Source organism: Stenotrophomonas acidaminiphila, from assembly GCA_002951995.1.
GTDB lineage: Bacteria > Pseudomonadota > Gammaproteobacteria > Xanthomonadales > Xanthomonadaceae > Stenotrophomonas > Stenotrophomonas acidaminiphila_A.
Map to the genome: position 1 here is coordinate 3,296,302 of CP019797.1, position 57,671 is coordinate 3,353,972.

Sequence of the window (57,671 nt, forward strand, 5' to 3'; positions counted from 1 at the left end):
ACGATGTCGTTGTCCTGCTCGCGCGGACGCAGGGTGATGCGCCGGACCGGCAGGCCCGCGTCGCTGGCCGCGTTCTCCACCCGTGCCAGCGGCGTACCCGCCGCGATACGCAGGCGCAGCCGGCCGCTGTGTGCGCGACGGTGCAGGTCACGCTGTTCCAGCGGCTTTAGCAATGCCAGGATCGCCCACATCAGCAGCGTCGCCATGATCGCCGCCGCGTAAAGACCGGTGCCCGCAGCCACGCCAACCGACGCCACCGCCCACAATCCAGCGACGCTGGTCAGCCCGCGGATCACCTGTTCGCGCTGCGGGAACAGGAGGGTGCCGGCACCGGGGAAACCGACGCCGCTGGCCACCTGCGCGGCGATGCGCGATGGATCGGGCGCGATGCCCGGCCGCCCCGGCACGGCGAAGAAGCCGAACGTGGACACGCTCACCGCCAGCGCCGGGCCCACGCAGACGAGCATGCGCGTGCGCAGTCCGGCGGCCCATTCCAGGCGCCCGCGGTTGATGCCGGTCACCGCGCCGGGCAGGGCCGCCAGCAGCAGCCGCAGGCCAAGTTCCCACCACTGGATCATCGCCGCCTCCCGGTTGCCCGCCGGCAGCCTGCCGACGCCGCAGTGTAGGCCGAGGCGCAGGCCGCGCGGCCACGGGTGGCGTGTGCCGCGGGCCGGCACCGCCCATCACGGCGTTACACTTCAAGGTTCCCCGCACCGGAACCTGCGATGTACGGCAATGACACCGCCCTGCTGGTGATCGACCTGCAACCCGACTTCATGCCCGGCGGCGCGCTGCCGTGCCACCAGGGCGATGCCATCGTGCCGGGTATCGCCGCGCTGCTGGCGCGGCGCCACTACGCCACCGTCGTGGCTACCCAGGACTGGCATCCGGCCGACCATGCGTCGTTCGCCAGCCAGCACGCCGGCCGCCGGCCGTTCGAGTCGATCCCGCTGCACGGCCATGCGCAGACGCTGTGGCCGGACCACTGCGTGCAGGGCACCGCAGGCGCGGCACTGCACCCGCAGGTGGACTGGAGCAGCGCCGACCTGATCCTGCGCAAGGGCAGCCATCGCCAGGTGGATTCGTACAGCGCGTTCCGCGAGAACCACGGCCCGCGCGGCGAGCGCCCGGCCACCGGCCTGGCCGGCTGGCTGCACGAGCGCGGCATCAGCGAGGTGCACGTCTGCGGGCTGGCGCGCGACTACTGCGTACTGTGGAGCGCGCAGGACGCGGCGATCAGCGGCTTCCGCGTGCGGTTCCTGTGGGAGCTGACGCGGCCGGTGTCGCCCGAGGGCGACGAAGCCACCCGCATCGCGCTGATCGAAGGCGGGATCGACATCGTGGCGTGATGCCGCCGCTCAGCGGAACACCACGGTGCGGTGGCCGTTGAGCAGGATGCGGTGCTCGACGTGGCGGCGCACGGCGCGGGCCAGCACCAGCGATTCGGTGTCGCTGCCCAGCCGCACCAGCTCGCGCGGCGTCATGGCATGGTCCACGCGGGCCACGTCCTGCTCGATGATCGGGCCTTCGTCCAGGTCGCTGGTGACGTAGTGCGCGGTGGCGCCGATGATCTTGACCCCGCGCGCGTGCGCCTGGTGGTACGGCTGGGCGCCCTTGAAGCTGGGCAGGAAGCTGTGGTGGATGTTGATCGCGCGGCCGGCCAGCGCTTGGCACAGCTGCGGCGACAGGATCTGCATGTAGCGGGCCAGCACCACCAGGTCGATGCGTTCGCGCTCGACCAGGTCGAGCAGTTGCCGTTCCTGCTGCACGCGGTTGCCCGCGTCCACCGGTAGATGGTGGAACGGCACGCCGTAGGAACCGGACAGGCTGGCGAAATCCGCGTGGTTGGAGGCCACCGCGGCGATGTCCACCCGCAGCTGGCCGCTGTGCGCGCGGAACAGCAGGTCGTTCAGGCAATGCCCCTGCCTGCTGACCAGCACCAGCAGCCGCGCGCGGCGGCGCGCGTCGTGCAGTTGCCAGTCCATGGCGTACTCCGCGCCCAGTTGTGCCAGGCGTTCGCGCAGCGCCGCCGCGTCGCCGGCCGCGGCCATGTCGAAGTGCACGCGCAGGAAGAAACGGCCGCTTTCCTCGTCGCCGAACTGCTGGGCGTCGAGGATGTTGCAGCCGGCCTCAAACAGCAGGCCGGAGACACGGTAGACGATGCCGGTACGGTCCGGGCAGGAAAGGGTAAGGATGTAATCGGGTCGCATCGACGGAGTCTAGCGAGGCACGAAGTTTTCCGGGGAAACCAACAGGGTCGCCCCGTGGCTGCGGGGCTTGCCGCGCAGCGCTCCTGCCCGGCGGGCCCGGCACCTACCCGAACAGCGCGCGCAGCCCGTGCGGCTGGCAACGCAGGTACTGCGGCGCGGCGTGCACCTGCGCGCCAAGCTCGGCTGCCGCGTGCCACGGCCAGCGCGGGTCGTAGAGGATGGCGCGGGCGATGCCGATGGCGTCGGCATGGCCTTCGGCCAGGATCGCTTCGGCCTGGCGTGGCTCGGTGATCAGCCCCACCGCCATCACCGGCATGGCGACCTGCGCCTTGATCGCACTGGCCAGCGGCACCTGGTAGCCCGGCGCCACCGGAATCTGCTGGCGCGGGTCCAGGCCGCCGCTGGAGACGTGGATGAAATCGCTGCCGCGTGCTTCCAGTGCGCGGGCCACGGCGATGCTCTGCGCCAGGTCCCAGCCACCGTCCACCCAGTCGGTGGCGGAGATCCGCACGCCCACCGCGACACCCGCCGGCACTGCCGCGCGCACCGCGTCGAACACCCGCAGCAGCAGGCGCATGCGGTTGTCCAGCGAGCCGCCGTAGTCATCGTCGCGATGGTTGCTCAACGGCGACAGGAACTGGTGCAGCAGGTACCCGTGGGCGGCATGGATCTCGATCAGTTCCAGGCCCAGCCGCGCCGCGCGCCGCGCGGCCGCGGCGAAGGCCTCCACCAGCGCGTCGATGCCGGCCGCGTCCAGCGCCTGCGGCACCGGATCACCGGCGTTGAACGGCAGCGCCGACGGCGCCAGCACCTGCCAGCCATGCGCCTGGCCGGGGGCGATGGCGCCACCGCCGTCCCAGGGCCGCGCGGTGGACGCCTTGCGCCCGGCGTGCGCCAGCTGGATGCCGACGGGCATCTTCGACCAGCGCCGTACCGCGGCCAGCACCTCGCCCAGCGCCGCCTCGGTGGCATCGTCCCACAGCCCCAGGTCGGCCCAGCTGATGCGGCCGCGGGGTTCGACCGCCGTGGCCTCCAGGATCAGCAACCCGGCGCCGGACTGCGACAGCGTGCCCAGGTGCTGGGCATGCCAGCTGGTGGCACGGCCATCATCGGCCGAGTACTGGCACATCGGTGCGATGACGATGCGGTTGGACAGCGACAGGGGGCCGAGCGACAGCGGCGAGAACAGAAGGCTCACGTGGGGGTGATCCGCTTGTGGGGGGCGCCCATTGCACTCCCGCCCGGCGGGTCGATTCAACCGGCGCGGTGGATCACTGCGTCTTGGCCGCCGCCCAGCTGCCGTCGAGCAGGAACGCCAACGCCTGCGCGCATGGCTGCTCCACTTTCAGCGACAGCAGCGCGTCGGCGCGGGTCCGGCCGAGGTTGACCGCGGCCACCGGCAGCCCGGCCCGGGCCGCGGCATCGACGAAGCGGAACCCGGAATAGACCATCAGCGACGAGCCGACCACCAGCACCGCGTCGGCGCGCTGCAGGTGCGCATGCACGTCGGCCACGCGTTCGCGCGGCACGTTCTCGCCAAAGAACACCACATCCGGCTTGAGCAGGCCGCCACAGGCCAGGCAGTCCGGTACCACGAAGCCGCTGAAATCGCCCTCCAGGTCGGCGTCGCCATCAGGCGCCTGTGCTGCTTGTGCAGTCGCCCACCAGGGGTTGGCCTCGAGCAGGCGCTGCTGCAGTGCCTCGCGCGGCGAACGCGCGCCGCAGCCCATGCAGCGCACCTGATCCAGCCGCCCGTGCAGGTCGATCACGCGCCGGCTGCCGGCGCGCTGGTGCAGGCCGTCCACGTTCTGGGTCAACAGCAGTTCCACCCGGCCGGCCGCCTCCAGCGCGGCCAGCGCCTGGTGGGTGGCATTGGGCCGGGCGTAACCGAAGCGCGGCCAACCGGCCAGGCTGCGCGCCCAATAGCGCCGGCGCACGGCCGCGTCGGCCATGAACGCGCGGTAGTCCACCGGCGGCGTGCGCTTCCACTGGCCGTCGGCATCGCGGTAATCGGGAATGCCCGAATCGGTGCTGCACCCAGCGCCGGTCAGCAGCAGCAGCCGCCGGTGGCGGGCGACGAATGCCGCCAGCCGCGCATCCGCCGCGCCCGGAACGTGGATGCCGGCGTCATCCGGCCGCACCGCCATGGCCCGGCCCTCCGCTCAGGCCTGCGCCGGCAGCGGCGGCACCGAGGTCGGGCGCCCGTCGGCATCCAGCGCCACCATCACGAAGTGGCCGCGCGTGCACAGCTTGCGCTCGCCGCTGTGCAGGTCCTCGGCGATCAGCTCGACCTGCACCGTCATCGAGCTGCGCCCGACCTCGACCACCCGTCCGACGGTTTCGACCATCTCGCCGATGCGGATCGGCAGCTTGAAGTCCACCTGGTCCGAATGCGCAGTGACCACGGTGCGCCGCGAATAGCGCGCGGCGGCCAGGAAGGCCGCCTTGTCCATCCATGCCATCGCCTGGCCGCCGAACAGGGTGCCCAGGTGGTTGGTGTGGTTGGGAAAGACGATCTCCACCATGCGCACTTCGGTGGGCGGGACGATGCTGGGCGTGGCATTCATGGCGACGGTCGCGGCAGTAGGGGGCAGGAGCGGATGATACGCAGCGCCAGGCACCGGCGGCGTGACGCCTGCGCCCCGCCGCCCCACCCCGGCGCCCGGCCTCAGAAATTCATGTCGAAGGCGACTTCGCCCTGTACGCCGACCTGGTAGGCCGAGACCCGGCGCTCGAAGAAGTTGGTCAGCTCCTGCACGTCCTGCAGCTCCATGAACGGCAGCGGGTTGCGCACGTTGTACTGCTTGGCCATGCCGAGCTTGACGAAATGGTTGTCGGCGCAGTGCTGCAGGTACTGGCGCATGTCGCGGGTGGAAATACCGGCCACGCCGCCGGACAGCACGTCCTCGGCGAACTGCACCTCGCATTCGATGGCCTCGGCCAGCATCTCGTAGACCTGGCGCTCCATCGCCGCGTCGAACAGGTCCGGTTCCTCGGCGCGGATGGTGCGCACGCATTCGAAGGCGAACTCCATGTGGCAGCTTTCGTCGCGGAACACCCAGTTGGTGCCCGATGCCAGCCCCGGCAGCAGCCCGCGCGAGCGGAAGTAGTACACGTAGGCGAACGCGGCGAAGAAGAACAGACCCTCGATGCAGGCGGCGAAGCAGATCTGGTTGAGCAGGAACTGGCGCCGCTGCTCGCGGGTCTCGATGCGCTTGAGCCCCTGGATCGAGTCGATCCACTTGAAGCAGAAGTCGGCCTTCTTCTTGATCGAGGCGATGTTCTCCACCGCGGCGAAGGCCCGGAAGCGCTCTTCCGGGTCGGGCAGGTAGTTGTCCAGCAGGGTCAGGTAGAACTGCACGTGCAGCGCTTCTTCATACAGCTGGCGCGACAGGTACATGCGTGCTTCCGGCGCGTTGAGGTGCTGGTACAGGTTCAGCACCAGGTTGTTGGAAACGATGGAATCGCCGGTGGCGAAGAACGCCACCAGGCGGTGGATCAGGTGGCGGTCGGCCGCGGTCATCTTGTGGTGCAGGTCGGTGATGTCGATCTGGAAGTTGATCTCGTCGACCGTCCAGCTGTTCTTGATCGCATCGCGGTACATGTCATAGAACTGCGGGTAGCGCATCGGGCGCAGGGTCAGTTCGAAGCCCGGGTCGAGAAGAAGAGGAGTGAGTGAAGAGGAGTGAGGAGCGAGAGGGGTCACTGCAAGGGTATCGGCTGACGAGGACATACGAAAATTCCTTATTTTTTGGCTTTCCCGGGAAGGCGAAGCTGGGGCCGGATTCGCCCCCGGGAACGCATGCATTACCAACGAACTGTTCTCTGGCAGAAAGCCATGAAGCTGGCGCTTTCCGTCTACCAGCTGGTGCCCGGACTTCCGCGCGAAGAGGTTTACGGGATGCGGAGCCAGCTCACCCGTGCCGCCATTTCCATTCCTGCCAACATTGCCGAAGGCTGGACCCGCGAGAGTTCCGCAGAGAAGGCGCACTTCCTTGCGATAGCACACGGCTCACTGTCCGAAGTGGAAACACTGCTGACATTGTGCGAAGACCTGTATTGGTTTCCCCACGACCAGACAACAGGCGCGCGCAGTCTGATCGAGGAAACCAGCCGCATGCTGACCAGCATGCGGCGCAGACGAAGGAGAGAAAGATGAAATGACGGTGGCTTTTTGCCGTTGCTCCTTCTCACTCCTCACTCCTCTTCATTCACTCCTGCCTCACTGGCAGGCCTCGCAGGCTTCCGGGTTCTCCAGCGAGCAGGCGACGGCTTCGGCCGGGGTGTAGCTGCTGACCGTGGTCTTGGCGATCCGGGTGGCCGGGCGCGAGCGCAGGTAGTAGGTGGTCTTGATGCCCTTCTTCCACGCGTACATGTACATGGACGACATCGCGCCGATGTTCGGGCTCTCCATGAACAGGTTGAGCGAGGCGGACTGGTCGATGAAGGCGCCGCGGTCGGCGGCCATGTCGATCAGCGCGCGCATCGGCAGTTCCCACGCGGTGCGGTACACGCTGCGCAGCGCCTCGGGGATCTGCGGCAGGTTCTGGATCGAGCCGTCGGCCAGCTTGATCGCGTCGCGCATCTCCGGCGTCCACAGCCCCAGCTGCTTGAGCTCGCCGACCAGGTAGCGGTTGACCTGCAGGAAGTCGCCGGACAGGGTCTCGCGCTTGAACAGGTTGGATACCTGCGGCTCCACGCACTCGTAGCAGCCGGCGATCGAGGCGATGGTCGCGGTCGGGGCGATGGCGATCATCAGCGAGTTGCGCAGGCCGTGCTGGGCAATGCGCTCGCGCAGCGCGTCCCAGCGCGCGGCGTCGGCCGGCACCACGCCCCAGGCATCGAACTGCAGCTCGCCGCTGGCGGCGCGGGTGTCGTTGAACGAGGGGTGGCGGCCGCGCTCCTGCGCCAGCTCGCACGAGGTTTCCAGCGCGTGGTAGTAGATCGCCTCGGCGATCTTCGCCGACAGCGCGCGCGCGGCGTCCGAGTCGAACGGCAGGCGCTTGCGGAAAAACACGTCCTGCAGGCCCATGCAGCCCAGGCCGACCGGGCGCCAGCGCAGGTTGCCGCGGCGCGCGGTCTCGATCGGGTAGAAGTTCAGATCGATCACCCGGTCGAGCTGGCGCACGGCCAGGCGCACGGTCTCGGCGAGCTTGTCGAAATCGAAATCGCCATGCGCGTCCAGGTGGTTGCCGAGGTTGATCGAGCCCAGGTTGCACACCGCCGTCTCCTCGGCCGAGGTGACTTCCAGGATCTCGGTGCACAGGTTGGACAGGTGGATGACGTTGCCGGCGCGCAGGGTCTGGTTGCTGGCCTTGTTGCACTTGTCCTTGAAGGTCATCCAGCCGTTGCCGGTCTCGGCCAGGGTGCGCATCATCCGCGCGTACAGCTTGCGCGCCGGCACGGTCTTGACCGCCTTGCCCTGCGCCTCGGCCTGCAGGTAGGCGCGTTCGAACGCCTCGCCGTACAGGTCGGTGAATTCCGGCACCACGCGCGGATCGAACAGCGACCACGGCTGGTCGGCCTCCACCCGCTGCATGAACAGGTCCGGCACCCAGTTGGCGAGGTTGAGGTTGTGGGTGCGACGGGCATCGTCGCCGGCGTTGTCGCGCAGCTCCAGGAAATCCTCGATGTCGGCATGCCAGGTCTCCAGGTAGACACAGGCCGCGCCCTTGCGCTTGCCGCCCTGGTTGACCGCGGCGACCGAGGAGTCGAGCGTCTTCAGCCACGGCACGATGCCGTTGGAATGGCCGTTGGTGGACTTGATCAGCGAACCGCGCGAACGCACCCGGGTGTAGCTCACGCCGATGCCGCCGCTGAACTTGGACAGCTGCGCGATGTCGCCGTAGCGGGCATAGATGGACTCGAGCGAATCCTGCGGCGAATCCAGCAGGAAGCACGACGACAGCTGCTCGTGGCTGGTGCCGGCGTTGAACAGGGTCGGGCTGGACGGCAGGTAGTCCAGGTTGCCCAGCCGCTGGTACAGCGCCAGCGCCTCGGGCACGTCCTCGGACAGCGCGCTGGCGATGCGCAGGAAGAACTGCTGCGGCGTCTCGATCACCTTGCGGGTGTGCGGGTGGCGCAGCAGGTAGCGGTCGTACAGCGTGCGCAGGCCGAAGTAGTCGAAGTTGAGGTCGTAGCCCAGGTTGACCGCATCGTTGAGCTTGCGCGCGTTGACCTGCACGAAATTGAGCAGGCGCTCGTTGATCAGGCCCACCTCGTGGCCGCGGGCGACCGACTGCGAGAACGCGTGGATCTCCTGGCCGGATACTTCCTTGGCGATGAAATTGGCCAGCAGGCGCGCGGCCAGGCGGCCGTATTCGGGCTCCTCGCCGATCAGCAGCGCGGCGGTGCGGATCGACAGCTCGTCCAGTTCCTGGGTGGTGGCGCCGTTGTAGAGGCCGGAAATGGTGCGCGTGGCCACGCGCATGGGATCGACCGCATGCAGGCCGTCGCAGCAGCGCTGGATCGCGCGGACGATCTTGTTCAGGTCCACCGGCTCGGTGCCGCCATTGCGCTTGGTCACGCTCATGGCGGTGGCGGTCGGCGGGGGGTCAGCTCGAAGCCGGCCTCGGCAGGGGCAACGGCGGTATCGGTGGCGGTCACGGCAATGCGTCCTCATGGCGTGGTGCACGCGGCGCCTGCCCTCGCAGGAACCAGGGGGGCCGGTGGCGGGCGACAAGCATGGAAGGACGGCGTCGCAGCATCCGCGACGGGCACGACCCGAGGTCGCCACCGGCGCTGCCGCGTCGCCAGCCGTCTTCCCCTCGAAGACTCCGCAGCCGGCACCGCGCGCTGTGCTTCGCGCGGCTGTCGGCAGGTCTTCGGACTCATGGGCGCGGAGGCGGGGGCCTCCTCCTACTTCCGCCGCTTCCCAAGGCATCGGGCCTCAGTGCTGGGTGGCGGGTTCGTTCCCAATTACCGCTGCGGGGCAGTGCCGGACTGGCCATTGAAGGCGTCACCGGCTTCCCTTTCAATCCGGCGGGGAGCAACCCGCCAGAACCGACGGGCCACAAGATAGTGGGGGTGACCGGCCAGGTCAACGCCAAATATTGTGGATGGCCGCGCTCCCCTTGTGGCACAAGCGATCGCCTCCGGAGCAGCAGGCCGGCACGGGACCGACTGCTCATCAGGACTGCGCAGTCAACCCTTTGGAGGCCAATTGGCGGGTAGGAAAACGCCTCACGCATTCATCGTCCGATACCCCAGTTGCAGCGCCATGACTTCCGGCGGGCGCCCGGCCACGGCGCGGCCGGCGATCCTGTCGGCCCTTCGAATGGATTCCCCGCATGCGCCGCCTGCTCCTCGCCGCTGCCCTGCTCGCCCTGCCATGCCTGTCCGCGCAGGCCGGCCCGGTGAAGGCGCCGGCGCTGTCGTCCACCCAGTGCGGGGTCAGCACCGATTACGACGTGCTGGTCGACGGCGGCGGCATCTGGCTGCGGCAGCGCGACGCCAGCCCGCGCGAGATCGTGTTCCACGATGGCGAGCTGAGCATCGACGGGCGCATGCAGGTGGTCAGTGCCGCGGACGCGCAACGCCTGCGGGTACTGGAGACCGGGGTGCGTCAGTTGATGCCGGCAGTCACCGGCATCGCAAATGAATCGGTGGGCATCAGCTTCGACGTGCTGGACATGGTGTACGGCTCCATGACCGGCAACTTCGATTCGCGCAAGGTGCGCGCGCTGCGCAGGGACGCCGAGCGCTTCGTCGCCTCCACCATCGGCCGCGGGCGCTGGGAGCAGGATCTGTTCGGCGAGGGTTTCGAACAGCGCGTGCAGGCATCGGCCGAATCGCTCAAGGGCTCCCTCGCCCGCGGCCTGCTGTGGACCCTGCTCACCGGCGGCGAAGAGCGCATCGAGAAACGCACCGGCAAGATGGAAGCGGAGCTGGAGCCGAAGATCGAAGCGCGCGCCCGCGCCCTGGAGCAGCACGTGCAGTCCCTGTGTACCCAAGTCCTGGCGCTGGACCGGGTGCAGTCGGCGCTGGAGTTCCGCTACGACGGCCAGCCGCTGCGGATGATGAACGTCGGCGGCGGGGTACCGGCCACGGCGCCGATGGCGAAGGAACAGGCACCGGACAACCGCATCGAGCTGCCCTAAGCCCCTCTCCCCGCGGGAGCGGGGTCGGGGTGAGGGCGGTCAGGGCCGGTGGTTCACCGTCGTCGATGCCGCCCCCCTCATCCGCGCTTCGGACGGCTTCTGCCGCGGGGAGAGGGATCCCCCGGCCGACGACACGACGCCGGCGCTGCGCTCACCCCTGCGGCAGCTGCGCCAGTTCCTCGCGCACCAGCCGCAACACCAGCGCGTCCAGCGTATCCACCGAATAGTCGGCCACGTCATGCACGGTTTCGCGGCCCGGCCCGCTGCCCGGGTCGGACGCAACCTTGTAGGTGAGGAAGATGAAGCGCCCGCCGGTGTACTGGGCGATCTGCCGCTGCACGATCTCGCCGGTGGTGTCCTGCCCCGACGCGGCCACGCTGAACACCTTGATGCCCTTGCCCAGCGCCGCCAGCATGGTCTGGTCGTAGTGCGGCGGCGGATAGTCCATGTGCGGCGGTGCGTCGGCCAGCGACACCAGCAGCCGCGTGGTGGCCGGTCCGCGCCATGCCAGCGCCTGCACCGCATGCGCGAAGGCTTCGTTCATCGCCTCGGGCATGTCGCCGCCACCGCCGGCACGCACCCCGTCGAGCACCTGCTGGAACGCGGCGACGTTGCCGGTGAGGTCCCAGCTGCGCACGAAGTACTCGTCGCCGCGGTCGCGGTAGGTGACCAGGCCGAGGCACACGTCCGGGCGCGACGGCAGTTGCTCGATGCCGCGCACGATGTCGCGCAGCGAAGCGCGCAGCTTGTCGATCTCGTCGCCCATCGAGCCGGTGGCATCGACCATGAACACCAGGTCCAGGCGCGCGCGCGGGGTCGCCGCAGCGGTGGGCAGGCGCACTTCCAGCGCGTCCTTCTGCCCGCGCCGCAACTGCGCCCGGGCCTGCTGCCCGGCGCGGCGCACGTCGACCCGGTAGCTGGCCGAATCGCGGTCATCGAAAGCATTCAGGTGCAACCAGGCCTGGCCGCCGGCATCGGTGCGCGCCCACATGCGCGCGCCATTGGCCGCGGAGACGGCGACCTCGGCATCGGGCACCGGCCGGCCCTGCGCATCGATCACGTGCAGGCGCTGGCGCACCGACACGTCGCGCCCCAGCCGCGCCGCCTCGGGGTGGCGCTGCAGGAACTGCCGGAAGCCGCTGAAGTCGGCGTTGTCATCGACCACGCCGGCGGTCACCGGCGTGGCCGGGCGCTGCATCGCCGGTGGCGACGACGCGGCGCGCGCGTCCGCCACCTCCGATACCCTGACCGCCGCGTCGACGGCAATCATGGGGGCCGGCGGCGGAGGCGGCGGCGCCATCTCGTGCAGTTCCCTGCGATGCGGAACCTTGCCGACCAGGGTGGGGATCTCGCGCACCCGCTCCGGTGGCTGCGGATCCGGCACCTCGCGCATCCGCGGCGTGTCGCTGCACACGCTGGCCGCCGGCGCGCGGAAATCCGCGGTGGTCTGGCGCCGGCGCGTGGGCACGGGCGCCTGCAGGTCGGGCTGCACCACGGCGGGGGCGGGCGCCGGTGGCGGCCACCGCGGCTCGCCGGCGAGCGCCGGCAGCCCGGCCAGCAGCGTCAGCGCGAACGCCATCGAACGTACCGGCGGACGCCGGAAGGCCATGCTTGCGTGCTTCATCTGCGTACTCCGTTGCTTGCGGGGTGGGCCGCGGCGGCGGCAGGCGCGGAACAGAACGGATGACGGCGAACAACGGGGTTGGGGGACCACGCCCCGGGGGCAGCCCCGGCACGCGGCCACGGGTTACAGGCGGTGGGCGGTACCCAGGTACTCGGCGCTCTGCATCTCGATCAGGCGGCTGGCGGTGCGCTCGAAGGCACCGGCCAGGCGGGTGCCGGAATAGAGCAGCGGCGGCGGGTCCTGCGCGGTGCACACCAGGTTCACCTGGCGGTCGTAGAGCTCGTCGATCAGGTTGACGAAGCGCCGCGCGGCATCTTCGTTCAGGCGGTCGAAGTGCGGGATGCCGCCCAGCAGCACGGTGTTGAACTCGCGCGCGATCTCGATGTAGTCCGACGGCCCGCGCGGGCCTTCGCACAGCGCCGCGAAATCGAACCAGACGATGCTCTTGCCACGCCCGCGCACGGGGATCTTGCGCCCCTCGATCTGGATGTTGCCGGCGCGCGCGTCCTGGCCGCCGCTCAGCTCCTTCCAGCGCCGCTCCAGCCAGGCGTCGCTGTCGCCTTCCAGCGGCGCGCGGTACACCGGCGAGCGGGTCAGCGCGCGCATGCGGTAGTCCTCGGTGCCTTCGGCGTACAGCTCCACGCAGTACTTCTGCAGCAGGGCGATGGCCGGCAGGAAGCTGTCGCGCTGCAGGCCGTTGAGATACAGGTTCTCCACCGCGGTGTTGGAGGTGGTCACCAGGGTCACGCCTTCGGCGAACAGCCGTTCCAACAAGCGCGCCAGCAGCATCGCGTCGCCGATGTCGGTGACGAAGAACTCGTCCAGCACCAGCACCCGCAGCCTGCTGCGCCATTCCTGGGCGATCTTGGCCAGCGGGTCGCTCTGGCCCTGGTGTTCACGCAGGCGCTCGTGGATGCCGCGCATGAAACGGTGGAAGTGGGTGCGGTACTTCTGCTCGATCGGCAGGCCGTCGTAGAACAGGTCGACCAGGAAGGTCTTGCCGCGGCCGACGCCGCCCCAGAAATACAGGCCCTTGACCGGCCCGGGCTTCTTCCAGAAGGCCGACAGCCGGTCGAGCCAGCCGTCCTGCGCCGAATCGACGATGGCCTCGTGGATGCGGTCCAGTTCGGCCAGTGCCGGGTGCTGGGCCGGATCGTCGCGCCAGTCGCCACGGGCCACGCCGGCGGCGTAGCGCTGCGAGGGGGTCGTCGCCTCCATGCTCAGCAACTGCCGTCGGGCAGCCAGCGCCGCACTTCGTGCTGGATCGCGCCACGCAGGTCGATCAGCTTGCGATGGAAGAAATGGCTGGTGTCGGGCATGCGCACCAGCTGCGGCGGGTCGGCCAGCGTCTCCAGCCACGCATAGACCGCCTGCGCGTCGACCACCTCGTCGGCGTCGCCCTGCACCACCAGCCACTGCGCCGGCGGCTGCAGCGCGTCGAAATCCCAGGTGCGGCGGCCGACCGGCGGCGCGATCGAGATCAGCGCCTGCGGCGCCAGCGCGCCACTGGCGCGCAGCGAGACGTAGGCGCCGAAGCTGAAACCGGCCAGCCACAGCGCGCAGTCCGGGCGCTGTGCGCGCACCCAGGCCACCACCGCGCGCAGGTCGTCCTGCTCGCCTTCGCCGTTGTCGTAGCTGCCGGCCGAAGCGCCGACACTGCGGAAATTGAAGCGCACCGTGGTGATGCCCAGCTCGCGCAGCGCGCGCGCGGCCATGGTCACCACCTTGTTGTGCATGCTGCCGCCTTCGGTGGACAGCGGGTGGCAGATGACGGCGACGACCGGCCGCGCGGCGACATCGCCCTCGGGCGGATCGACCGCGACCTCGAGCGGCCCGCAGGGGCCCTCGAGCATCAGCACCGCCGGTTCGCGGGGAAAGGAAGGATTGCTCATGCCGCCATAATACCGGCCCCCTTCACCGGCTTCACCGCCATCCCCGGTAGCGACGGCAATGCCTTTCCTGATCCTGAGCGTGATCTGCAGCGTGCTGGTCTCGGTCCTGCTGAAGCTGGCGCCGCGGCGCGGCATCGACATCGCCCAGGCCGTGACCTGGAACTACCTGGCGGCCAGCGTGCTGTCGCTGCTGCTGCTCAGGCCGTCGCTGCAGTCGCTGCGCGACGGCCATGCGCCGTGGCCGGCGCTGCTCGGCCTGGCGCTGGCGCTGCCGGGCATCTTCCTGGTGCTGGCGCGCGCCGTGCGCGAAGCCGGCATCGTGCGCAGCGACGTCGCGCAGCGGCTGTCGCTGCTGCTGTCGCTGGGCGCGGCGTTCGTGCTGTTCGGCGAACACGCCAATGGCTGGAAACTGGCCGGGCTGGGGCTGGGCGTGTTGGCCATCGTCGGCGTGAGTGCGCGCAGCGGCGAGCGCGGCGCCGGCACGGCGTCGAGCTGGCGCTGGCTGCTGGCGGTATGGGCCGGCTTCGCGCTGATCGACATCCTGCTCAAGCAGGTGGCACTGGCCGGCACCCCGGCCACCGCGGCGCTGCTGGCCAGCTTCGCCATCGCCTTCGTGCTGATGCTGGGCTGGCAGCTGCTGCGCCACTACCGCGGCCGCCAGCGGCTGCAGGCGCGCAACCTTGGCTTCGGCCTGCTGCTGGGCGCGATCAACTTCGGCAACATCCTGTTCTACGTGCGCGCGCACCAGGCGTTGCCGCACAGCCCGGCCACCATCTTCGCCGGCATGAACATCGGCGTGGTGTGCCTGGGTGCGCTGGTCGGCGTACTGGCCTTCGGCGAGAAGACCAGCGCCTGGAACCGCCTGGGTCTGGGCCTGGCGGTGGTGGCGATCGCGCTGATCGCGCGCGGCGCGCAGGGCTGAGCCTGCAGAACGGCCTCCTTGTCCGGGGGATGATCCGCCTCATTATGTTACTTTGTAACAAATAGAGCCGATCCGATGAAGCATGCCGCCGCCCTGTTCGATGTCTCCGCCCTCGCCCTGTCCGGCCTGTGCCTGCTGCACTGCCTGGCGCTGCCGCTGCTGGCCGCGCTGCTGCCGCTGTTCGGCACCTGGAGCGAGGCCGAATGGGTACATGGGCTGTTCGTGCTGATCGCCGCGCCGCTGACCAGCTACGCGCTGTGGCGCGCGCATCGCCACCGCCCGCTGCCGGCCGCGCTGTGGCTGCTGGCGGGCACCGGGCTGGCACTGCTGCTGGCCGGGGCGTGCGGCGGGCTGGGCGCGCGGGCCGAAACGCCGCTTACCGTCGCCGGCAGCCTGGCACTGGCCAGCGCCCACCTGTGGAACGCGGCGCGGCGGCACGCGCACTGACGGTCACCGGCCCCAGGCGCATGGGACCGGCGCCCGCTTCGCCCGGGCTCAGGGATCGAAGCCCAGCAGCAGCGGATCGTGGTCCGAGCTGCGCCACGGGCCGGGTACGTTGCGCCCCTGGTAGCCGGCGTCGTCGGCTTCATCGGCGTTGATGTGCCATTCGGCCGCGCCCTTCAACCGCGCCGCCATGCCCGGGTTGAGCAGCGCGTGGTCCAGGCGCCCGGTCAAGCCGTTGTAGACGTAGCTGTAAGGCTGGGGCACGCCGGCCACCTTGAACGCGTCGCGCCAGCCATCGGCCTGCAGCTGGCGGATCGGTGCTTCCATCGCATAGGCGTTGAAGTCACCCAGCAACACCGCATCGGCGCTGCCACTGCCGGTCGGGTCGCGCTGCAGCCACTGGTGCAGCAGGCGCGCCGATTCCACCCGGGTAGCAGTCCAGCAGCCCTGGCCGTCGTTCTGGTCGGCGTCGGCGCCACTGGCCTCGCTGCAGCCCTTGGATTTGAAATGGTTGGCCACGACCACGAACGGCCGGCCCTTGCGGCCCATGCGGAACGCCTGCGCCAGCGGTACCCGGCTGCGCTCGCCGAACGGCTCGCGCTCCAGCACCGCCGGCTTGCCCACCGGCGCCACCCGCGCGGCGCGGTAGATGATGCCCACGCGGATCGGGTTGTCGCCCGGCCCCTTGCCGGCGTCGACGAACGCCCAGTGGCGGTCCTTGCCCTGCCCCTCGTTGAGTGCGCGCACCAGCCCGGCGATCGCCGAGTCCGGGCCGTAGCCGTCGTTCTCCAGTTCCATCAGCGCGGCCACGTCCGCGTCGAGGCCGCGGATGGTGGCGACCAGCTTGGCCTGCTGCGCCTGGAACTGCGCGAACGTCTTGGCGCCGCGCAGGGTCGGGAAGCCGCCGCCGTGGCCATCGCCGTTGAAGTAGTTCTCCAGGTTGAACGCGGCGATGCGCAGTGCGCCGGCCACCACCGGCGGCTGCGGCCGCTCGATCGCCGGCACCGGCAGCGCGGCGGTCAGCTGCAGGCGGTAGTCGCCGTCATGGCGCTGGTCGACCACGCCCTCGACGCCGCGGAACACCATGCCGGTGCGCAGCTGCGCGGCCTCGGGCAGGTAGGACACGCGGCCCGGATCGCGCTGGCTGCTGCCGTCGTCCAGGCGCAGCCGGCGGCGCGCGTTGTCGGCTACCAGCGCCGCGTTCTCCGCGGTGCCGGCGGCGGCCAACTCGGTCGGCTGCCACAGCCGCCCGTCGAAGGCCACGGCCAGCTCGCCGTGACGCGCCAGCTGGTCCTGCCCGGCCAGGGTCAGCGGTGCGGTGATGCGCACCTTCATCCCTTCCAGCGCTTCCCAGCTGGCGGGCACGGCGTCCAGCACGGTGACCGCGGGCGCGGGGCGGGCACGGGCCGCGGCCAGCGTCTCGGCCTGCAGCGCGGTCAGGGTCTGGCCGCCCTTGCCGGCCGCCAGCTCCTGCACCGTGCCGGTGACACGCAGCCACTGCCCCGCGGGCAGCGCGCGCGCCGGGTCCAGCTGCACGAACAGCGCATCGGACGTGGCCGGATCGCCATCGCCGGCATCCTGCAGGAAGACGCCGCCGAGCCCGGCGCGCAGGTCGGCGGTGACGAACCCCTCGATGGTGACCTGGCGCCCTTCCAGCGGGCTGCGCGGGCCACTGCCCTGCACCTGGCCGATGGCGGTGACCGCCGGCCCCCGGGCGAGCGCCTGCGGCGCAAGGGCCAGGGACAGCGAGAGGGCGAGCAGCGGGGGAAGATGGCGCATGGGGCGGACTCCAGAACGGCGGAAAGCAAAGCGCCGCCCGGGAGGGCGGCGCCGCGTGTCCATGATGGGCACGTTTTATTTCAGGTTTGCCAGCATCCAGTCGACGGTGGCGTGGATCTGCTCGTCGCTCAGGCCGGCGTTGCCACCCTTGGGCGGCATCACCCCGCCGTCGGGGCCGGTATAGCCCTCGATGGCGTGCTTGTAGAGCGTCTCCTTGCCTTGGGCGATGCGCTTGTCCCAGTGCGCATGGTCCAGGGTCGGCGCCATGCCCACGCCGGTCAGGTGGCACGCGGTGCACAGCTTGTCGAAGATCACCTTGCCATCGAGCGTGCCGCCGTAGGCGCCGCCCGCGGCCGCGGCCTGCGCTGCCGCGGCTTCGGCCGCCGCGGCCTGCGCCGCGGCGCCGGTGCTGCCCGCGTAGACCGCGCCGGCCGGGGCGATGCGCTGCTCGACGCGCGCGACCGCCTGCGGGGATGCTTCGGTGGGAATCGCGCGCTGCAGGAACGACGCGAAGATGATCAACCCGACCGTGACGACAGCCAAGATGGCGATCACGATGGAGAAGCGCTTCAGGAACTGCAGGTCGTAATTCCGCACGTATCAACACCCCTGGCAAGTAGTCGGTGGACCACAGCTACCGGCGGAGTATAGACCAGCGCCCCCACCCACCGGCAACGGGCACCGGTGGCCAGGGGCCGGCCGCGATCAGGTGCGCTGCGCGCCGATGCCGGCACCGGCCGCGCGCAGGCACAGGGCCCCGATCGCCTCGACCAGCGGCTCGCCACCGCGCAGTCCGTCACGGCTGGGCGCGGTCGGGCCGACCAGTGCCTCGGTGAACGCACCGACGATGCAGGCCGCGCCCACGTCCAGGTCCTGCGGCGGGAACTCACCACTGCGCACGCCGTCGCCGAGGATGCGTTTGAACACGTCGCCGAACAGGCGGCGACAGCGGATGCGCTCGGCCTCGACCTCCGGGTCCACCGGTTCGGCGATGAAGGCATAGGCCAGCGCCGGCCCGGCCAGTGCACGGCGCACGAAGGAGGCCACCGCCTGCTGCAGGCGCAGCGCGGCCGGCTGCGGCTGGTCGGCGATGGCCGAGAGGATGTCCAGCTCATGCTCGACCGCGGCGGTGAGCACTTCCACGAACAGGTCGGCCTTGGACGGGAAATGGCGATAGATCAGGCCGGTGGATACCCCGGCCTCGGCCGCCACCGCGGTGACCGGCGCATTGCGGTAGCCGCCGGCGGCGACCAGCCGGCGGGCCGCGGCCAGGATCGCCTCGCGGTTGCCGGCGAGGCGCTTTTCCATCAGTTCCGAACGTTTGTAGGCCATGGGCTGATTCTAGGTTCAATTATTGAATTTGTATTCACTTTTTCACGGAGACCGGCTAGGCTGCGCGCAAACGCCCGTGCCGACGGTCCGCCCGTCCCCCTCCCGGAGCGCCCACCCGTCCTGCCGTACCGGAGCCGCCCCCATGCACGTCCCCACCCTTTCCTTCGATCTCGGCGAAGAGATCGACATGCTGCGCGCGAGCGTGGCCCAGTTCGCCGCCGCGCACATCGCGCCGCTGGCGGCCGCTGCCGACGCCGGCAACCAGTTTCCCAATGCGCTCTGGCGCCAGCTGGGCGAGCAGGGCCTGCTCGGCATGACCGTGGAGGAAGAATACGGCGGCAGCGGCATGGGGTATCTCGCCCACGTGGTGGCGATGGAGGAAATCTCGCGCGCCTCCGGCGGCATCGGCCTGTCCTACGGCGCGCACTCCAACCTGTGCCTGAACCAGCTGCGCAAGAACGCCAGCGAGGCGCAGAAGCACAGGTACCTGCCGAAGCTGTGCAGCGGCGAGCACGTCGGCGCGCTGGCGATGAGCGAGCCGGGCGCGGGGTCGGACGTGGTGTCGATGAAACTGCGCGCCGACCTGCGCGGCGACCACTACGTGCTCAACGGCAACAAGATGTGGATCACCAACGGCCCGGATGCCGACGTGCTGGTGGTCTACGCCAAGACCGACCCGGAGGCCGGGTCGCGCGGCATCACCGCCTTCATCGTCGAGAAGGGCATGAAGGGATTCTCCACCGCGCAGAAGCTGGACAAGCTGGGCATGCGCGCGTCCAACACCTGCGAGCTGGTGTTCCAGGACTGCGAAGTGCCGGTGGAGAACGTGCTCGGCGAGGTCGGCGGTGGGGTCAAGGTGCTGATGTCCGGCCTGGACTACGAACGCGTGGTGCTGTCCGGCGGCCCGCTCGGGCTGATGGCCGCGGCGCTGGACGTGGTGCTGCCGTACGTGCACGAGCGCCGGCAGTTCGGCGAGGCGATCGGTACTTTCCAGCTGATCCAGGCCAAGCTGGCGGACATGTACGTGGGCCTCAACGCGTGCCGTGCGTACGTGTATGCGGTGGCCAGGGCCTGCGACCAGGGCCGCACCACCCGCCAGGACGCGGCCGGCGCGATCCTGTACTCGGCCGAGAAGGCCACCTGGGCCGCCGGCGAGGCGATCCAGATCCTCGGCGGCAACGGCTACATCAACGAGTACCCGGCCGGGCGCCTGTGGCGCGACGCCAAGCTGTACGAGATCGGCGCCGGCACTTCGGAAATCCGCCGCATGCTGATCGGGCGCGAGCTGTTCCAGCGCACCGCGTGATCCAGGCCCGGCGACCGCCGGACCTCTCCCCGGGGGCTGGCAGGTGAACGGCATCGACGGGGTTCGCGCATCATGATCCCGGCGCGCCCCGCACCCGCCCTTCGGACGCCCCCACCGACGGCACCCAGGCCACCGCAGGAACCACTGCCATGAGCGTACTGAAAACCCAGCTGCAGCCCGGCAGCGAGACATTCGAAGCCAACCGCGCGGCGATGCAGGCGCTGGTCGACGACCTGCGCGCCACCCTGGAACGCACCGCGCGTGGTGGCAGCGATGCGGCCCGGGCCAAGCACACCGCGCGCGGCAAGCTGCTGGTGCGCGAGCGCATCGACGCGCTGCTCGACCCCGGCAGCGCGTTCCTCGAGATCGCGCCGCTGGCCGCGCACGGCATGTACGACGACCCGGTGCCCGGCGCCGGCATGGTCGCCGGCATCGGCCGCATCGAGGGCGTGGAATGCCTGGTCGTCGCCAACGACGCCACGGTCAAGGGCGGCACCTACTACCCGGTGACGGTCAAGAAGCACCTGCGCGCACAGGAGATCGCGCAGCAGAACCACCTGCCCTGCATCTACCTGGTCGATTCCGGGGCGCGTTCCTGCCGCTGCAGGACGAGGTGTTCCCCGACCGCGACCACTTCGGCCGCATCTTCTACAACCAGGCCAACCTGTCGGCGCAGGGCATTCCGCAGATCGCCTGCGTGATGGGCAGCTGCACCGCGGGCGGCGCCTATGTGCCGGCGATGAGCGACGAGACGGTGATCGTCAAGGAACAGGGCACCATCTTCCTCGGCGGCCCGCCGCTGGTGAAGGCGGCGACCGGCGAAGTGGTCAGCGCCGAGGAACTGGGCGGGGCCGACGTGCACACGCGCATTTCCGGCGTCGCCGACCACATGGCCGACAACGACCTGCAGGCGCTGGCGCGGGTGCGCGCCATCATCGCCAGCCTCAACTGGCGCAGGCCCGAGCCGCGCGTCGCGCTGCAGCCCGCCGACGCGCCGCTGTTCGATGCGCGCGAACTGTATGGCGTGATCCCCAGCGACACCCGCAAGCCCTATGACGTGCGCGAGGTGATCATGCGCATCGTCGACGGCTCGCGCTTCGACGAGTTCAAGCCGCGCTACGGCAACACCCTGGTCACCGGCTTCGCCCACGTGCATGGGCACCCGGTCGGCGTGATCGCCAACAACGGCATCCTGTTCTCCGAATCGGCGCTCAAGGGCGCGCACTTCATCGAGCTGTGCTGCCAGCGCGGGATCCCGCTGCTGTTCCTGCAGAACATCACCGGCTTCATGGTCGGCCGCAAATACGAACACGGCGGCATCGCCAAGGACGGCGCCAAGCTGGTGATGGCGGTGGCCAATGCGCGCGTGCCCAAGTACACGGTGGTGATCGGCGGCTCGTTCGGCGCCGGCAACTACGGCATGTGCGGCCGCGCCTATTCGCCGCATTTCCTGTGGATGTGGCCGAACGCGCGCATCGGGGTGATGGGCGGCGAACAGGCCGCCAGCGTGCTGGCCACGGTCAAGCGCGACGGCATCGAGGGCAAGGGCGGGCAGTGGCCGGCCGACGAGGAGGAGGCGTTCAAGGCGCCGATCCGCGAGCAGTTCGAACGCCAGGGCCACCCGTACTACGCCAGCGCGCGGTTGTGGGACGACGGGGTGATCGACCCGGCCGACACCCGCCGCATCCTCGGCCTGGCGCTGGCCGCCAGCCTCAACGCGCCGGCGCAGGACACGCGCTTCGGCGTGTTCCGGATGTAGTTCGCATGCGCGACGTTCCTGCAGCGGAAACAAGCGCAAGGGCTTTCGCTCCCCTTCGGGGAGCGAGTTACTTCTCTTTGCTCGTGCAAAGAGAAGCTAACCAAGAGAAACACGCCCTGCCTTCGCGTCCGACGCGCATTGCGCGCCGGATTCACTGCGCCGCCGGAATTTTCCGACGAGACATCCCTGTCTCGTCGGAAAACGACGTGCATCCATGCACGCCGCCCTTCGGGTTCCTACCGTCGGCTCCGTCGCTGCGGAAGGGGACCCTGAAGATCAACCGCAACCGCCCAGGCCGAAGCAACCGCAGGAACCTGCACACGGGTGCTTTTCCCCTTCTGCCGCCACCGCGCAGCACGTCATGGAATACGCCATGTTCGACAAGATCCTGATCGCCAACCGCGGCGAAATCGCCTGCCGCGTCATCGCCACCTGCCGCCGCCTGGGCATCGCCACCGTGGCGGTGTATTCGGACGCGGACCGCGACGCGCGGCACGTCCGACTGGCGGATGAGGCCGTGCGCATCGGCCCGGCACCGGCGGCGGAAAGCTACCTGCGCGGCGACGCCATCCTCGACGCCGCGCGCCGCACCGGCGCGCAGGCGATCCATCCCGGGTACGGCTTCCTGTCCGAGAACGCCGGTTTCGCCCGCGCCTGCGCCGAGGCCGGCATCGTCTTCATCGGCCCACCGGCCAGTGCGATCGACGCGATGGGCGACAAGAGTGCGGCCAAGGCGCTGATGCAGCAGGCCGGCGTGCCTCTGACGCCCGGCTACCACGGCGACCGCCAGGAACCGGCGTTCCTGCGCGCGCAGGCCGACGCCATCGGCTACCCGGTGCTGATCAAGGCCAGCGCCGGTGGCGGCGGCAAGGGCATGCGCAAGGTCGAGGCCAGCGCGGATTTCGACGCCGCCCTGGCCAGCTGCCAGCGCGAGGCGCAGTCCGCGTTCGGCAACGCGCACGTGCTGGTGGAGAAGTACATCGAACGGCCGCGGCACATCGAGATCCAGGTGTTCGGCGACAGCCATGGCAACGTCGTACACCTGTTCGAGCGCGATTGCTCGGTGCAGCGCCGCCACCAGAAGGTGCTGGAAGAAGCCCCCGCGCCGGGCATGACGCCCGAGCGCCGCGCGGCAATGGGCAAGGCCGCCACCGATGCCGCGCGCGCGGTCGGCTACGTCGGCGCGGGCACGGTGGAGTTCATCGCCGCGCCTACCGGCGAGTTCTGGTTCATGGAAATGAACACCCGCCTGCAGGTCGAGCACCCGGTGACCGAGATGATCACCGGCAACGACCTGGTGGAGTGGCAACTGCGCGTGGCCGCCGGGCAGCCGCTGCCGAAGACCCAGGCGCAGCTGGTCATCCGTGGCCACGCCATCGAGGCGCGGCTGTACGCCGAGGATGCCGACCGTGGGTTCCTGCCCTCCACCGGCACCCTGCGCCACCTGCGCCTGCCGCCGCCCGATGCCCACGTGCGGGTGGACGCCGGGGTCGAACCGGGCGATGCCATTACCCCGTACTACGACCCGATGATCGCCAAGCTGATCGTCTGGGACGAGGACCGCGACCGTGCCCTGCTGCGCATGCGGCGCGCACTGGCGCGCTGCCAAGTGGCCGGCGTCACCACCAATGCCGCGTTCCTGCATCGGCTGGTAGCAACCGCCTCCTTCCGCCATGCCGATCTCGACACCGCGTTGATCGAGCGCGAACGCGACGCGCTGGACATCGCCCAGCACGCCGCGAGCGACGCCGACTGGGCCGTGGCCGCGGTACTCGCCAGCGGGTCAGGCGCCGCAACGCCGGCCGATGCGTCTGCCTGGTCCATCGCCGACGGCTGGCGCCTGACCGGCCCGGCCGCGCGCGCGGTCACGCTGGAATACCTGCAGCAGCAGCGCACGCTGCGGGTACGCCGCGACGCCGGCGGCTGGCAGGTCCACGGCGGCGACGGCGATCCGCTGCGGGTCGACGGCAAGGTGGACGGAGCGAGCTACGCCCTGCAGGCCGGCGGCCGCCTGTACCGCGGCGACGTCCTGCACGACGGCAATGCGCTCTACCTCTTCGGCGAAGGCGGCCAGCGCCGCTTCACCGTGCACGATCCGGTCGCCGAGGCCGACGCGGGCAGCGACCACGGTGGCAGCCTGCTGGCGCCAATGCCCGGCCGGGTCATTGCGCTGCTGGTCGAGCCGGGCAGCAGGGTCACCCGCGGCACCGCGCTGCTGGTGATGGAAGCGATGAAGATGGAACACACCCTGCAGGCGCCGGCCGACGGCGTGGTCAACGGCTACCGCGTGCGCGGCGGCGACCAGGTGGGCGACGGCGCGGTGCTGGTGGATTTCGAGGCGGGCTGATCAGCTCCAGCCCGCGCGAAACCGCTCAGGCGTCACCTGGGGCAGGCCAGACACGGGCGAGCGGATCCAGTTCGGCGACCGCTCTCGCCGCCGCGCGCCATCCCATGCCGAAGATGGCCAGCGGGCCGGCCTTCATGGGGTCGAGCGAAAGCGTCTTTTCGATGTCGACCTCATTGATCGCGGAGGTCACGAAGGCGCCCAGCCCACATTCGGTGGCGGCCATGTACAGCGCCTGCGAGGCATGGCCGGCGTCGAGCATCATCGCCCGGTAGACCTTGCGGTGGTTGCGGTACTTCCAGAGACTGCGTTCGAAGCGACAGACCAGGATGACCAGCACGGCCGCATTGTCGAACCAGTGCTGGCCCGCCAGGAACCGCCCGGCCATGCCGGGGTCGAAGCGGCCGGCATCCACCGGCGCCAGCGCATGACGCAGCGGATGATAGTGATAGAGGCCAGGGTCGAGGCCTTCCACCCGCTGTATCAGCAGGCACGCATCCAGCGGATGCAGGCCACCGGCGGAAGGCACGTTCTTCTTCAGGAACACCAGGCCAGGTGCGGGCTCGACTTGTCCATGGACGCGGAACGTCTGCTGCAGGATGGCTGAAAGCTGCTCCATGGACATGGCCCGGCCTGGATCGAAGTTGCGGCAGGTCACCCGCATTCTTCCAAGTAGCTCCAGCCCACTGGCGGGAACCTCAGGAAGATCGACCCGCCCCGCCGTCAGGGAGTGATCCGGTACCGCCGGTGGGGGCTCGCCTAGCCGGCGGTGCAGGTCTTCGGCCGTCACCAGCTGGTTCCTTTCCATGTCGGCCACGCTGTCGACGCCTTGCCAACGCGAATGGCGGTGATGGATTGCCGCCAGCGGCCACCAGTTGCCATGGTCTGGCGCGCGCCGCAGGGTGCGCCCGTCACAGGGCTCCGCAGTCGTTTCCTCTGCCATCAGCAACTGCATTTCAAGCAGCGAGAGCACCAACGACCTGGACTCGGCGTCCGCGGGTAGCGCCTGCCAGCGCTGGGCGCTGCACTGGAGCAACCACAGGGCCTGCTCAGGACTTACCAACCGGTACTCATCCAGGTGGGCCGCCCATACCCGGATCTCGACGCGGGTCCGCAACCCATCGCCTCCGGCCAGCAGATCGCCGATATCCAGCGATGAAATCTCGTTCGGCTCCAGGACCAGGGCACCGCATCGACGTACTCTCACCTTCACTCCCCGCCCGCAGGACTCGACCTGCGGGGCATTTGATCAACGGACGCCTTTCGAATGTATGCTCTGCAGCGAATCTCCCGGATCCAAACGGGAGAAACCACAGGGGACCCATGAGTACCAACCAAGGCGACAATGCCGCACATCCACCGCTCAGCCAGGAAATGGCCGCGCACCTGCTTGATCTGCTGTCGGAAGACGACGCCTTCCGCGATCTTTTCGCTCGCGATCCGGAACAGGCCCTGATCCAGGCAGGACTGTCTCCTGCGCAGGCCGCCCAGGCCCTTTGTGGCGACAGCTGCATGCGCGTCACGACGCTGGCCAGCAAGGAGGCCATCCAGGCCGCACGCGAACAGCTATTGCAGAATCTGACCTCCGAGGCTGCCCACACCATCGTTTTCTGCTTCAACGACTGAGGCAACACCGGCGATCGCGGCATCCGCCGCGATCGTCTCCGACACATTCATAACCACGAACGCCTGCGCGCCAAGCGGATCGCTGTAGGCCAAGCCCGGGTGCCCGGCGAGCCACCGCTGCTCCTGCCGGCTTCCCTCCCTGTTCCCCAACGCCTGCAGCGCGTCGCGCATCGCCACGTGCCACTGGATGAAGCCACTGCCATTAGCGGTAGCATGCAACTGCTGCACTGTTCGCATCGGGTTTCCGCGCAAGCGCCACTGATCGGCGAAAATTATCTCGAGCAACGCCTCGCTCCTCGGATGGCCTGAGCGCTCAACCAATGTGGCAAGACGACGCTCATCTTCGGTGTCCAGCGCTTGTCCCTGGAACCGCTGCTTCAAGCGGGCAGCCGCTAGCGCGATAGCGACCAAGTCGTCCATCTCACCAGCGCCTGCGGCATCAGCCGCCCGCATGGCATCGCCGAGCAACCGGGTGATTTCGGAGGGAGAGGGCGCACCTCCCGACTGATAGCGGGCCACCAGTGCGCCCAGGCGCAATGGCACGCGCAGGACATCGTTGTTGGATGCCGCCTTGGCGACGCCATCCTCCGCGACCCGCAGCGCCTTGCCGGCCTGACCTGCAGCGAGCAACACGGCCGTCCATTCCACGTGGACCAGGGCATCGGAAGGCTCGCGCTCCGCGCATGCCTCCAGCACGCGCAATGCCTCCCGCACCTTTCCTGTTGCAGCCAATGCGGACGCATGCCGCCGGTTGGGCGGCGCGCCGGAGATCTTCTCGGATTCCACGAAGCTGCGGATCGCGGCGTCGTGCTCGCCTTTGGCCAACTGGATCCGGCCCATCAGCTCTCGGGAGACATAGCGCAACGGCTCCTTCGAAGCTGCCGCGATGCCAGCCGCTGCCAGCGCTTCGTCCAGGTTCCCTTTCACGTACTCGGCCCAGGCATAGTTCTGCTGCGCGGCCGCGATATCCGGATAGACCTCAGCCAGCAACCGCCATTTGGCCGGCGCGTTACGCGACGGATGAGGCTCGAATTCCGCCTCCCACGCTTCCACGTACAACCGGTCGCGCACCGACAGGTGGTTGCGAAGCGCGGCGGCCCTACGCAGATAAGACTCCGCTTTCTCTGCTTCTCCTTGCGACATGTACGTACGCATGATGCCGACGAGCGCCAGCGCGAACTCCGGATCGATGTCCACTGCCTTCTGGAAAAGCGCGCGGGCATCTTCCATGCGGCGGCTGTTGTATGCCCTGACACCCAGTGCATACATTTTCAATGCATCGAGGCTGCCGGTGGTGACCTCGGGTAGAGGTTGCGACATCTGCCGGATCGCTTCTGACGATTCGCCCAGACGGTCGCGCACCTCCTGCGCGACGCTGTCAATCGTTGCCAGCAGCCCGTCAACCTGCCTTACATCCCGACTCAGCACATAGACGGTCGCCCGGCTCTGCGGATCGACGACCTCCACGGTCACCCTCAACCGCCCCCCGACCTCGGCCAGGGTAGGCAGCACGAGGGCACGGGCGCCATCGCGGACCGCGATCTCGCTACCAATGGTCCGGTCGATGCGCGTGCCCGTGGTCTTCCTCATCCTCGTCAGCGTGTCGCCAACGGTCATGTCGCTGAGGACATTGATGTAGCGCGACTGCTCCAGGCTGATGCGGAAGGCCTGCGCAATCGAATCATCCAGCAGGGCATTGCCGGTCAGGTTGCGCAGGTCGCCCATCACCACCCAGTCGCGCTCGGCGAAAGCGATGGCCGGCTCCGGGCGCATGAAGAACCAGGCGCCCACGCACAGCGCCGCCAGCAGCGCCGCCTCCGCCACCAGCGCCATCGGACGCCGCCAGAACGGCAGGTCGCGCCACGCCTTGGGCGTGCTGCGCGGCGTGCGCAGCGGCGCGAACCCCGGCTCGCCGACCTCGAACACTTCCTGGGTGGTCGGCACGCCCTTGAAGTGCCAGCGGCCATGCGACTTCCACAGCAGGTGCCCACTGCGCGCGCCCAGCTCGCGCGCGGAGCGGTGCGCCAGCGATTCGGCCACCGCCGAGAGCAGGATCTGCCCGGGCCGCGCCAGCGCCATCAGGCGCGCCGCCAGTGGCTTGGCCAGCCCCTCGACCTCCAGCGGCTTGGCGCCGGCCTGCACCGCCTCGACGCTGTTGTGCCAGGTCAGCACCTCGCCGACGTGCATGCCGGTGCGCGCCTGCAGGTCGATGCCGCGCAATTTGCCCAGCTGCTCCAGGCCCTGCCGGTAATCCAGGGCGAAGCCGAGGCCGTTGACCGGGCGCTCGAACAACAGCAGCAGGCCGTCGGAGCGGTCGATCATGCGCCCCTTCCACTGCTGCTGCAGGCGCAGTACCAGCCGGTCGTGCTCCTGGAACAGTTCCGCGGCCGCGGTGTCGCCGAGCCGCTCCACCAGTGCCACCGAATCGCACAGGTCGGTCAGCAGCAGCGTGTGCACGCGGGGGGCCGGCGCTTCCGCCGCGGGATCCGTGTCGGGGGTGGCGGGCGCCTGCTGCATGTCAGCCGGCTCCCAGCCAGTCCACCGGCCATTGCAGCCGGTTGCCGCCACGCCGCTTGGCCTCGTACAGGGCGCTGTCGGCATGGGCGTACCAGTCGTTCCAGTCGCGCGCCGGGTCGAGCAGGCAGGCGCCGATGCTCACCGGGCAGACGCGCGGCACCGGCTGCGAACGTTCCAGCAGGCCATGCACGGCGTGCAGGATGAAGCCGGCCACGTGCTCGAGCGCCGCGGCATCGGCCTCGTGCACCAGCAGGCAGAACTCGTCGCCGCCCAGGCGGCAGGCCAGGCCGCCGGGCTGCACCACCGAGCGCAGGATGTTGGCGACCGCCTGCAGCACGCGGTCGCCGACCAGGTGGCCGTGCTCGTCGTTGATGCACTTGAAGCGGTCGCAGTCGATCAGCAGCAGCCCCTGCGGGGGGATCCGCGACGGCTGCCGGCATTCCTGCAGGTAAAGGGTCAGCCCGCGGCGGTTGTGCAGGCCGGTCAGCTCGTCGGTCCGCACCAGTTCCTCGGTGTGGTTGAGCTGGTGCGTGGTGGTGTAGAGGTTGTCCAGCGCCGCTTCCAGGTCGTGGTTGCGGCGACGCAGCTGCCGGATCAGCATCTGTTCGTTGGAGACCACGCGCATGATCGTGCGGCGCAGGAAGAACGCGACGCGGCCGGGGTCGTGGTCCACCAGCTTCTGGAAATCGGGGTGCCCGAGTTCGAGCAGGGACAGTTCCGTCGCGGCGCGGGCATCGGCGCCGCGGCGATGGTCGCCGATCAGCAGGCCCAGCTCGCCGAAGAACTCGCCCGGGCCCAGGTACTTGACCACCAGGTCCTCGCCGAAGTTGAGGTCGACGATGCCGCTGACGATGACGAACATGGCATCACCGGAATCGCCACGGCGGAACAGCACCTCGCCGGCGGCGATCTCGCGCTGCCGGCCGAACCGCGAGAACAGCGCGAACTCGTCGGGCGACAGGACCGGATGCACGATTTCGGCCATCGCCATATGGGCGACGCCCAGCTCGCGATCATCGGCCATGATTGCAGCATTGTCGCTGGTCATTCCCTCAGCCCCACCGCCCCTCCGTCCCCAGGGGCTAGCGCGGAAGGATAGCACCGCCACCCGGCGCGGACGATGCCGGAAACCGGCATGAGCCCCATTCAGCCGGCCAAGAACAAGGGCGGCCGTCGCGGCCGCCCCAACACCATACCCCGGCTGCTGAAAACGTATCGAAAACGCCGTTCAGGCGGCCTTGCCGGCCTGGAACTGGGCCTCCTCGGTGGACCCGGTGAGCGCGGTGACGCTGGAGGCGCCGCCCTGGATCACCGTGGTCACGTCGTCGAAGTAGCCGGCGCCCACTTCCTGCTGGTGCGAGACGAAGGTGTAGCCCTGGCCGCGGGCGGCGAACTCCGGCTCCTGCACCTGCTCCACGTAGTGGCGCATGCCTTCGCCACGGGCGTAGTCGTGGGCGAACTTGAAGGTGTTGAACCAGTTGATGTGGATGCCGGCCAGGGTGATGAACTGGTACTTGTAGCCCAGTGCCGACAGTTCGTCCTGGAAGCGGGCGATGGTGCGGTCGTCCAGGTTCTTCTTCCAGTTGAACGACGGCGAGCAGTTGTAGGACAGCAGCTTGCCGGGGCTGGCCGCATGCACCGCCTGGGCGAACTCGCGGGCGAAGCCCAGGTCCGGGGTGCCGGTCTCGCACCACACCAGGTCGGCATACGGCGCGTAGGCCACGCCGCGGCTGATCGACTGCTCCAGCCCGTTGCGCACCCGGTAGAAGCCCTCGGCGGTGCGCTCGCCGGTGACGAACGGCGCGTCGTTGGGGTCGAAGTCGCTGGTCAGCAGGTTGGCGGCCTCGGCATCGGTGCGCGCCAGCACGATCGTCGGCACCCCCAGCACGTCGGCCGCCAGGCGCGCGGCGACCAGCTTCTGGATCGCCTCCTGGGTGGGCACCAGCACCTTGCCGCCCATGTGGCCGCACTTCTTCACCGCCGCCAGCTGGTCCTCGAAGTGCACGCCCGCGGCACCGGCCACGATCATGTTCTTCATCAGTTCGTAGGCGTTGAGCACGCCGCCGAAACCGGCCTCGCCGTCGGCCACGATCGGCAGGAAGAAGTCGATGGCGTCCTCGGCCTTGAGCTTGCCGTCGACGATGTTCTTCCACTGGATCTCGTCGGCGCGCTGGAAGGTGTTGTTGATGCGGCGGACCATGGTCGGCACCGAGTCGTAGGCGTACAGCGACTGGTCCGGGTACATGGTCTCGGAGGTGTTGCCGTCGGCGGCCACCTGCCAGCCGGACAGGTACACCGCTTCCAGCCCGGCCTTGGCCTGCTGCATCGCCTGGCCGGCGCTGATCGCGCCGAACGCGTTGACGTAGCCCTTCCGGGCATCGCCGTTGAGCAGTTTCCACAACCGTTCGGCGCCGCGCCGGGCCAGGGTGTGCTCGGGCTGCACGGTGCCGCGCAGGCGCACCACGTCGGCGGCGCTGTACGGGCGGCGCACGCCGGCCCAGCGCGGGTCGCTGTCCCAGTCGTGCTGCAGGGCGTCGATCTGTTGCGTGTAGGTGCTCATGGTGGAACTCCTTGGGGGCGGGCGTGCGGAAAGGGGGAATGGCAGCGGGGGGCTCAGTCGATCTGCCGGTAGGCGGGCAGGGTCAGGAACTCGGCCAGCTCGTCGGCGCGGCTGAGCGTGTCGAGCAGGTCGATGGCCTGGGCGATGCGGCCGCCGCCGGGCAGCGCGGCGGTGTCGCCCAGGCGCGCGGGCAGCGCGCGCAGGGTGGCGTCGAGCAGCGCGCCGTCGATGGCGGTGCCGTCGTCCAGGTGCTGGTTGCCGGCGTGCAGCCACTGCCAGAGCTGGCTGCGGCTGATCTCGGCGGTGGCGGCGTCCTCCATCAGGTTGTGGATCGGCACGCAGCCGTTGCCGTCCAGCCATGCGGCCATGTAGCGCACGCACACTTCCACGCTGTTCTCGAACCCGGCGCGGGTGATGGTGCCGGCGCAGGGGGCCACCAGCTCGTCGCGGGTGACGTGCACGTCGCGGCGCAGCACGTGGTGCTGGTTGGGGCCGGGCATGTGCTCGTCGAAGATCGCGCGCGCCACCGGGATCAACGCCGGGTGCGCCACCCAGGTGCCGTCGTGGCCGGCGCTGACCTCGCGCAGCTTGTCCGCGCGCACCCGCGCCATGGCCTGCTCGTTGGCGGCCGGGTCGTGGTTGATCGGGATCTGCGCGGCCATGCCGCCCATCGCATGCGCGCCGCGGCGGTGGCAGGTCTGGATCAGCAGTTCCGAATACGCCTTCAGGAACGGCTGGGTCATGGTCACCTGGCCGCGCTCGGGCAGCACCTTGTCGGCATGCCGGCGGAAGGTCTTCAGGTAGGAGAAGATGTAGTCCCAGCGGCCGCAGTTCAGGCCGACGACGCGCCCGCGCAGCGCGTGCAGGATCTCGTCCATCTCGAACACCGCCGGCAGCGTCTCGATCAGCACCGTGACCTTGATCTGCCCGTGCGGCAGGCCGAGCATGCCCTCGATGTGCGCCAGCGCGGTTTCCCACAGCGCCGCCTCCTCCATCGACTGCAGCTTGGGCAGGTAGAAGTACGGGCCGCGGTCGCGGCGCATCAGCGCACGGGCGTTGTGGAAGGCGAACAGCGCCGCGTCGAACAGGCCGCCGGCGATCGGCTGGCCGTCGACCAGCACGTGCTTCTCGTCCAGGTGCCAGCCGCGCGGGCGCACGATCAGCACCGCCTGCTCGGCGAACGGCCGCAGCGTGTAGTGCTTGCCGGGCGTGCCGTCGGCCGCCGCCGGCGCGGTGTACTCCAGGTCGCCGCGCACCGCGCCGATCAGCGCCTGCTGGCCGGCCAGCAGGTTGCGCCAGGTCGGCGAAGTCGAATCCTCGAAATCGGCCATGAACACCCGCGCGCCGGAATTCAGCGCGTTGATGACCATCTTCGGGTCGGTCGGGCCGGTGATCTCGACGCGGCGGTCCTGCAGCGCGGCCGGGATCGGCGCCACCGTCCAGTCGCCCTGGCGCAGGTGCGCGGTGTCGGCGCGGAAATCCGGCAGCCCGCCCTGGTCGAAGAACGCCTGGCGCTGGCGCCGCGCCGCCAGCCGCGCCTGGCGCTCGGGCTCCACCGCCCGGTGCAGCGACACCAGCAGCGCCAGCACCCCGGCCGGCAGCAGTTCCGCCTGGCCGGCGAGCCGGGCGGCCACGGTGATGCCCGGCGTCGGGCGGGCGGGCGTGGACGGGACAGAGGTGGCGACGGCGGACATGGCGGAACCCTGCGGGTGTCGGGGGACTCCACCGTGCCGCCGGGGTCACTTATTTATCAAAACAGTTTTTGCAATACCCAACATAAGTTGTGCTAATAATCAGCCGAAATGACGCCGAAGACGCCCGCAAACCCGCGTTTTTCCTACAAGTCCGACCGGCTCAAACCGCTGCGCGCGTTCTGCCAGACGGTCCGCCTGGGCTCGGTGTCGCGTGCTTCGGAGGCGCTGTTCGTCAGCCAGCCGGCGGTGAGCCTGCAGTTGCAGGCGCTGGAGCGGGAGCTGGGGGTGGTGCTGTTCGAGCGCAGCGGCCGGCGCCTGGTGCCCAGCCGCGAGGGCCAGCTGCTGTACGAGATGGCGCAGCCGCTGGTGGAGAGCCTGGACGGGCTGGAAGCCAGCTTCCGCGACAAGGTCCGCGGCCTGGATGCCGGGGAACTGACCGTCGCGGCCAACACCTCGACGATCCTGTACCTGCTGCCGAAGATCGTCGAGGCGTTCCGCCAGCGCCACCCCGACGTGCGCCTGGTGCTGCAGGACGCGATCAGCGCCGACGGCACCGAACTGCTGCGCGGCGATGCCGCCGACCTCGCCGTGGGCTCGATGCTGGATGTGCCGGGCGACCTGAGCTACGCGCCGGTCTACGACTTCGAGCAGGTGCTGATCACCCCGCGCGGGCACCCGCTGGCCGGCAGGCGCGAGATCACCCTGGAGGACCTGTCGGCGTTCCCCCTGATCCTGCCGCCCAAGCGGCAGATCACCTGGCGGCTGGTGGACCTGGTGTTCCAGCGCCACCGCGTGCCGTACACCGTGGCGCTGGAGGTCGGCGGCTGGGAGGTGATCAAGCAGTACGTGGCCATGGGCATGGGCATTTCCATCGTCACCGCGCTGTGCCTCAACGACGCCGACCGCGAACGCCTGGCGATCCGCCCGATGACGCGTTATTTCCCCACGCGCAGCTACGGGGTGACGGTGCGCCGCGGCAAGGTGCTGTCGCCGCAGGCGCGCGCCTTCATCGCATTGATCCGGCCCGACCTGTTCGCCCCGCGCCAGTACGACGACACCGGCCATTCGGAGCGCTGAGCCGCGCCAGGCGCGGCTTAACGCAGCAGGCGCGGTTCCGCGCTAGCGTGGCCGCACCCGCCAGCGCGGCATACCGGAGCTCTGCCATGGATCGCACTCTGCTGTTCGCTGTCAGTCTCGCCCTCACCCTGTCCCTTTCCGCCTGCAACCGCACGCCGGCCGGCAACGACGCCCCGCCCGCACCGGCCGCCAGCGGCACGCCCGCCGCGCCGCCCGGGCTGATCCCGCGCGACGCCCTGTTCGGCAACCCCGAACGTGCCAACGTGCAGATCAGCCCCGACGGCCGCTACCTGGGCTGGGTCGCCGCGGTCGACGGCGTGCTCAACGTCTGGGTCGCCCCGGCCGACGACCTGAGCAAGGCGCGCGCGGTCACCACGGACAAGACCCGTGGCATCCGCCAGTACTTCTGGAGCCACCGTCCCGACACCCTGCTGTACCTGCGCGACACCGGCGGCGACGAGAACTTCCACCTGTTCGCGGTGGACCTGGCCAGCGGCCAGGCGCGCGACCTGAGCGATTTCCCGGCCACCCGCGCCGAGGTCATCGGCGTCAGCCACCTGCACCCGGAATCGGTGCTGGTGGCGATGAACGACCGCGACCCGAAGTGGCACGATCTGTACCGCGTGGACCTGGCCAGCGGGCAGCGCACGCTGCTGGAGAAGAACACCCGGCAGATCGCCGGCTACATCGCCGACCCGGACTTCAAGGTGCGCATGGCCAGCCGCGCGCGTGAGGACGGCGGCAACGACCTGCTCGAACCCGATGGCAAGGGCGGCTGGAAGGTCACCGGGCAGATCCCGTTCGCCGATTCCCTGACCAGCTTCCCCGGCGGCTACACCAGCGACGGCAAGACCCGCTACTTCTTCGACTCGCGCGACCGCGACACCGCCGCGCTGTATGCCATCGACACCGGCACGGGGGCGAAGACCCTGGTCTACGAGGACGCCCGCGCCGATATCGACAGCGCGCTGGACGACCCCATGACCCAGCGCGCGCAGGCGGTGGCGGTCAATTACCTGAAGAACGAATGGAAGGCGGTCGACCCGGCCATCGCACCGGACCTGGACAAGCTCAAGGCGATCGGCCCGGGCAGCTTCAGCGTCACCTCGCGCACGCTCGACGACAAGACCTGGATCGTGGCCTACTCCGCCGCCGAGTCGCCGGTCACCTACTACCGCTATGTGCGCGGCGGCACGCCGGAGAAGCTGTTCGTCGCGCGCCCGGCGCTGGAGGGCAAGGCGCTGGTGCCGCAATGGCCGCAGGAAATCCGTTCGCGCGACGGGCTGACCCTGGTCAGCTACCTCAGCCTGCCGCGCAGCGCCGACGCCAACGGCGACGGCAAGGCCGATGCCCCGGTACCGATGGTGCTGCTGGTGCACGGCGGGCCGTGGGCGCGCGACGACTACGGCTACAACGCCTACCACCAGTGGCTGGCCAACCGCGGCTATGCGGTGCTGTCGGTCAATTACCGCGGCTCCACCGGCTTCGGCAAGGCCTTCACCAACGCCGGCGACGGCGAATGGGCCGGCAGGATGCACGACGACCTGATCGACGCGGTGGACTGGGCGGTGAAGAACGGCGTGACCACCCGCGAACAGGTGGCGATCATGGGCGGCAGCTACGGCGGCTACGCCACCCTGGTCGGGCTGACCTTCACCCCGACACGTTCAAGTGCGGCGTGGACATCGTCGGCCCCTCGAACCTGGACACCCTGCTGTCCACCATCCCGCCCTACTGGGCCGCGTTCTTCGAGCAGTTCGCCAAGCGCGTGGGCGACCCGCGCACCGCGGCCGGCAAGCAGCTGCTGGCCGAGCGCTCGCCGCTGACCCGCGTGTCCGCCATCCGCCGGCCGCTGCTGATCGGCCAGGGCGCGAACGACCCGCGCGTGCGCCAGGCCGAGAGCGACCAGATCGTCAAGGCCATGACCGACCGGAAGATCCCGGTCACCTACGTGCTGTTCCCGGACGAAGGCCATGGCTTTGCGCGCCCGGAGAACAGCAAGGCGTTCAACGCCGTGGCGGAGGGTTTCCTGGCGCAGTGCCTGGGCGGCCGCGCGCAGCCCATCGGCGCTGACTTCCAGGGCTCGAGCATCACCGTGCCGACCGGCGCGGACGGGGTTCCCGGCCTGGCCGAGGCGGTCGGCACCCACGTGCAGGACATCCGCCGCTGACGCGGTGCGCGTTGCGGGCGGCCCGGTCGCGGTGACCGGGCCGCCAACTCATTGGCCCCTCCCGGCGCATGGCGCGCTCAATGCGCGCAGTCGCAGCCCTTCCAGCCGGCCCGCTTGCTGGTCTGGCCGATGCCCGGATTGAAGACATTGCCAGGATCGAGCTGCCGGTAGAACGCGGCCAGCGCCGGCTTGGCCGGATACAGGTGGCCGACATTGTGTTCGGCCGGGTACTCGGCGCCGCGCGCGTCCAGCAGCGCCCACATCGCATGCTCGATCGCCAGCGGGTCTTCGCCCTTGCGCGCGATGTAGTCCTGGTGGAACACGTGGCACAGGAAATGGCCGTAATACAGCTTGTGCAGCAGGCGCGCGTCGAGCCCGGCCGGCAACCGCTCGAACCAGTCGCGGTCGTCGCGGCGCAGCGCCACGTCCAGGGCGACGATGTCCTGCACCCGGTCGCGGTGCACTTCGCGGTAGCGCACCGCCGCACTGGCCACCGCGAAGCGGTGCAAAAACGCCTTGCGTCCCTCCTCCGCGGTGCAGTGGAAGAAGCCGCCTTCGTGGCCGTCGAAGAAGCCGCGCAGCCAGGCCCCGGTCTGCGCCGCGTCGCGCGCGGACACCTTCAGCAGCAGATGATGTTCGTAGCGCAGGCGGAACTCGCCCATGCGCCTGGGCAGGTGCGATGGCAGCAGGCCGGCCAGCACCTGCAGCACCCGGTCGCTCACCCCGCGCAGGCCCAGCCGCTCGAACCAGCCATCGACCCGGCTTTTGCAGGCGAAGGCAGCCGGCACGCGCGCGGTGCCGAGCCGGTCGATCAGCAGGAACACGTCCTTGCCGTAGCGCTCGCCGATGTCGTAGGCATCGCGGTGGATGTACTCGCCGGCGATTGGCAGGCGTTCGAAACCGGTGAGCAGCTGGCGCCGCAGCGCGGTGAGGCTGTCGGTGCGGTTGCTGCCGATGTAGAAGACCTCGGCCGGCTCCTTCTCGAAGGTATCCAGGCGCACCGCGAACACCGCCAGCTTGCCGGCCGAGCCGGCTGCCTCGTGCAGCCGTGCCGGGTCGGCGTTGAAGCGCGCCGGGGTGCCGGCATCCACCTGCCGCACCTGCGTGGCGTAATGCGGGTCGGAGGCCACGCGGCCGCCACCACTGCCGACGTCGGCCGGCGTGTAGTCGCCGGCCTGCAGGCGCGTCAGGATCTCCTCCGGGCTGTCGCCCAGCGCGATGCCAAGGTGGTTGACCAGGTGCAGCCGGCCATCGGCATCGACCTGCGCGAACAGCGCCAGCTCGGTATAGGCCGGCCCGCGCCGCACCAGCGCGCCGCCGGAGTTGTTGCAGATGCCGCCCAGCACCGAGGCGCCGATGCACGAGGAGCCGATCACCGAGTGCGGCTCGCGCCCGAGCGGTGCCAGCACCTGTTCCAGCCGGTCGAGGGTAGCGCCCGGCAGGCACAGCACCTGGCGGCCGCCGTCCAGCAGCTGGATGCCGTGCAGGCGCAGCGTGCTGACCAGCACCACCGGGCGGCCATAGCCATCGCCATCGGGCGTGGAGCCACCGGTGAGCCCGGTGTTGGCCGCCTGCAGGATGATCGCCGCGCCGCCCTGCACCGCCGCCTGCAGCACCTGCCACAGCTCAAGCAGCGTGCCCGGCCGCACCACCGCCAGCACCGGGCCCTCGCCGAAGCGGTAGCCCCGGCGGAAGCGGCGCGTGGCCCGGTCGCCGGTCAGCACGTGGCGCTGGCCGACGACCGCGCGCAGGCGCCCCAGCAGCGCCGCGCTCACGGCAGCCGCACCAGCGAATCACGGCCGATGTCGGCAATGCGGCGCGCACCGGTCAGGGTCATCGCCACCCGCATCTCGCTGGCGACCAGGTCCAGCAGGTGGGCGACGCCGGCCTGGCCGCGCGCCGCCAGCGCGTAGACGAAGGCGCGGCCCAGCAGCACGGCATCGGCGCCGAGGGCGAGCATGCGCACCACGTCCAGGCCGCTGCGGATGCCCGAATCGGCCAGGATCTTCAGCTCGCCCTGCACCGCATCGGCGATCGCCGGCAGCGCGCGTGCGGTGGACGGCACGCCGTCGAGCTGGCGCCCGCCGTGATTGGACACGACGATGCCATCGGCGCCGAACTTCACCGCGTCGCGCGCGTCGTCCGGGTCGAGGATGCCCTTGATCAGCATCGGCCCCTTCCAGAACGCACGGATCCACTCCAGGTCCTTCCACGAGATCGACGGGTCGAAGTTGCTGCCGAGCCAGCCGATGTAGTCCTCCAGCCCGGTCGGGTGGCCACGGTAGGCGGAGATGTTGCCCAGGTCGTGCGGCCGCCCGCGCAGGCCCACGTCGAAAGCCCAGCGCGGATGGGTCACGGCCTGCAGGTAGCGGCGCAGCGCCGCGTTGGGCCCGCTCATGCCCGAATGCGCATCGCGGTAGCGCGCGCCCGGCACCGGCATGTCCACGGTGAACACCAGGGTGGTGACGCCCGCCGCCTGCGCCCGCTCCAGCGCGTTGCGCATGAAACCGCGGTCACGCAGCACGTACAGCTGGAACCACATCGGCCGCCGGAGCGCCGGCGCCACTTCCTCGATCGGGCAGACCGAAACGGTGGACAGGGTGAACGGGACGCCGCGGCTGTCGGCCGCGCGCGCGGCCTGCACCTCGCCGCGACGCGCATACATGCCGGTCAGCCCGACCGGCGCCAGCGCCACCGGCATCGCCAGCTTTTCGCCGAACAGCTCGGTCTCCAGGCCCAGGTCGGCCATGTCGCGCAGCACGCGCTGGCGCAGGGCCACGTCGGCCAGGTCGGACACGTTGCGGCGCAGCGTGTGCTCGGCGTAGGCGCCGCCATCGATGTAGTGGAACAGGAACGGCGGCAGGCGGCGGCGTGCGGCCGCGCGGTAGTCGGTGGAAGCGGAGATGATCATGGGTCGGCCGTGGCGGAAGGCAGGCGCGAGGCCCGCGCGCGCCGGGCCTCGTTCTCGTCGAGCGTGCGCAGCGTGGTGTGCACGAACTCCAGGTGGGACAGCGCGGCGGCGCGCGCACGCTGCGGGTCACCGGCCAGCACCGCGTCCATCATCCGGCGATGCTGCTCGGACAACGGCGCGAAGGTGCGCGGCGAGGTGTACAGCCGCTCGCGGCTCTGCGAGATGTTGGTCTGCAGCAGGTCGAACAGGCCGCGCATCACCTGCAGCAGCACCAGGTTGTGCGACGCCTCGGCGATGGACAGGTGGAAGTCGGCGTCGGCGCGGGCTTCGCCGGCGGGGTCGTCCCTGCCGTGCGCATCCAGCATCGCGGCGTAGGCGCCGGCGATGCGCGCGCGGTCCTCGGCGGTGGCGCGCAGCGCGGCATGCCAAGCCGCGGCGCCTTCCAGCGCATGGCGGATCTCCAGCACGTCGAAGCGGTACTCCGGGTCGCCCTGGAACAGCGGCAGGTACGGCGCCAGCGGCTCTTCGATGGCCTGCCGCGCGCGTGCCGCCGGTTCGGCCACGAAGGTGCCGCCGCCCACGCGCGCGACCAGCAGGCCCTGGCTGCCCAGGCGGGCGATGGCCTCGCGCAGCGCGGTGCGCGATACGCCCAGCTGCGCCGCCAGCAGGCGCTCGGCCGGCAGCCGGTCGCCGGGCCGCAGCCGCCGCTCGCGCACCAGCGCTTGCAGTTGTTCGGCGACCCTGTCCGACACCCGCTGTGGCGGGCGGCGCGGCACGTTCACCGGCGCCGCTCCCCGGGCCGCGCGCAGGCGGCCGGGCGCGGCACCCCGGCACGGCGCGCCCGCCCATGGCGCTGTGACGAATGCTCCATGTCCACTCCGGTCGCACGCGGCCTGCGCTGTCTTGCCGGCCCCGCCACGGTCACGATTGGTATTACCAAATGATCCATATCTGCCGGTTCCGGGCCGCACGGCAGGGACGGGCCCCGCGAAGAGCCCATTAAATCATGGCAGCGCCCATGTATTGGACAGACCAATTCTGATGCAGAAACGCGTCGGCACCTGCTACAGCGGCCGCCAGGCCGGGCCGCTGCCCCGCCGCCAGTACACCGCCCGCGCCCTGCCATACACCGCGTCGGCATCCACCAGGCCGAAGAAGCGGCCATCGAGGCTGTTGCCGCGGTGATCGCCGAGCACCAGCAGCTTGCCGGCGGGGATGAGGATGCCGTCGATGTCGGGGCCTCCGCCGGCTGCCAGGTCCAGCGTCACCTGCCGCTCGCCGAAGCGCTCCTGGCGCGGCACGCGGCTCAGCCGCTGGCCGTTGATGCGCAGGTAGCCGTCGTGCAGTTCCACCCGGTCGCCCGCCACCGCCACCACGCGCTTGATTAGCCGCGTGCCATCGACCGGCGAGTCGAACACGGCGACGTCGCCGCGCCGCGGGTGGCCGGTATCGAGCAGGCGCAGTCCGGTGAACGGCAGGCGCAGCCCGTACGCGCGCATGTCCACCATGACCCGGTCACCGGGCTGCAGCGTGGGCTGCATCGAGCCGCTGGGCACCTGGTAGTGATTGGCCAGCGTGTCGCGCGCGGCGCACAGCAACAGCAGCATCAGCGCCAGCGGCGGCGCCTCCCTGCGCAGCCACTGCCACGGCCTCCGTGGCACGTGGCCGGGACGGGCGGACGAATCGACATGCATGGCGCGCTCCCTCCGGATACTGCCGCATGCGACCCCGGCGGCGACCGGCAAGTTCCCGAAGCTACGCATTGTTTACGCCGCCAGCGGCCTGGCTGCATGGCGGTTTTACGCGCCGGCGGCGCATCGTGGCGTCACCGCGCTTCCCGCGCCTGACATCCAGCCATCATGCCTCGTCCCTGCCTGCACCCCACCCCCGCGCCGGCCCACAGGCCGCAGTCGGTCTTCCTGCTGCGCGGGCCCGACCTGCCCGGCAACGCGCCCCACATGCCCGCCCCGCTGCCCGCCGCGGTGCTGCAGTCGGTGGTCAGCCGTGCGCTCGACGCCGACACCACGCTGGCCCTGCGCGACTGCCGCTCCGAACAGGAACTCATCGAGGCCCTGTGCGTTGCCGACCACGACCCGGCCGACGTCGTGCTGCTGGCGCCCGGCGCCTGCGTCTCAAGCGAGCGGCTGCGGCGGCTGTTGCCGCGCCTGCGCAACGCCTATGTCGAAGTACATGACACCGCCGCCGATGCCAACCCAGCGCAGCTGCCGGAAAACGCGGGCCACCGCCTTGCGGTCGCCCACGGGTGCGGCGCGCAGAGCTACGTGCTGGCGCTGGAGGTGGCATTGGAGCACCTGGCCTGCAACGACGCCGGTGAGCGGGTGCATGTCGGCACCTGACGGCGGCACCCGCCACTACGCGGCCGGCTACGAGATCATCGCCGACGGTCACCCCCGCTGGTGGGGCCAGATCGGCGTCAGCGTCGGCGCCGGCGATCTGCCGGACGACGATCCGCAGGCGCTGCTGCAGCACATCTGCGGGTTGGCGGCGCACCGGCACGACGCGCTGCCGGCGCAGGTACGCCTGTTGCTGCTGGTGCGCCTGTGAGCGCGCCGCCGGCGGCACGGGCACGAACGGCAGGGTCGCCCCTGCCGTTCGTCCAGCCGGCGGACGCCGGATCGAGCGCTTACTTCAGCCCGCGGTGCTTCAGCAGCGGCTCCACGCTCGGATCCTTGCCGCGGAACTCGCGGTAGGCGGTGGCCAGGTCGCGGGTATTGCCGATGGACAGGATCCGGTCGCGGAACACCTGGCCGTTCTCGCGGGTCAGGCCGCCGTGCTCCTTGAACCACTCGAAAGCGTCATGGTCGATCATCTCCGCCCAAAAGTAGGCGTAGTAGCCGGCCGAATAACCGCCGCCCCAGATGTGGTCGAAGTAGCTGCTGCGGTAACGCGGCGGTACCTGCGGCAGGTCGACCCGGTACTGCTTCAGCGCAGCGGCCTCGAACGCATCCACGTCCTGCCGCGGGGCATCGGCGCCCTGCGTGTGCCAGGCCAGGTCGAGCAGCGCCGCGGCCAGGTACTCGGTGGTGGCGTAGCCCTGGTTGAAGGTCCTGGCCCTGGCGATCCGGTCCACCAGCGCCTGCGGCATGGGTTCCCCGCTCTGGTAGTGCTTGGCGTAGTTGGCGAACACCTTCGGGTCCGACGCCCAGTGCTCGTTGAACTGCGACGGGAACTCGACGAAATCGCGCGGCACCGCGGTACCGGCCACGCTCGGGTACTTCGTATTGGAGAACATGCCGTGCAGGGCGTGGCCGAACTCATGGAACATCGTGGTGACGTCGTCCCAGCTCAGCAGCGCCGGTTGCCCGGCGGCGGGCTTGGTGAAGTTGCACACGTTGTAGACCACCGGGCGGGTACCGGCCAGGCCGTCCTGCTCGACGAACACGTCCATCCACGCGCCACCGGACTTGCTGTCGCGCTTGTAGAAGTCGGCGTAGAACAGCGCCAGCGGCTGGCCGTTGGCATCGGTGACCTCGAACACGCGCACATCCGGGTGGTAGACCGGGATGTCCTTGCGTTCCTTGAAGGTCAGCCCATAGAGCTGGTTGGCGGCGAAGAACACGCCGTTCTGCAGCACGTTGTCGAGCTCGAAGTACGGCTTGATCTGCGCCTCGTCCAGGTCGTACTTCGCCTTACGTACCTGCTCGGCATAGAAATCCCAGTCCGAGGCCGCGGCCTTGAAGCCGCCGTTCTGGGCGTCAATGACCTTCTGGATCTCGGCCAGTTCACCGCGCGCCTTGGCGGTGGCCGCCGGCACGGTGTCGGTCAGCAGTTTCAGCGCGTTGGCCGGGGTCTGCGCCATCTGGTCGCCGAGGTTGTAGGCGGCGTAGTTGGGGAAGCCCAGCAGTTTCGCCTTGGCCGCGCGCAGCTGCGCCAGGCGCTGGATGATCGCGCGGGTGTCGTTGCCGTCGCCCTGCTCGGTGCGGGTCTCCGACGCCTGCAGCACCCGTGCGCGCAGGTCGCGGTCGCGCAGCGAGGCCAGCACCGGCTGCTGGGTGGTGTTCTGCAGCGCCAGCACCCACTTGCCGTCGAGCTTGCGGCTCTTGGCCGCCTCCCCGGCGGCGGCGATGTCGCCGTCGGACAGGCCGGCCAGTTTCGCCTTGTCCTCGACCACCACCGCGCCGGCGGCGGTGGCCGCGACCAGCTTGTTGTGGAAGTCGTTGGCGAGCGTGGCTTCCTCGGCGTTGTACTGCTTGAGCGTTTCCTTGTCGGCGTCGTTGAGCTGGGCGCCGGCCTTGACGAAGCCCTTGTAGGTTTCCTCGACCACGCGCAGCTGCTCCGGATCCAGCCCGGCGCCGGCGCGCGCGTCATAGACCGCCTTCACCCGCGCGAACAGCCTGGGGTCCAGGTGGATGGCGTCGCTGTGCGCGGCCAGCTTCGGGATCACCTGTTCCTGGATCTTCTGCCGTTCCGGATTGGTGTCGGCCTGCACCACGCCGAAGAACACGCGGCTGGTGCGGTCGAGGATGGCGCCGGACTTCTCCAGCGGCAGCAAAGTGTTGTCGAACGTGGCCGGCTCGGCGTTGGCGGTGATCCGGGCGATCTCGGCCAGCTGCTGGCGCATGCCTTCCTCGAACGCCGGCAGGTAGTCGCTGTCCTTGATGCGGTCGAACGCCGGCGCCTGGAACGGCAGCGTGCTGGCGCTCATGAACGGGTTGGTCGACGCGGCGGCGGGATGCGCGGTGGTAGCGGTTTCGGCGGTCACGGGGGCAGTGGACTCCTTGCCGGAACAGGCCGCCAGCGCGAGGCTGATGGCGGCGGCCAGAGTGAGGGTACGCGACATGTGATGTGCTCCTGCGGAACGGGGATGCGTGCGATCACGCACCCTACTCCGTCGGCCGCGCGCTGGCATGTGCCGGTGGTGGCGCCTGGGTGTGCCGCCGCTGCCGGCTGCTCAGCCCGTCCGCCCGCCGCGCAGCGCGGCGAAGGCGGCCAGTGCATCGGCGCGGCCCGCGGCCAGGTCCACCTGCGGCCGCGCCGGGTAGCCCGGCGCCAGCCGGCGGGCCAGCTCCGGGTGCTCCCAGGGCGCGAACCGCGCCGGCAGCGGCAGCCGCGCCAGTTCCGGCACCCAGCGCGCGACATAGGCGCCCTCCGGGTCGAACCGGCGCGCCTGGCTGACCGGGTTGAACACGCGGAAATACGGTGCGGCGTCGGCGCCGGTGCCGGCGGTCCACTGCCAGCCCTGGGTGTTGTTGGCCAGGTTGGCATCCAGCAGCGTGTCCCAGAACCAGCGCGCGCCGTGCAGCCAGTGCTGGCGCAGGTGCTTGGTCAGCCAGCTGGCCACCACCATGCGCACGCGGTTGTGCATCCAGCCGGTATGCCACAGCTCGCGCATCCCGGCATCGACGATCGGCACCCCGGTGCGCCCGCGCCGCCACGCCTCCAGCCGCGGCTCGTCGGCCGCCGCCCACGGGAAATCGTCGAAGCGCGGGTCGAGGTTGTGCTCCGGCACCCGCGGGTAGTGGTGCAGCACGTGGTGGGCGAACTCGCGCCAGCCCAGCTCGGCGAGGAAGCGGTCGCGGTCCGGTTCGGCGATGGCATCGCCGGCATCCAGCACCGCCGCGGCGATCCGGCGTACCGACAGCTCGCCATGGTGCAGGTGCGGCGAGAGCCGCGAGGTACCGGCCTCGGCGGCGAAATCACGGCGCTGCGCGTAGCCGTGCACGGCACCGTCGAGGAACGCCTGCATGGCCGCGCGGGCACCGGCCTCGCCGGGGGTGAAGTGCTCCCAGAAGCCCGTATCCCAGCCCGGCACCGGCGCCGGCAGCAGGTCGTCCAGGCGCTCGCCGGGGGGCAGGCCGGGGACGTCCGCCGACGGCAGCCGTGCCGGCGCATCCCAGGTCGACAGCGGCCGCCACTGCGCGCGCGCCGATTTCCAGAACGGGGTGAACACCCGGTACGGGTCGCCCTGGCGGGTGGCCAGCTCCCACGGCTCGAACAGCAGCGCGCCGTTGAAGCTCTCCGCGTGCAGGCCGGCCTGGCGCAGGCTGCGCTTGATGTGCGCGTCGCGCTGCTCGATGGCCGGCTCGTAGCGGCGCGTCCACAGCACCGCCTCGGCACCGGTGCGCGCGGCCAGCGCCTGCAGGGTGGCGAGCGTCGGCCCGCGCGCCAGCAGCAGCCGCGAACCGCGCCGCTGCAGTTCTTCGGCGAGCGCCGCCAGGGCGCGCCGGCGCCACGCGCGCGACGCCGCGCCGGGCGCCCAGTCGCCTTCCTCTTGCGGGGCGTGGATGTAGACCGGCAGCGGCCGCAGGCCGCGGTCCAGCGCCGCACGCAGCGCCGGGTGGTCATCCAGGCGCAGGTCGTCGCGCAGCCAGATCAGTGCGATGCCCATGGCCTACACCGTGCCGCGGTTGCGGCCGATCCACGGCCGGTACCAGTGGCGCACCGCCACCATGTCCGCGTTGTCGTCGCCGCTGGTATGGAACGGCGGGCCGAAGCCGATGACCTTGTCCGGGTAGTGGAAGTACGCCGGCACGATCGGCACCTGCGCCATGCGCGCGATGCGGATGAAGCCGCTCTTCCATTCCTTCACCGGCTTGCGCGTGCCTTCCGGCGCCAGCGCGAACCAGATGCGTTCGCTGCCCTGGATCATCGCCACCGCCTGCCCCACCGTGCCCTGCGGCGAACTGCGGTCCAGCGGCACCACGCCCAGCCGCCGCAGCACCGTGCCCAGCGGCCACCAGAACAGTTTGTCCTTGCCGAGGATGCGCGCCTCGATGCCCAGCGCCATCTTCGCCGCCAGGCCCCACAGGCCGTCCCAGTTGGACGAATGCGGCGCGGCGATGACCACGGCCTTGCGCAGGTCGGGGATCGGCCCGACCACGCGCCAGCCGCCCAGGCGCAGGACCGTGCGCCCGAGCCAGCGCACGAAGCCGCTGCCGCCCACGTGCGGCACGTTCGCGGGAACGGGCGGAACCACCGGCCCCCGGGCCGGCGAGGAAGGGTTGTCCAAGCGTTACTCCCAGTTGCGTTGCGAGCGGCCGCGCTTGACCTGCGCGCGCTCCTTCTTCTGTTCCAGCCGGCGCATCCTGGAGCCGTGGGTGGGCTTGGTCGCGACCCGCGCCTTGGGACCACCATCCCGGCGCGGATGAACTCCGCCAGGCGCTCGCGCGCATCGGCGCGGTTGCGCTCCTGGGTACGGAAGCGCTGCGCGTCGATCACCAGCACGCCGCCCTCGGTGAGCCGCCGGTCGCGCCGCGCCAGCAGGCGCGCGCGCAGCGGCTCCGGCAGCGACGGCGAGCCGGCCACGTCGAAACGCAGCTCGACCGCGCTGGACACCTTGTTCACGTTCTGCCCGCCGGCGCCACTGGCGCGCACGAAGCGCTCGACGATCTCCGCTTCCGGAATCGCCAGCCGCGCCGAGACCTGTAGGGCTTCACTGACCATCGGCGCATTGTAAGCGCGTCGCCGGCCGCCGCGAGGGGGCACGGCGGCCGCGCGGGCTACAGGTCGGGCCAGTCGCGGGCGGCCCAGCGCCGGTACGCTCGGTAGTGGTGGATGGCGAAGCCGGCGAACGACGGTTCGGCACCCAGCGCCTGCTCGACCTTGCGCACCTCGCGCTCGAACACCCTGGGGCCTTCCTCGTGGAAGGTGACCTTGTCGATGTCGTTGGAGGACACCTCCAGCCCGATCACCACCTGCTTGCCGACGCGGTTGGCGTAGGCGATCTCCTCGGCCGCGTGCGAGAGGATGCTGTCGCGGCCCTCGGCGCGGTCGCGGTAGTCCATCAGCGCGACGTAGTCGTAGGTGTCGATGGCATGCTCGCTGACCGGGCGCACCCTGCCCTTCCATTCCAGGGTGATGCCGTCCAGCCAGAACGGGATCGCCGGGCCCACCTGCAACTGGGCGCCGGACGCGCGCTTGATCCGCATCAGCGCGTCGCTCATGTCCAGGAAGCCGACCAGCAGGCGCTCGCGGGTTTGGTCGTTCCATTCGTCGAGGATGTGCGGCTCGATGTCGAGGTTGACGCCGTCGAAGCGCGCCGCCACCGGCGCCGCGGCGTTGTACTCGACCACCCGCCGGAACATGGCCTCGGCCTCGGCGCGGTAGGCCGGCAGCACGTAGTTCTCGGTGTTGAGGTAGGCCGAGCCCAGCAGCGCGTACACCTTCATGCGCTGCCCGTGCAGGCGCTCGATGAAGGCACGGTACAGCTGCGGCTGGTCGACGATGAGGTTGCGGCCGCGGTAGGCGTCGGCGTACAGGTACACCGTGTCGATGTGCTGCGACTTGAGGTAGGCCACCGCCTCCTCGGCCACGGCCGGATCCTCGACCATCGCGTAGGACTCCGCCTCCCAGGTCCAGATCGCGCGGCTGGCACCGGCGGATGCCGCCAGCGGCAGGACGCACAGAACCAACAGCAGGCCCAGACTGATGCGCAGGTGTGTCACGGCGAGGTTCCCGTTGCGTTGACCGCGTCCACCGGCAGGCGATAGCGCCCCTGCCCGATGGCCTTGCCGGTGTCCGGATCGGACGGAAACACGGAGACATAGCAGCGCGCGCTGCAGGCGTCGGGCCGCGGCAGCTGCAGCTGCACCTGCTGCCGTCCGCCCGCGGGCAAGGCCAGCGCCTGGCCGTACACTTCGTGCAGTTCGCTGCCGTCGGCGGCGGTCAGCACCGCCAGCGGCACGAACGTGCGGCTGGGTGCGCCGTCGCCATTGCCGAACACCATCGACAGGCGCAGGCCGTTGCCGGCCGGCACCACCTGCGCCGATTCCATGGACAGCCCGGCCATGGCCGGGCCCGCCGGTGCCTGCACCTGTATCTGCGGCGCGGCCTGGTAGGCCACCAGCGCCGGTCTGGCCGCGTCCGGGTCCAGCGCCTGCTGTTGCATGAAGCTCGCATTGGCCTGCGTGTAGCGCTGCAGGCGCGCATTGGCCCACGCCAGCAGCGACGCATCATCGACTTCGGCCAGGTGCATGCCCTCCTGCAGCTGGTAGAGCTTGCCGTCGTACAGCCACCAGCGGTCGGCCAGGTACTCCACCGCGCTGGTCTTGGTCTGCTTCAGCGGCAGCGCGTGGATGTTGCGGAACGTGTCGGCCATGTCCAGGCCGGTGCCGAGCCACGGCGTCCGCGCCGGCCGCTTCAGCCCATAGGTGTTCGACAACAGGGCCAGCAGCGACGGCGTCACGTCCAGCTGCGACGAAACCGCGCGGATGCGCGCGGCGCGCTTGAGCAGCGGCGAGAAGATGATCAGCGGCACGTGGTAGCGATCGACGTGCTCGCCCATCGGGATTTCCGGCAGGCGATGGTCGCCGGTGATCAGGAACACGGTGTTGGCATACCACGGCGCTTTGGCCACTTCGTCGAAGTAGCGGCGCAGCTGGTCGTCGGTGTAGAGGATGCTGCTGTAGATGTCCGCCTGCGCCTGGTAGGACGGCAGCTGCGCCTCGGGAATCCGCAGCTGGGCCAGGCGCTGGGCGAACTGCGCGCGGTAGGCGTCCTGGCCGGGGAAGCGGTAGCTGGTGTGCATGGTGATGGTCTGCATCGCCAGCAGGAACGGCGGCTGCAGGCGGCCACTGTCGGCCAGCACCCGCGACACCAGCTCCTTGTCCGGGTAGCCCCAGGTACTGAACGGGTTGCGCGCGTAGCCCGGACCGAAGGAGTTCATGTCCACCAGCGTCTGCACCTGCTGCAGGCGCATGTAACCGCTCTCGTTGTCGAAGCCGGTGTCGGTGCCGTTGTAGAAGGCGGTGTGGTAGCCCTGCTGGCCGAGCACGCTGAACAGGCCCGGATGCGGCGGCATGCGGTCGCCCAGCGCGGTGAACCCCTGGTCGGCGAACGGCGCCGAGCCCAGCAGGCTGGGCAGCACGCCGAAGGTACGGCCCTGGTTGGCCAGGAAATTGTCGAAGTACAGGCTGCGCGTCGCCAGCTCGTCGAGGAACGGGGTGAAGCTGCCCAGCGTGGCCTCCGGGCCGGAGAACGAGCGCCCCAGCCCCTCCACCACGATGACCACCACGTTCGGCGGGCGGCCGTCGGCGGTGGGCGAGAACCAGGGACCGAGCGTGTCCGGCGTGCGTTCGTCGTGCAGGAACGGGTAGTGCGGATCCAGCGCCGGCTCGCCGGGGTCGGCGGCCGCGCCCGCGCCGCCGGCCGCGGCAGGCGCGGCACTGTCCTGCCATCGCCATACGTCGGCGCCGAACCAGGCCAGCTTGTTGCTGGCCAGTCCGCGCGCCGGTTCGTCCTTCAGTGCCGCGGCGCCGGCCGGCAGCGGTACCAGCCAGGCCAGCAACCCGGCCACCAGCAGCAGCGTGGTCCACAGCACCGAGCCACGCGCATCGCGCCGCACCCACCACCACAGCCCGGCCCACAGCGCCAGCAGCGGCAGGCCGATGGCCAGCACGGTGCCGGCATCCAGCGGCGCCCCGTCGCCAAGCGCGGTGCGTATTTCGGCCAGGCTGTAGCCGAACAGGTCCGCGCCCAGCGGCACGCGCGCCACCTGGTAGTACTGGTCGAGCATGCCCTGCACGATGATCAGCAGCGACCAGGGCACGGCCACCGCCACCGCGCGCAGCAGCGGCCGCCGCAGCGCCAGCAGCGGCAGCGACAGCAGCAGCAGTACCGGCACCGTGCGCAACAGCACCAGCAGCGCCTGCGCCAGCGCGACCCCGGCGACCGTCCACTTTTCCCCGCTGCTCCACGCCATGCCGGCGCTGCCGCCGATCACGCTGGCCGCGACCAGTACGCACTGCGCCAGCAGCAGCGCCCGGAAGCCGGAGGAGAACCGCGGGTACGCACTGCCCTGGCGTCCGGTGTTCATCGATGCACTCCCGTCACCAGCGCGAATAGACCGACAGCGACAGCCGCTTCTCGGCAAAGCCACCGTCGTCGTCTGCATAGCCGGCGCCGAGCTTGAGGCCCCAGTGCGGCGCGAAATAGTGCATCCAGGCAACACCGACCGCGGCATTGCTGTTGCGCACCACGGTGCCGAAACGGTCCATGTCGGTGCTGCGGCCGGTGCCGGCGTTCACCTCCCAGTAGTCGTCCGCATCGCCGCGGTAGTAGTTGCGCAGCAGCACCCGGTGGCTCCAGCTGCCCGAGCCCACGCCCGGCACGTGCTGCAGTTTGTAGCGGCCATACCAGTTGCCGACGTAGCGGCCCACGCCGATGCCGTAGAACTCGGTGTTGCCGGAGAAGCGCAGGTGGTCGACGCTGGCCGACAGCTCCCAGCCACTGCCCACGCCCTGGAACACCTCGGCGCGCCAGGCCTGCTTCGGCAGCACGCCGGCCGACGGCCCCTGCTGGTAGCGCAGGTTGGCGTAGGCGCGGGTCCACAACGGCACGTAGCCATCCAGCGCCCAGGCGGTGTCGTTGCGGCCGAAATGGTCGGCGCGCAGCAGTTCCAGGCCCAGCGAACCACGCTCGAAGTAGCGGCGCAGCGTCAGGTTGGCGTCGTTCCAGCTCTGCCGCCCGCCACTGAAGCCGGTGTGGTCCCAACCGGCATTGGCGCCCCACCTGTAGCCGCCGGCGATCATCGCGTCGGGGTTGGCCGTGCGCGGCAGCAGGCTCTGCCGCAGCGAATCGACCTCGGCCGGGTCCGCACCCATCGCCAGCGCGGCATCGAAGTCGGCGCGCGCCGCCGCCGGCTGGCCGGCGTCGCGCAGCGCACGGCCACGCGCGATCCGCGCCTGCGGGTCCTGCGGCGCCAGTTCCACCCAGTTCGCGTAGGCGTCCACGGCCTGCTGCGGGCGGTCGCTCCAGCGGTACAGGTCGCCCAGTGCCGACCACGCGTCGGCGTAGCCGGGGCTGGTGCGTACCACGGTGCCCAGGTCCGCCTCGGCGGCCGCGTACTGGCCGTCCCAGGCATAGGTGCGGCCGCGCGCCAGCAGCAGGTCGCCGTTGCCGGGGTGTTCGGCCAGCAGCGCGGTGTAGCGCTCGATCGCCTCGGCGCGCTGCCCGCCGGTGGCCAGGCCGCGGATCTGCGCCATCTGCGCGGTGAGGCTGTCCGGCGCGCCGTCCTGCGCCAGCGCCGGGCCGGCCATGACGGCCAACGCCAATGCCAGGCCCTGCGCCAGCAACCGGTGGGTGGATTGGAAACGCGATGACTCGGCCACGGGAATGTTCCTGTTGGTCACGGGGTGGGTCCGCCACGGTCCGGGCGGAGGGGGCCTGCCGGCACCGCGGCCGGCGGCAGGTCGTCTTCCGGCAGCTGCTGCCAGGAGCCGTCGCGCTGGATACGGCCCCAGCCATGGCGCTTGCGCGGCCGCAGCAGCCAGTTGACGGTGCCGGCCAGGCGCCACAGCGAGTTGATCTGGCGGTAGCCGAAGTTCTCCAGCACCGCCACCACGAACAGCCGCAGTTGCTGGCGCGGGCGCGCATACAGGCCGAAGGAGAGCTCCTCCAGCAGCATGGCGTTGACCGACAGCAGCACGCCCATGCCCACCGCCGCGACCAGGAACACCAGGAACACATCCAGCGGCACCAGGCCGAGGATGGCCAGCGAGATCATCGCCACGTAGCCGATGACCTCGATCGCCGGCCCGAAGAACTCGAACAGCAGCATGAACGGGAAGGCGATCCAGCCGACGACGCCGCCGCGGCGGTTGAACATCAGCGACAGGTTCGACCACAGGCTTTCGGCCAGGCCGTACTGCCAGCGCATGCGCTGGCTGCGCAGCGACTTCAGGTCGGCCGGCACCTCGGTCCAGCACACCGGGTCGGGCACGAACACGATGCGGTAGTCGCGGCCTTCCCTGCGCAGGCTGCGGTGCATGCGCACTACCAGGTCCATGTCCTCGCCCACGGTGTCGGCGCGGTAGCCGCCGACCGCGACCACGCGCTCCTTGTAGAACACCCCGAACGCGCCGGAGATGATCAGCAGCGCGTTCATCGGCGACCAGCCCACGCGCCCGAACAGGAACGCGCGCAGGTACTCGACCAACTGGAAGCTGGGCAGCCAGCGGTCGGGCAGGCCGATCCGCGACAGCTGCCCGTCGCTGACGGTGCAGCCGTTGAGCACGCGCACCACGCCACCGCTGGCCACCACCCGGCGGTCCTCGAGGAACGGCCGCACCACCCGCGACAGGCTCTCCGGCTGCAGGATGCTGTCGGCATCCATCACGCAGAACAGCGGATAGCGCGCGCAGTTGATGCCGGCGTTGATCGCATCGGCCTTGCCGCCGTTGGCCTTGTCCACCATGCGCACGCGCGGATGGGTCGGCGACGCGTAGACGCCCTTCACCGCCTCGGTCTTCAGCCGCGCGCGGTAGGCCTCGGGCACCATCACCAGGCCGAACGCCTGGATCAGCGCCTCGCGGGTACCGTCGGTGGAGCCGTCGTTGATCACCACGATCTCGTAGTCCGGGTAGCAGGTCTTGAGCAGCGAGCGCACCGAGGACACCACCGATTTTTCCTCGTTGTGCGCCGGCAGCAGCACGCTCACCGGCGGCTGGTACTCGCGCAGCGCCTCCGGCAGGTAGTTGGCGCGGTGCTCGCGCATGTAGCGCACGATCTGGTACGCCGAGATGTAGTTCAGTACCAGGTACGCCAGGTTGATGGCCACGAAGTAGGCCATGAAGAACCATTGCAGCGAGACCATCAGGTGCACCCACGGCACCTGGTAGAAATGATCGAGGACCATCTGCCAGTAGGTGTTCATGCCTTGATCCCCAGGCGGTGCTCGGACAGCACGTGGTCGATGATGTCGCGGCCATAGGCGTCGGCCAGCCGCTCCTTGATCTGCAGCAGCGCCTGCTGGCCCGCGCCGGGCAGCGCCAGCAACGCCTGCGCGGTGCGGTAGCGCACCCACCAGACACTGTCCGCCAGCAGCGGTTCCAGCAGGCCGCGGTCGCCCGGCTCGCCCATGCGCCCGAGCGCCGCGGCCGCGTGCATGCGTACGTGCCAGCGCGGCGAATCGAGGAAGCGCTTGGCCCGCTCGCGGTCCTGCGGGTCATTGAGCAGCTGCAGGCACACCGAGATGACGTGGTCGTCCACCTGCGCGTCGAGCAGCTGCCGCACCACCCCGGCCGCCTGCGCGGGGCGATGCGCGCCAGCAGGCGCACCAGGGTGGCGGCCGTGTCGCTGTTGGCGCGCAACAGCACGCTGGACAGCTCGCGCGCCGCGCTGCCGTCGTGGTTGTCGGTGAGGATCCGCGCCACGCTGCCCGGGAACCAGTCCTCGCGCGAGGCGATCATCGGCACGAACAGCGCCATCGCCCGCGGCGGGTCGATCTGCGCCAGCGCGCGCGCGGCGCACAGCGACACGATCGGGCTGGGGTTCTCGAGGAAGCCGGACAGCTCGTCGAACAGCCGCGGGTCGCGCAGGTGGCCGAGGGCGATGATCGCCATCGCGCGGTCGTGGTAGCGTCCATCGAGTTGCCGGCGCGCGGCCTCGACCAGTCCGACCCGCTCGCCCAGCGCCGCCAGCCGGCGCGAATCGGCCTCGGGCAGCGATTCATGGATCGTGTTCCACGCCTCGATGAACCCGTGCGCCTGGCGCGCGTCGAGCCGGCGCAACGGCGGGGAGGCGCCGGCCAGCTCCTGATTCAGTACCTGCATCCAGTGCTCGCGCTCGCGGAAATCGCGCTTTTCCCGCCGCAACGCGCGCATCCTCAGCAGCACGACCCCGGCCAGCAGCAGACAGGACATCGTGATGGTCAGCACCGCAACCCAGAATGCAATCACCACTACCGGCGAACCGTGCAAAAGACTGTCCATGTTCTTCTCCCTGTCACAGAAGCGGCATCCATGTCCGCGTTGGAATATCTCTAGGCTAATACCGGCAAAAAGATGCAAAGTTTTTGTGACTTGAGTCACAATAATCACACATGCTCACCAACGTGCAACTGCATCGGGAGTGGGAAGATGAAGAAATCGTTAAGAAACAAGGTGCTGATCCTCGGCGCATGCCTGGCGCTGCTCGGCGGTGCCGCCGGCGTCTGGGTCCTGCTGCACCCGGCCAGCTTCGTGGTGCAGCCGTGGCGCGCCCAGCAATCGGTGACCGGTGCGCGCTTCGTGTTCGGTCCCTACCCGGTGGATGCGGACATGCACCGGCTCAAGGCCGAGGGCATCACCACCATCATCAGCCTGCTCAACCCGCAACTGCCCTACGAGGCGGCGTTGCTCGACGATGAAAAGGAACGTGCCGCGCGCCTGGGCATGCGGGTACTCAATTTCCCGATGGGCAGCATCCTCGGGCAGCGCTTCGGCGCCGACTACGAACGCAATTCGCGCGCCGCGGCCGACGCCGCCATCGCCAGCCCGGGCACGGTCTACATCCACTGCTATCTGGGACTGCACCGCGCCGCCAGCGTGCGCGATTACCTGGAGCAGCACGCCGGCCAGGCCGCCACCAGCGAGTTCGACGGCTCGCTCGAACACGGGCGCAGCGATCGACAGCTGGCCAACGAACGCGCCCAGGGCCTGTACGAGCAGGACGACTATGCGGGCGCCCTGCGCGAACTGGCCACCGTGCAGCCGATGGACTATGCCGCGTACGTGCTCACCGGCTGGGTCCAGCTGCGCCGCGGCGAGAACGTGCTGGCGCGCGATGCGTTCCGGCGGGCCACGCTGATGCCCGATCCCAAGGCCGACGCCTGGGGTGGCCTGGGCTTCGCGCTGCTGCGCCTGGACGACCTGGAGGGCGCGTCCACCGCGTTCGAGCAGGCGCTCAGGCTCTCGCCCGACGACAACGACGCGATGCAGGGCATGGCCCAGGTGCTCTACCGGCAGGACCGGACGGAGCAGGCGCGCGCCCTGCTCGAGCGGCTGCACGCCCAGGCCCCGGACAACGCCGAGGTCAACGCGCTGCTGGAGCGGCTGAAGCAACCGGCGGACGCTTCCCGCTAGGCCGGGCGGGGAGCCGACAACGGGCGGCGGCATCGGCTAGGCTGCACCTTTCCCGGAAGGAGCAGCCCATGTCGACCGCTTACTGGTGTGTGTTGATCGCCGCGATCCTGCCTTACGTCTGGGTGGCGGTGGCCAAGATGCGGCCCGGCTACAACAACCGCAATCCACGCGCCTGGGTCGCCAAAAGCGACAACTACCTCGTGCAGCGCGCCAACGGCGCGCACCTGAACGCGTTCGAGAACTTCGCCCCGTTCGCCGCCGGCGTGATCCTGGCGCAGCTGGCCGGCGTGGACCCGGCGACGGTCAATCCGCTGGCCATCGCCTTCGTGGTGTTCCGCGTCCTGCATGGCGTGCTCTATGTTGGCGACAAGCCGTTGCCGCGCAGCCTGGCGTGGCTGGGCGGCTTCGCCTGCAGCGTGGCGCTGATCGTGCTGGCCGCGCTGGCCGCCGGCCGCTGATCCAGCGGCGCTTGCCGGCCACCGGCAGAGGCATCCAGCGCCGCCGCGGAAGGCCGCTTTGCCGGCTCGCGGCTGGGCGCACGCGCGGCGGCTTGCCGGATCAGTCGCGCCGCGGGTCCAGCGCGTCCTGGTCCCAGCCCAGCAGCGCGAACGCCTTGCGGAACTCCGCGTCCAGCGGCGCGCTCACCTCGATGCGGCGCCCGTCCTGCGGGTGCGGGAACGACAGCCGCTGCGCGTGCAGCAGCATACGGTGCACGCCGTGCATGCGGAACGTGCGGTTGTGGCGGCCGTCGCCGTGGCTGGTGTCGCCGATCAGGTGGTGGAACACGTGTTTCAGGTGGCGGCGGATCTGGCGGAAGCGCCCGGTCCGCGGCTGGCAGCGCAGCAGCGCGTAGCGCGAGGTCGGGAAGCCGTTGGACGGCACCGGCAACTCGCCGGTCAGCAGTTTCTGGAAGTGGGTGACGGCCGGCTTCTTCAGCGGCTTGCCGGGGCCGCCGTCGAGGTCGTGGTCGACGCTGAAGGCGTCCTCCGCCGGCCAGCCGCGGCACACGGCCAGGTAGTGCTTGCCGACGTCGCCGCCCATCAGCGTCTTGCCCAGCGCACTGGCGGTGTCGCGGTCGAAGGCCAGCAGCAGGCAGCCGCTGGTGGCACGGTCCAGGCGATGGATCAGGAAGATCGGCCGGCCCAGCTGTTCGCGCAGGCGGTCGGCGAGGAAGTCGTCCTCGCCGCGCGCCAGCTTGCTGTCGTGGACCATCAGCCCGGCCGGCTTGTCGACCACCGCCAGCCAGTCGTCGGCATACAGCACCGGCAACGTCCGGTCGGGCAGCGATGGCGTGGTGTCGTGGTCCATGGTTCGGCATACCTGCTCGGGCACGCCGTGCGCGCCCGGTTCGTGGAAGCCCCGTTGCAGCGGAGCGGGGAAGACGCCGGGCGTCAGGACTTCATCGGCGCGACGGTGATGCCCATGCGCAGCATCAGCTGCGCGACCTGCAGGGTGTCCAGCCGCGCACCTTCCAGGTCGACCACGCGCAGGTCCAGGTCGCCCAGTTCCGAGGCGGTCAGGTCGCAGTGGGTGAAGTCGGCCGAGCACCAGTCCAGCGCCGAGAAATCCCCGCCGGACAGGTCCGAGCCGCTGAAGCTCGCACCGGCGACGTTGGCGCCGGTCCAGCGGTTGTCCGGCAGCGCGCACTTCTCCAGCGTCACCCCGGAAAAATCGGCATAGGCAAGATTGGACTGGCGGATCACCGCGCTGCAGAACCAGCTGCGCGCGGTGATCTGGTTCATGAAGCTGGCCCTGGAGAAATCCGCGCCCTGCGCCCGGCATTCCACGATCTCCAGCCCGAGCGCCTTGGCGAAGGCGAAACCGCACAGGCTCAGGTCGCACTGGTGGAAACGGGCTTCCTTGAGCTGGGCGCCGTTGAAGCGGCAACCGGCCTGGGTGTCCGCATCGTAGAAAACGCAGTTCACGAACGTCGTGCCGGTCAGGTCGGCACCGGAGAAATCGCAGTTGCGGAAATGCGTGCTGGCAACCGTGGCACCGGTGAAGCGGTCCCGGTCGATGCGCGCGTTGCTGACGACCGTGGCTGCCGTGGCGGCGCCGGCGCTCATCGCCGCAGCCATGCCGAGGCCAGCGCCAGCGCACCCACGCCGCCGCTGATCCACGACCACAGCGGCACCGTGGCCCACTGCGGGCCGCCGGCATGCAGGCCGTGCAGCAGCGCCGCCACCACCAGCAGGCCGGCACCGGCCACCGCGGTGACCACGCGCCGCTGCATGCGCTGCAGGGTGTGGTCGAGGTTGACGATGTCGCGCGAGCGCATCGACAAGGCATGCTGGCCCTCGACCTGCTGGCGCAGCCAGGCATGCACCAGCACCGGCATGTCCGGGGTGCGGGTCATGATCTCCGGCAACCGGCGGCGCAGCTCCCGCAGCGCGCGGCGCGGGCTGTAGCGCTCGCGCAGGATGCGCTCGAGCACCGGCCGGGCCACCGCCCAGATGTCGATCTGCGGGTCGAGCTGGCGGCCCACGCCCTCGATGTTGAGCAGGGTCTTCTGCAGCAGGATCAGCTGCGGCTGCAGGGTCAGCTGGTAGCGCTGCGCGGTGCGGAACAGCTTGAGCAGCACTTCGGCCAGCGAGATCTGCGACAGCGGGCGGGTGAAGTACGGCTCGCACACCGCGCGCACCGCCGCCTCCAGGTCGTCGATGCGCACGGTGGCCGGCATCCAGCGCGCCTGCACGTGCAGTTCGGCGATGCGCCGGTAGTCGCGGTTGAAGATGGCCATGAAGTTCTCGGCCAGGTAGTACTGGTCCTCTTCCGAGAGCTGGCCCATGATGCCGAAATCCAGCGCGATGAAGCGCGGGTTGTCGCGCCGCGCCGGGTCGGTATCGACCCAGATGTTGCCGGCGTGCGCGTCGGCATGGAAGAAGTTGTCGCGGAACACCTGCGTGTAGAACACGCGCACGCCCTTGGCGGCCAGCGCGCTGCGGTCGATGCCGGCCGCGTCCAGCGCGGCGATGTCGTCCGAGGGAATGCCCCAGACCCGCTCCAGGGTCAGCGCGCGCTCGGCGGTGTGGCTCCAGATCACCTCGGGCACGTACAGGTCGTCCGAGTCCTGCCAGAAGCGGCGCAGCACGCTGGCGTTGGCGCCCTCGCGCTGCAGGTCCAGCTCCGCGGCCAAGGTGGTTTCGATTTCCGCCACCACCTCGCGCGGGCGGATCTTGTCCGCACGCGGGTGGGTGCGCTCGACCAGCGCGGCCAGCGAACGCAGCAGCGCGATGTCGGCGTCGATCTGCCGTTCGATGTCCGGGCGCAGCACCTTGACCACCACCTGGCGGCCGCCGGCCAGGGTGGCCGCGTGCACCTGCGCAATCGAGGCCGACGCCAGCGGCACGGTGTCGAAGCTGGCGAACGCCTCGGCAACCGGCCGGCCCAGCGCCTGCTCGACGATCTGCCGCGCGCGCTCGCCGTCAAACGGCTGCACCCGGTCCTGCAACAGGGTGAGTTCGACCGCCACGTCCGGCGGCACCAGATCACGGCGGGTGGACAGGATCTGCCCGAACTTGACGAAGATCGGCCCCAGCTCCTGCAGCGCCAGGCGCAGGCGCGCGCCGCGCGGCAACGAGGCGATGTCGCCGCGCGCGCGCGGC

Annotated in this window: 44 protein-coding genes, 6 pseudogenes and 1 riboswitch (2 of these 51 only partly in view); of the genes and pseudogenes, 15 read left to right on the forward strand and 35 right to left on the reverse strand. The window is 70.2% G+C overall.

All coding sequences use genetic code 11. The features are described 5' to 3' along the window. Positions 1-677: the 5' portion of a hypothetical protein gene (locus B1L07_14760; protein ID AUZ56141.1), read on the reverse strand. Its footprint begins 115 nt before the window's first position; only the first 677 of its 792 coding nucleotides appear in the window; it begins with the start codon at positions 675-677; its stop codon lies off the left edge, out of view. Between the two features lie 48 nt (positions 678-725). On the opposite strand from B1L07_14760, the gene B1L07_14765 reads away from it, so the two are divergent. Next, positions 726-1,349 carry a nicotinamidase gene (locus B1L07_14765; GenBank protein AUZ56142.1) on the forward strand — a complete coding sequence of 208 codons (624 nt, stop codon included), beginning with the start codon at positions 726-728 and terminating at the stop codon, positions 1,347-1,349. A gap of 9 nt (positions 1,350-1,358) precedes the next feature. On the opposite strand, the gene B1L07_14770 is transcribed toward B1L07_14765, so the two are convergent. The 5 genes from B1L07_14770 to B1L07_14790 form a co-directional block, all read right to left on the reverse strand. After that, positions 1,359-2,210: a formyltetrahydrofolate deformylase gene (locus B1L07_14770; GenBank protein ID AUZ56143.1), complete on the reverse strand. Its 852-nt coding sequence runs from the start codon at positions 2,208-2,210 to the stop codon at positions 1,359-1,361. Positions 2,211-2,313: 103 nt separating this feature from the next. After that, positions 2,314-3,408, reverse strand: a complete 1,095-nt coding sequence (locus B1L07_14775; GenBank protein ID AUZ56144.1) for an oxidoreductase — start codon at positions 3,406-3,408, stop codon at positions 2,314-2,316. Between the two features lie 73 nt (positions 3,409-3,481). Continuing rightward, positions 3,482-4,357 carry an NAD-dependent deacetylase gene (locus B1L07_14780; GenBank protein AUZ56145.1) on the reverse strand — a complete coding sequence of 292 codons (876 nt, stop codon included), beginning with the start codon at positions 4,355-4,357 and terminating at the stop codon, positions 3,482-3,484. A 15-nt stretch (positions 4,358-4,372) separates the two neighbouring features. Then, the gene (locus B1L07_14785) at positions 4,373-4,777 is read right to left on the reverse strand and encodes an acyl-CoA thioesterase (protein ID AUZ56146.1); all 405 of its coding nucleotides are present in this window, start codon (positions 4,775-4,777) and stop codon (positions 4,373-4,375) included. Between the two features lie 101 nt (positions 4,778-4,878). Continuing rightward, entirely contained in the window at positions 4,879-5,916 is a 1,038-nt protein-coding gene (locus B1L07_14790) for a ribonucleoside-diphosphate reductase (protein ID AUZ56147.1), read from the reverse strand. Positions 5,917-6,012: 96 nt separating this feature from the next. Between B1L07_14790 and B1L07_14795 the strand changes: the two genes are divergently transcribed. After that, entirely contained in the window at positions 6,013-6,369 is a 357-nt protein-coding gene (locus B1L07_14795; GenBank protein AUZ56148.1) for a hypothetical protein, read from the forward strand. 63 nt (positions 6,370-6,432) lie between these two features. Here B1L07_14795 and B1L07_14800 read toward each other — a convergent pair. After that, positions 6,433-8,816, reverse strand: a pseudogene (locus B1L07_14800) (ribonucleoside-diphosphate reductase subunit alpha). A 191-nt stretch (positions 8,817-9,007) separates the two neighbouring features. Further along, positions 9,008-9,232: riboswitch (cobalamin riboswitch) on the reverse strand. Between the two features lie 294 nt (positions 9,233-9,526). On the opposite strand from B1L07_14800, the gene B1L07_14805 reads away from it, so the two are divergent. Next, on the forward strand, positions 9,527-10,309 hold the full coding sequence (locus B1L07_14805; protein AUZ56625.1) for a hypothetical protein: 783 nt from the start codon (positions 9,527-9,529) through the stop codon (positions 10,307-10,309). Between the two features lie 151 nt (positions 10,310-10,460). On the opposite strand, the gene B1L07_14810 is transcribed toward B1L07_14805, so the two are convergent. The 3 genes from B1L07_14810 to B1L07_14820 all read right to left on the reverse strand — a co-directional run bounded on the left by B1L07_14810 (position 10,461) and on the right by B1L07_14820 (position 13,825). Continuing rightward, positions 10,461-11,933: a hypothetical protein gene (locus B1L07_14810; protein ID AUZ56149.1), complete on the reverse strand. Its 1,473-nt coding sequence runs from the start codon at positions 11,931-11,933 to the stop codon at positions 10,461-10,463. 123 nt (positions 11,934-12,056) lie between these two features. Continuing rightward, positions 12,057-13,151, reverse strand: coding sequence for a cell division protein ZapE (locus B1L07_14815; GenBank protein AUZ56626.1), 1,095 nt, complete (start codon positions 13,149-13,151; stop codon positions 12,057-12,059). Positions 13,152-13,153: 2 nt separating this feature from the next. Continuing rightward, a complete protein-coding gene (locus B1L07_14820) occupies positions 13,154-13,825 on the reverse strand; it encodes an alpha/beta hydrolase (GenBank protein ID AUZ56150.1) in 672 nt (223 codons plus the stop codon). A 58-nt stretch (positions 13,826-13,883) separates the two neighbouring features. Between B1L07_14820 and B1L07_14825 the strand changes: the two genes are divergently transcribed. Then, the gene (locus B1L07_14825) at positions 13,884-14,747 is read left to right on the forward strand and encodes a hypothetical protein (protein AUZ56151.1); all 864 of its coding nucleotides are present in this window, start codon (positions 13,884-13,886) and stop codon (positions 14,745-14,747) included. Positions 14,748-14,822: 75 nt separating this feature from the next. Beyond that, positions 14,823-15,194 (forward strand): hypothetical protein, encoded by a 372-nt coding sequence (locus B1L07_14830; protein AUZ56152.1) that lies wholly within the window; start codon positions 14,823-14,825, stop codon positions 15,192-15,194. A 48-nt stretch (positions 15,195-15,242) separates the two neighbouring features. Here B1L07_14830 and B1L07_14835 read toward each other — a convergent pair whose 3' ends face one another. The 3 genes from B1L07_14835 to B1L07_14845 form a co-directional block, all read right to left on the reverse strand. Beyond that, positions 15,243-16,970, reverse strand: coding sequence for an endonuclease (locus B1L07_14835; GenBank protein AUZ56153.1), 1,728 nt, complete (start codon positions 16,968-16,970; stop codon positions 15,243-15,245). A 75-nt stretch (positions 16,971-17,045) separates the two neighbouring features. Further along, the gene (locus tag B1L07_14840; protein ID AUZ56154.1) at positions 17,046-17,567 is read right to left on the reverse strand and encodes a cytochrome c5 family protein; all 522 of its coding nucleotides are present in this window, start codon (positions 17,565-17,567) and stop codon (positions 17,046-17,048) included. Positions 17,568-17,675: 108 nt separating this feature from the next. Then, the gene (locus tag B1L07_14845; protein AUZ56155.1) at positions 17,676-18,302 is read right to left on the reverse strand and encodes a TetR family transcriptional regulator; all 627 of its coding nucleotides are present in this window, start codon (positions 18,300-18,302) and stop codon (positions 17,676-17,678) included. A gap of 142 nt (positions 18,303-18,444) precedes the next feature. On the opposite strand from B1L07_14845, the gene B1L07_14850 reads away from it, so the two are divergent. The 3 genes and pseudogenes from B1L07_14850 (at position 18,445) to B1L07_14860 (ending at position 23,714) form a co-directional block, all read left to right on the forward strand. Beyond that, complete coding sequence (locus tag B1L07_14850; protein ID AUZ56156.1) at positions 18,445-19,608, forward strand: acyl-CoA dehydrogenase; 1,164 nt, start codon at positions 18,445-18,447, stop codon at positions 19,606-19,608. A gap of 149 nt (positions 19,609-19,757) precedes the next feature. Then, positions 19,758-21,367: pseudogene (locus B1L07_14855) on the forward strand (methylcrotonoyl-CoA carboxylase). A 373-nt stretch (positions 21,368-21,740) separates the two neighbouring features. Beyond that, positions 21,741-23,714, forward strand: coding sequence for a 3-methylcrotonyl-CoA carboxylase (locus B1L07_14860; GenBank protein AUZ56627.1), 1,974 nt, complete (start codon positions 21,741-21,743; stop codon positions 23,712-23,714). Positions 23,715-23,739: 25 nt separating this feature from the next. Here the strand turns inward: B1L07_14860 and B1L07_14865 are convergent, their stop codons facing one another. Then, on the reverse strand, positions 23,740-24,918 hold the full coding sequence (locus tag B1L07_14865) for a putative peptide maturation dehydrogenase (GenBank protein ID AUZ56628.1): 1,179 nt from the start codon (positions 24,916-24,918) through the stop codon (positions 23,740-23,742). A 116-nt stretch (positions 24,919-25,034) separates the two neighbouring features. On the opposite strand from B1L07_14865, the gene B1L07_14870 reads away from it, so the two are divergent. Further along, on the forward strand, positions 25,035-25,337 hold the full coding sequence (locus tag B1L07_14870; GenBank protein AUZ56157.1) for a hypothetical protein: 303 nt from the start codon (positions 25,035-25,037) through the stop codon (positions 25,335-25,337). On the opposite strand, the gene B1L07_14875 is transcribed toward B1L07_14870, so the two are convergent. The 4 genes from B1L07_14875 to B1L07_14890 all read right to left on the reverse strand — a co-directional run bounded on the left by B1L07_14875 (position 25,278) and on the right by B1L07_14890 (position 32,108). Continuing rightward, the gene (locus tag B1L07_14875) at positions 25,278-27,854 is read right to left on the reverse strand and encodes a hypothetical protein (protein ID AUZ56158.1); all 2,577 of its coding nucleotides are present in this window, start codon (positions 27,852-27,854) and stop codon (positions 25,278-25,280) included. The genes B1L07_14870 and B1L07_14875 overlap by 60 nt on opposite strands. A 1-nt stretch (position 27,855) precedes the next feature. Continuing rightward, on the reverse strand, positions 27,856-28,902 hold the full coding sequence (locus B1L07_14880; protein AUZ56159.1) for a cyclic nucleotide-binding protein: 1,047 nt from the start codon (positions 28,900-28,902) through the stop codon (positions 27,856-27,858). Between the two features lie 180 nt (positions 28,903-29,082). Beyond that, the gene (locus B1L07_14885) at positions 29,083-30,414 is read right to left on the reverse strand and encodes an isocitrate lyase (protein ID AUZ56160.1); all 1,332 of its coding nucleotides are present in this window, start codon (positions 30,412-30,414) and stop codon (positions 29,083-29,085) included. A 53-nt stretch (positions 30,415-30,467) separates the two neighbouring features. Beyond that, positions 30,468-32,108, reverse strand: a complete 1,641-nt coding sequence (locus tag B1L07_14890; GenBank protein ID AUZ56161.1) for a malate synthase A — start codon at positions 32,106-32,108, stop codon at positions 30,468-30,470. A gap of 108 nt (positions 32,109-32,216) precedes the next feature. Here B1L07_14890 and B1L07_14895 point away from each other — a divergent pair, with 108 nt between their 5' ends. Both B1L07_14895 and B1L07_14900 read left to right on the forward strand, forming a co-directional pair. Beyond that, a complete protein-coding gene (locus tag B1L07_14895) occupies positions 32,217-33,185 on the forward strand; it encodes a LysR family transcriptional regulator (protein AUZ56162.1) in 969 nt (322 codons plus the stop codon). A gap of 86 nt (positions 33,186-33,271) precedes the next feature. Continuing rightward, a pseudogene (locus tag B1L07_14900) lies at positions 33,272-35,355 on the forward strand (S9 family peptidase). A 77-nt stretch (positions 35,356-35,432) separates the two neighbouring features. Here the strand turns inward: B1L07_14900 and B1L07_14905 are convergent. The 4 genes from B1L07_14905 to B1L07_14920 all read right to left on the reverse strand — a co-directional run bounded on the left by B1L07_14905 (position 35,433) and on the right by B1L07_14920 (position 39,960). Then, complete coding sequence (locus tag B1L07_14905; GenBank protein AUZ56163.1) at positions 35,433-37,130, reverse strand: D-lactate dehydrogenase; 1,698 nt, start codon at positions 37,128-37,130, stop codon at positions 35,433-35,435. After that, entirely contained in the window at positions 37,127-38,266 is a 1,140-nt protein-coding gene (lldD, locus tag B1L07_14910; GenBank protein ID AUZ56164.1) for an alpha-hydroxy-acid oxidizing enzyme, read from the reverse strand. The genes B1L07_14905 and lldD overlap by 4 nt, the downstream gene beginning before the upstream one ends. After that, positions 38,263-39,042 (reverse strand): transcriptional regulator LldR, encoded by a 780-nt coding sequence (locus B1L07_14915; GenBank protein ID AUZ56629.1) that lies wholly within the window; start codon positions 39,040-39,042, stop codon positions 38,263-38,265. The genes lldD and B1L07_14915 overlap by 4 nt, the downstream gene beginning before the upstream one ends. Before the next feature lie 288 nt (positions 39,043-39,330). Continuing rightward, positions 39,331-39,960: a signal peptidase I gene (locus B1L07_14920; protein ID AUZ56165.1), complete on the reverse strand. Its 630-nt coding sequence runs from the start codon at positions 39,958-39,960 to the stop codon at positions 39,331-39,333. Positions 39,961-40,125: 165 nt separating this feature from the next. Here B1L07_14920 and B1L07_14925 point away from each other — a divergent pair, with 165 nt between their 5' ends. After that, entirely contained in the window at positions 40,126-40,623 is a 498-nt protein-coding gene (locus tag B1L07_14925; protein AUZ56166.1) for a hypothetical protein, read from the forward strand. Then, positions 40,610-40,831, forward strand: a complete 222-nt coding sequence (locus B1L07_14930) for a hypothetical protein (protein AUZ56167.1) — start codon at positions 40,610-40,612, stop codon at positions 40,829-40,831. The genes B1L07_14925 and B1L07_14930 overlap by 14 nt, the downstream gene beginning before the upstream one ends. A gap of 79 nt (positions 40,832-40,910) precedes the next feature. Here the strand turns inward: B1L07_14930 and B1L07_14935 are convergent, their stop codons facing one another. The 10 genes and pseudogenes from B1L07_14935 to B1L07_14980 form a co-directional block, all read right to left on the reverse strand. Further along, complete coding sequence (locus tag B1L07_14935; protein AUZ56168.1) at positions 40,911-43,067, reverse strand: dipeptidyl carboxypeptidase II; 2,157 nt, start codon at positions 43,065-43,067, stop codon at positions 40,911-40,913. A gap of 111 nt (positions 43,068-43,178) precedes the next feature. Beyond that, positions 43,179-44,615 (reverse strand): deoxyribodipyrimidine photolyase, encoded by a 1,437-nt coding sequence (locus tag B1L07_14940; protein ID AUZ56169.1) that lies wholly within the window; start codon positions 44,613-44,615, stop codon positions 43,179-43,181. Positions 44,616-44,618: 3 nt separating this feature from the next. Beyond that, the gene (locus B1L07_14945) at positions 44,619-45,236 is read right to left on the reverse strand and encodes an acyltransferase (GenBank protein AUZ56170.1); all 618 of its coding nucleotides are present in this window, start codon (positions 45,234-45,236) and stop codon (positions 44,619-44,621) included. A 3-nt stretch (positions 45,237-45,239) separates the two neighbouring features. Further along, positions 45,240-45,670, reverse strand: a pseudogene (locus tag B1L07_14950) (aminoacyl-tRNA hydrolase). 56 nt (positions 45,671-45,726) lie between these two features. Beyond that, positions 45,727-46,662, reverse strand: a complete 936-nt coding sequence (locus B1L07_14955) for a hypothetical protein (protein AUZ56630.1) — start codon at positions 46,660-46,662, stop codon at positions 45,727-45,729. Between the two features lie 5 nt (positions 46,663-46,667). Next, positions 46,668-49,040: a hypothetical protein gene (locus tag B1L07_14960; protein AUZ56171.1), complete on the reverse strand. Its 2,373-nt coding sequence runs from the start codon at positions 49,038-49,040 to the stop codon at positions 46,668-46,670. A gap of 16 nt (positions 49,041-49,056) precedes the next feature. Next, positions 49,057-49,734: pseudogene (locus tag B1L07_14965) on the reverse strand (hypothetical protein). 617 nt (positions 49,735-50,351) lie between these two features. Next, complete coding sequence (locus tag B1L07_14970) at positions 50,352-51,878, reverse strand: glycosyl transferase (GenBank protein AUZ56172.1); 1,527 nt, start codon at positions 51,876-51,878, stop codon at positions 50,352-50,354. Continuing rightward, positions 51,875-52,240: a hypothetical protein gene (locus tag B1L07_14975; protein ID AUZ56173.1), complete on the reverse strand. Its 366-nt coding sequence runs from the start codon at positions 52,238-52,240 to the stop codon at positions 51,875-51,877. Before B1L07_14975 ends, B1L07_14970 begins: the two co-directional genes overlap by 4 nt. A 149-nt stretch (positions 52,241-52,389) precedes the next feature. After that, positions 52,390-52,566: pseudogene (locus B1L07_14980) on the reverse strand (hypothetical protein). 540 nt (positions 52,567-53,106) lie between these two features. On the opposite strand from B1L07_14980, the gene B1L07_14985 reads away from it, so the two are divergent. Together B1L07_14985 and B1L07_14990 are read left to right on the forward strand one after the other, a co-directional pair. Continuing rightward, the gene (locus B1L07_14985) at positions 53,107-54,066 is read left to right on the forward strand and encodes a hypothetical protein (GenBank protein ID AUZ56174.1); all 960 of its coding nucleotides are present in this window, start codon (positions 53,107-53,109) and stop codon (positions 54,064-54,066) included. A gap of 68 nt (positions 54,067-54,134) precedes the next feature. Further along, positions 54,135-54,524, forward strand: coding sequence for a hypothetical protein (locus B1L07_14990; GenBank protein ID AUZ56175.1), 390 nt, complete (start codon positions 54,135-54,137; stop codon positions 54,522-54,524). Between the two features lie 100 nt (positions 54,525-54,624). Here B1L07_14990 and B1L07_14995 read toward each other — a convergent pair whose 3' ends face one another. The 3 genes from B1L07_14995 to B1L07_15005 form a co-directional block, all read right to left on the reverse strand. Beyond that, positions 54,625-55,374: a pseudouridylate synthase gene (locus B1L07_14995; GenBank protein ID AUZ56176.1), complete on the reverse strand. Its 750-nt coding sequence runs from the start codon at positions 55,372-55,374 to the stop codon at positions 54,625-54,627. Positions 55,375-55,457: 83 nt separating this feature from the next. Continuing rightward, positions 55,458-56,132, reverse strand: a complete 675-nt coding sequence (locus tag B1L07_15000; GenBank protein AUZ56177.1) for a fluoroquinolone resistance protein — start codon at positions 56,130-56,132, stop codon at positions 55,458-55,460. Next, on the reverse strand, positions 56,129-57,671 hold the 3' portion of the coding sequence (locus B1L07_15005) for a ubiquinone biosynthesis regulatory protein kinase UbiB (GenBank protein AUZ56178.1). 125 nt of this gene lie beyond the right edge of the window; 1,543 of the gene's 1,668 nt are visible here — the last part of the coding sequence; its start codon lies off the right edge, out of view; it ends in the stop codon at positions 56,129-56,131. The genes B1L07_15000 and B1L07_15005 overlap by 4 nt, the downstream gene beginning before the upstream one ends.

Coding starts and splice junctions, on each gene's coding strand:
- B1L07_14960 (AUZ56171.1), bottom strand. CDS start 49,040: ATGAACACCGGACGCCAGGGCAGTGCGTACCCGCGGTTCTCCTCCGGC.
- B1L07_14765 (AUZ56142.1), top strand. CDS start 726: ATGTACGGCAATGACACCGCCCTGCTGGTGATCGACCTGCAACCCGAC.
- B1L07_14770 (AUZ56143.1), bottom strand. CDS start 2,210: ATGCGACCCGATTACATCCTTACCCTTTCCTGCCCGGACCGTACCGGC.
- B1L07_14995 (AUZ56176.1), bottom strand. CDS start 55,374: ATGGACCACGACACCACGCCATCGCTGCCCGACCGGACGTTGCCGGTG.
- B1L07_14820 (AUZ56150.1), bottom strand. CDS start 13,825: ATGAGCAATCCTTCCTTTCCCCGCGAACCGGCGGTGCTGATGCTCGAG.
- B1L07_14930 (AUZ56167.1), top strand. CDS start 40,610: ATGTCGGCACCTGACGGCGGCACCCGCCACTACGCGGCCGGCTACGAG.
- B1L07_14925 (AUZ56166.1), top strand. CDS start 40,126: ATGCCTCGTCCCTGCCTGCACCCCACCCCCGCGCCGGCCCACAGGCCG.
- B1L07_14815 (AUZ56626.1), bottom strand. CDS start 13,151: ATGGAGGCGACGACCCCCTCGCAGCGCTACGCCGCCGGCGTGGCCCGT.
- B1L07_14835 (AUZ56153.1), bottom strand. CDS start 16,970: ATGCGCCATCTTCCCCCGCTGCTCGCCCTCTCGCTGTCCCTGGCCCTT.
- B1L07_14895 (AUZ56162.1), top strand. CDS start 32,217: ATGACGCCGAAGACGCCCGCAAACCCGCGTTTTTCCTACAAGTCCGAC.
- B1L07_15000 (AUZ56177.1), bottom strand. CDS start 56,132: ATGAGCGCCGGCGCCGCCACGGCAGCCACGGTCGTCAGCAACGCGCGC.
- B1L07_14870 (AUZ56157.1), top strand. CDS start 25,035: ATGAGTACCAACCAAGGCGACAATGCCGCACATCCACCGCTCAGCCAG.
- B1L07_14795 (AUZ56148.1), top strand. CDS start 6,013: ATGCATTACCAACGAACTGTTCTCTGGCAGAAAGCCATGAAGCTGGCG.
- B1L07_14875 (AUZ56158.1), bottom strand. CDS start 27,854: ATGCAGCAGGCGCCCGCCACCCCCGACACGGATCCCGCGGCGGAAGCG.
- B1L07_14920 (AUZ56165.1), bottom strand. CDS start 39,960: ATGCATGTCGATTCGTCCGCCCGTCCCGGCCACGTGCCACGGAGGCCG.
- B1L07_14825 (AUZ56151.1), top strand. CDS start 13,884: ATGCCTTTCCTGATCCTGAGCGTGATCTGCAGCGTGCTGGTCTCGGTC.
- B1L07_14860 (AUZ56627.1), top strand. CDS start 21,741: ATGTTCGACAAGATCCTGATCGCCAACCGCGGCGAAATCGCCTGCCGC.
- B1L07_14885 (AUZ56160.1), bottom strand. CDS start 30,414: ATGAGCACCTACACGCAACAGATCGACGCCCTGCAGCACGACTGGGAC.
- B1L07_14890 (AUZ56161.1), bottom strand. CDS start 32,108: ATGTCCGCCGTCGCCACCTCTGTCCCGTCCACGCCCGCCCGCCCGACG.
- B1L07_14785 (AUZ56146.1), bottom strand. CDS start 4,777: ATGAATGCCACGCCCAGCATCGTCCCGCCCACCGAAGTGCGCATGGTG.
- B1L07_14940 (AUZ56169.1), bottom strand. CDS start 44,615: ATGGGCATCGCACTGATCTGGCTGCGCGACGACCTGCGCCTGGATGAC.
- B1L07_14850 (AUZ56156.1), top strand. CDS start 18,445: ATGCACGTCCCCACCCTTTCCTTCGATCTCGGCGAAGAGATCGACATG.
- lldD (AUZ56164.1), bottom strand. CDS start 38,266: ATGATCATCTCCGCTTCCACCGACTACCGCGCGGCCGCACGCCGCCGC.
- B1L07_14810 (AUZ56149.1), bottom strand. CDS start 11,933: ATGAAGCACGCAAGCATGGCCTTCCGGCGTCCGCCGGTACGTTCGATG.
- B1L07_14880 (AUZ56159.1), bottom strand. CDS start 28,902: ATGACCAGCGACAATGCTGCAATCATGGCCGATGATCGCGAGCTGGGC.
- B1L07_14935 (AUZ56168.1), bottom strand. CDS start 43,067: ATGTCGCGTACCCTCACTCTGGCCGCCGCCATCAGCCTCGCGCTGGCG.
- B1L07_14830 (AUZ56152.1), top strand. CDS start 14,823: ATGAAGCATGCCGCCGCCCTGTTCGATGTCTCCGCCCTCGCCCTGTCC.
- B1L07_14845 (AUZ56155.1), bottom strand. CDS start 18,302: ATGGCCTACAAACGTTCGGAACTGATGGAAAAGCGCCTCGCCGGCAAC.
- B1L07_14780 (AUZ56145.1), bottom strand. CDS start 4,357: ATGGCGGTGCGGCCGGATGACGCCGGCATCCACGTTCCGGGCGCGGCG.
- B1L07_14970 (AUZ56172.1), bottom strand. CDS start 51,878: ATGAACACCTACTGGCAGATGGTCCTCGATCATTTCTACCAGGTGCCG.
- B1L07_14990 (AUZ56175.1), top strand. CDS start 54,135: ATGTCGACCGCTTACTGGTGTGTGTTGATCGCCGCGATCCTGCCTTAC.